A 57,671-nucleotide genomic window follows, 5' to 3' on the forward strand; every position below is an offset into this window, starting at 1 on the left:
GCCATGCACCAACTTTCTAAATGACCCGCGCGGTGTCTCGTGTGGGTCTTTTTTGTTATGTGAAGCAACCACCACTCAATGTTTCAGCTTGAAACCCACAGCGCGCCTCTATTCTGAAATAAGGAAAATAAAATGTTAAAAACACGGATAGGTCTACTCGCTCTGGGCGTACTCGGTGCTACCCAGGCCATGGCTAACGATCAAGCTGACGCAAAAGGTTTTGTAGAAGACAGCCACCTGAACGTATTGGCGCGCAACGCCTACATCAGCCGCGACTACAAACACCACCAACAAGACAAAGCTGAATGGGGCCAAGGCTTCCTCGGCACATTCACCTCCGGCTTCACCCAAGGCACCGTGGGCGTGGGTGTGGATGCTTTCGGCATCTACGCACTGCGTCTGGACGGCGGCAAGGGCAGCAGCGGCGCAGGCGGCATCGACTTCTTCAAGCAAGACCATAACGGCAAAGCCGCTCACGACATCGCCAAGGCTGGCGCTGCAGTGAAGTTCCGCATTTCCAACACCGTGCTGAAATACGGTGATCAAATGCCAGCTCTGCCGGTACTGATGTACGACAACTCCCGTCTGATGCCAGAAAGCTTCACCGGTACCCTGTTGACCTCCAAAGAGATCGACGGCCTGGAACTGAACGTGGGTCGTTTCACCGAAGAGTCGCGTAAAAGTGCTGAAGCGCGTAACAGCGGCGGCCTGAAGAGCATCAACGTGTTCGGCGGTAGCTACAAGTTCACCGAGCGCTTCTCGGCCTCGTTGTACGGCTCCGAGATGAAAGACGAGCTGCGCAAGCAATACCTGGGCATGACCTACGCCCTGCCACTGGATGACAAACAGTCCCTGACGTTTGACTTCAACGGCTACCGCACCCACGTAGACTCTGGCTACGCGCGTGACGTGCTGAAGGTTGACGGCACCGACAACAAGATCTGGAGCCTGGCAACCACCTACGCGTTCGGCGCGCACTCGCTGGTTCTGGCTTACCAGAGCAGCACCGGTGAAATCGGCTACCCATACGGCGGCTACCGCAATGCGGGCGGCGTGGGCGACGGCGGCAACACCATCTTGCTGGCCAACTCCTACTGGTCTGACTTCAACGCCAAAGACGAGCGTTCGTGGCAGCTGGGCTACGGCTTCGACTTCGGCGCGGTTGGCATTCCAGGCCTGACCTACAACATCGCCTACGTACGCGGCACCAACATCGACGACGGTTCAGGCCGTGGTCGTGGTACCGAGCGCGAAATCTACAACCAGGCCAAGTACGTTGTACAAAGCGGTCCGGTTAAAGACCTGAGCGTGCGTCTGCGCGGTTCGTGGTTGCGCGTTTCCAACAACGCCAGCGACTACAACGTCGGCGGTAACGAAGTCCGTGTATTTGTTGATTACCCAATCAGCATTTTCTGATGCCGCGGGCCTGCCAGTCAGGTCTGACATCTGAATAAAAAACGCCCCGAACCGTTTGGTTCGGGGCGTTTTTTTTGTACGGACTTTTGTGGGGCCCTACCGCCTTAAAAATCCCAGCGAGTGGTCACCATCACGTTGCGCGGGTCGCCGTAGTAGGCGGAGTCATAAAAGCCGATGTTGGTGAAGTACGCCTTGTCGAACAGGTTGTTGACGTTGACGGTGGCCGACAGGTTGTCGGTGAACTGGTAGCGCGCCATCAAGTCCACCAGCCAGTACGGGTCTTGGGTGAATTTTTCGTAGCGTCCCGCGCGGTTGTCGTAGCCCCAGTTGTACACCGTCTGCCAGCCAGCACCTTGCCAGCGTGCGCCGCCACCGAGGGTGAGTTTGTCCAGATTACCCTTGAGTTTGTAGCTGCTGTAAAAGCTGACCTGGTCCTGCGGCTCCCAGGTCGCGACTTTTATGTGGTCGTCGTCGCGGCTGATTTTGTGCGTGTAACCCGCCTGCAACTGCCAGCCGGGGCTGAGCTCTCCGGAAATTTCTGCCTCGTACCCTTTGGTCGTGGTCTTGGTGCCGATGTAGGAGTATTCCGCACCGGGGGTGGAGTTAAACAGCAGGTCTGCGACGGGCCGGTTGGTTTCATGCACTTCAAAGTAGGCAAGGCTGCTGTTCAGGCGGCCGCCGAAAAACTCGCTCTTAAGCCCCAGTTCATAGTTTTTGCCTTCGTCGGGGGCAAGCATCTTGCGCGTGCGGTCACGGTACTGCGTCTGCGGCTGGAAAATTTCGGTGTAGCTGGCGTAGGCCGAGACATTGTCATTGAGGTCATACACCACACCGGCATAGGGCACGACCTTGCCGCTGGCCTTGGTTTTGCTGGTGCCGGTGACTTGGTAGTTGGCAACCCGGGTGCCGAGCATCACGTGCAGGTCATCCATCAGGCTAAAGCGCCCGGCGATGTAAGTCCCGCTTTGGCGAGTGGTCTCATCGTTTATTTTGGTGGGCTGATTCCACAGCGGCTCAATGGCTTGGCCGTGCCATTGATAGAAATCGTAGCTGTTGTCGAAGTAGGTGGCGTTTGAGTAGTCCTTGCCTTTCCAGTCAGAGATGGACAGGGACTGGCCCACGACTAATTGGTGTTCGCGGCCAAACAGCTCGAAAGGTCCCGAGGCATAGACATCGAGGCTGTCACGGGTGGTTTCGCCGGTATATTTGCGCGCATAAATCGAACTGGCGGTTGCGGAGTCCTGTGAGATGTAACCCAGCGGCGCGTCGTAGCCATTGATCTGATGGTTGTATTGGCCTTTGGTCACCCAGCCATTGTCAAAGTTGTGCTCAAGGGTGGCGAACACGGTTCGGCTGTACTGCTCCCAACTGCTCCATTTGGGGCCGTTGTTGAATGAGCGCGGCAGATCCAGCTTATTGCCCGTCGCATCGAAAATGGTACGCGTGCCGGTCCAGCTGGAGCCTTTGGGGTTGCTGTCCTGATAGTCGGCGCCCAGGGTGAGCAGCGTGTCTTCATCCAGATCGACCTCAAGAATGCCGTAGTACACGCCGGTTTTGCGCGAGTAGTGGTCCAGGAATGACTTTTTGTCCTGATACGCCGCGACGGCTCGACCGCGCACGTTGCCGGTCTCGGTCAGCGGGCCGCTCACGTCGATTTGTGTGCGGTAGTTGTCCCAGGAGCCGGCGCCCACCTCGATGCTGCTCATGAATTGCGAGGTGGGTTTTTTACGAATCAGGTTGATGGTGCCGCCAGGGCCGCCAGCCCCGGTGAGCAGGCCGGTCGCGCCCTTGAGCACTTCAACCCGGTCATACAGGGCCATGTCGGTCAGGGTCTGCCCGGCCGAGTATTGCGCGTCCCGTAGAGTCGGTATGCCATCGTATTGAAAGTTGACGATGGAAAAACCGCGCGAGTAGTAATTGGTGCGCTCAGTGTCATACGTCGACACCGTGATGCCTGGCGTGTGGCGCATCACGTCATCAATGGCGTTGAGTCCGAAATCGTCCATGACCTGGCGGGTCACCACCGAAATCGACTGCGGCGTTTCTCGCGGGGTCAACACCAGGCGCGTGGCTGTGGCGATGGTGCCCGGCGTGTAGGACCCCGTGCCCTCGGTAACAGACCCCAACTGGTTGGTAGTGACCTGAGTGGCGCCCAGCTCCAGCGCCGATTGCGCGTTGCGTGCGACCAGTACATAGCCCCCATTGCTCTGGCGCTCGGCTTGCAAGCCGCTGTTGGCGAGCAAGCGCTCCAGGCCTTCTTCAACACTGTATGAGCCTTCCAGCCCGCTGGTGTGGAGGTGGCGAGCCTGTTCCGTGTCGAACGAAATAGTCACCCCCGCCTGCACGCCAAACTGGGTCAGGGCGTTGCCCAACGGGCCTGGGGCAATCTCGTACACCGTCTGGCTTTGCGCGCACGCCTGGGTGGGCATCAGCGCCAGGGCGGGCAGGCTGGCCAGCGACGCGCCGAACACCGCCATGCGCACAGCGCGCGTTATCTGGGTACTGGCATTGAGGGGGAGCGGGGGCATTCGGTGATCCTTCCGTTAGTCTGGCAGATAGCCGCTGTGATCGCGGTTTGTGTCAAAGACGGATGAGAATCAAAATCAGCAAGGCCGCGCGCCGGGATTTTCTAAATAAACTCAGACCGGCTCGATGTTGGCCCAATAACGCGTCACATAACGCACCTTGACCGGTAAGGTCTTGCTCAGGTTTTCCAGAACGGTGTCGGTGTCATCGATGCGAAACGCCCCCGAAATGCTCAACCCTTGAACCGCCGGGTCGCACCGCAGTACGCCGGGGCGATAACGGCCCAACTCTTCGATAAAGTCCCCCAGGGGCCAGTCATTGACGCTCAACATGCCCTGCACCCAGGCGGCCGATTCAGCCGGTAAAAGCCCAATCGCGCTCACCGCATCGCGGTCGAACGTGACTTGCTGCCCGGCCTCCAGCCGCAGCGGCTGGTCGGCATGCTGAAGCGGGCGGACTTCAACCGCAGCCTGTAGCACGCCGACGCGGGTGTAGGCGGGCAGTTGGCGAACACTGAAGCGGGTGCCGAGCGCCCGCACGTTGCCGTCAACCGTTTGCACGACCAAGGGCCGCGGGTCGGCGGGCTTGGCGGTTTGCAGCAGGATTTCGCCGCGATACAACTGGATCTGTCGCTGCGTTGCATCGAAGTGAACATCCAGCGCGGTGCCGGCGTTCATCTCCAATTGCGAGCCGTCCTCCAGCCGCAGCGAGCGGCGCTCACGGCTGCCGGTGCTCAGTTCTGCCAGCATCGAGCGATAGGGCACCTGCTCAACGGCCAGCCACGAACACCCGCCCACGGCCACCAGCATGCTGAGGATTTTCAGCACATCACGGCGCTGGGCCTTGGCTGCCCCCAAACTGGACAAAGCCGCTTGCCGGGGCATTTTGGACCACTGCTGCTGGAGGATTTCGACCCGTGTCCAAGCCGCCGCATGCTGCGGGCTGGCGTGCAGCCAGGTGTGCCAGGCCCGCTGTCGCGCCTCATTGACCGTGCCGTCATTGAGTTGCACATACCAGGTGGCGGCGGCTTCGAGGGTTTTGATGTCCATATCAGGTAGCCTCACGCGTCAACCAGCAACAGGCAGCGGGTCATGGCGCGAATCAGATGGTTTTTAACCGTGGTCACCGACACCCCGAACCGTTCTGCTGCGGCCACGTAGGTCAGCCCTTCCAGCTGGACGGCGAGGAAAATCTCCCGGGTTCTGGGGCCCAGTTCGTCGAGCAGGGTATCGATTGAGATCAGCATCTCGATGATCGACAACCGCACCTCCGGCGACACCTCCACCGGCTCTGGCCGTTGCGCCAATGCAAACAGATACGCCTGCTCAATGGTGCGCCGACGGGACTTGTCGATCAGCAGCGAGCGGGCAATGGCACTGAGATAGCCCCGAGGCTCGCGGATGGGCACGTCATGGCGGGCTGTCATCACCCGCACAAACGTGTCCTGAGCCAAATCCGAAGCATCGGCCGCATTACCGAGCCGCACGCGCAACCAGCCTTTCAGCCAACTGTTGTGTTCGCTGTACAGCTGATGAAGCGCTGAATGATCGAGCGACGACATGAGAGAGTCACCAAAAGCGTAAATGGTAATCGCTCTCATTGTCGTGATGGCACGTCAGTAATGCAAGGGGGGAGGGGCAACTACCTTGCGGGCTGCAAACGCCTAAAACCGTCCGCTAATCCCCAACAACGGGCCTTTTTGCACGATGTCGTACACAAACCCGTCGTTGCGATAGTTCACGCCCATGGCCCGGTAGCCGGCCACCGCCGAAAATCCGGGGGTGAATTCCCAGCCTGCCAGGGCTGCCAGGTCCCAGTCTTCACGGGATTGCCCGGCACCCACCATGCCCCAGGAGGACAACCAGAACCGCTCATTGACCGCATAGCGCCCCCGCAGCCCGACCATGGCGTCTGCCCACGTGGCGTTGTCAGAGCCGGAATGCCCCGAAGCCTGCCCACCATGCAGGGTCAGGGTGGTGCTGCTGTACCAGACGCGCACGCCGCCCGCGACGTCGACCCGATAATCGTCATCGCCCAGAACGGTATAGCCGCCGCCCAAAAAGCCTGACGCCGTCTTGCCTTCAACTTCCAGCTTGGACCCGGTAGGCAGGCGGTTGCGGGTGTCGGTGTCGATGTACATCAGGTCGGCAAGCACGCTGTATGGCCCGCGCCGCGCCTCGCCCATGAACATCAACGACATGTCGACGGTACGTGCGATGTTTGAGAAATCGGACTTCACAGAGGCCGTCCCGGTGCTTTTGTGGCCGACGTGCCCACGAATACCGGCGCCCCACAGGTATGGCCCACCGTTGAACTGCCATTCATCATTGTCTGCCGCGTTGGCAGCCGTCGGCAGGCCGCCTGCAGCGCTCGCCAAGGCCCCGAACAACAGGGCCAGATGCACGTGTTTACGCCGCAACGAAGTGTGACTGAGCCTCATGGCGCATCCCCGTTCAGTGCTGCGTCAACGAGAGCGCGACGCCCTCGGCGGCGCAGTTTTCTGTCGGCGTGTTGCCTGCTTTTTGCGCCGCCTGGATTTCTTCCTTCGCCGCTGCCAGATCCTTCAGGAACGCCGGATTGCTGTGCAGGCTGGCCACGGTGGCGGCGCCCATGATGCGCCCGGCATCCACGTCGCTCTGCCAGTGGGCGTTGCAGATGACGCGGCTTTGGCCGTACGCCAGGCCGCGAGTCATCAGTTCAGTGGCGCGTGCCGGGTTCACTTCTGCGAGGATCAAGCCCCAGGCCCAGCCTGCCGCCGAGTGTCCGGAAGGCCAGGAACCGTCGGTGCGTAGCAGCGGTTCCATGTCTTTGCGGCAAGTACCTTCGTCATGCACCACAAACGGACGGGTGCGGTTGTAGGCGTTTTTCCCGGCATACGTGGAGCCACCGGCATCCGTCAGGGTGCGCTGCATCAAGGTGTACAGATGCGGAGTGGTCTTCTCGCTGATCTGTGTCCCCATCGCGCACGAGAACGTGTTCGCGGGGCCCGGGAACGACAACTCTGCATCCGTTGCGGCGAGTGCCTCCCGGGCCGTTCCCCGTAGTGCCAGCGCCGCCCGCCGAGCTTCTTCATCCCGCGCCAGCGCCGCGGAGTCGGGCTTGGGCGGCGCGCCGAGCAATGCCAGGCGCAGCGGCAGGTCGGCCGGGTTGAGGTAACCCGGAGCCAGCTTGAAATGAGGGTCCGTGATCTTGGTGGCCGCCTCTTCGGCAAGCACCAGCCCCGACCACAGCAGGCCAGTCAGGGACACGGTCAGCCCCAACTGCTTATGTCGTTGTTTCATCGCGTGTTCCCTTGTTGGTCCTGTGGCGGATGGCAGCGGTGTGAGCGGTTAATCAAAACGAGTACAGCGCGTTCAGATAAGCGCCAGCGCCGACCTTTTCACCCGTGAGCGGGCTGTTGCGGGCATCGGAGACCAGTGCGTAGGTTTTGACCCCGCCTTCAAGGGCGATCTGTGGCTGCCATTGCCAGGTGAGGCCCAGCTTCAAGGTCACGTCACGCATCCCGCCGCCCGGGTGATATTCCTCGAACTGGGTGCGGGCCGCTTGCTGAGCCGTGACACCGAAGCGCGCCATCATGTCGTTCTCATTGCTCCAGGTGCCGTACAGCGTCGAGTCCAGGGTCAATGTTGAAGACAGCGCGTAAGCCGTGGCAAAACCGGCTTCAAGGTAGGCGGTTTTGCCCAGGCGCTCGCCGCCGTAATTGCGGTTGTCGCTCGAGCGCAGGCCGCGCACAAACAGGCGACCGGCCGGCAGCGTCCAGTACGCTTCAGCCCCGACCAGCGCGGTGCTGTCCAGGTTGCCCATGCCCCGCAGATAGTCATCGCGGCCGTCCAGGGTGTGGATTCGTTCTTTGCGGCCCTGGTCATAACCAATCAACAGCGCAAAGCCGAAAGGCGACAAGCCCGGCAAGTCCCAACGCAGGCCCTCAGGGAACGCCGCGCTGAACGTGCCCCACTCTTGGGTCGGCAACACGGCCTTCAATTTCAGCGACGGGAAAGCTGCGTAGTGCGACGAACCTTCGTACAACGGGCCGACACCAAGGCCGCCACCCACGGTCACGGATGGCTCATTTGTGTTGTCTGCGTGTGCCGGCAGCGCCATCGCCAATGCGAGCGTCGCACCTGCTATGAGGGCCACGGGATGCTTGAGAAAGTTTGAACCGCCGATGGTTGTCATTGCTTGTTTCCTTGGTTGTAAAACCAAACGTGTGAGCGTGTGTGCCGGGTTATAGAAGTCGGCTGTTATCAATTAGCGGGCGACAAGCTCTGGCTTGGGGAAGCTCCATTGGCCATTGAGTAGTTGTTCGCTCGGCTGATAAAGCCTGACCGTGTAGTTCCAGCCGGGAGTGGTAGGCAGGCAATTGGCGATCGTCGCGTCGCAACCGCCGAACTGAATGGCAATCGAGCCATCCTCACTTTTCTTGGCGGTGAGGTTGTTCAACGAATAAGCGTCTTGGGGGTTCTTCTGGAAGTAACCGTCGGCGTTATAAACACTGACCGACCAAAATCCATTGACCGGGACTTCACCTACTTTCAGGCGGTAAACGGCGTGCCCGTCGTTCTGCGGCATCACGCCGCCCAGGTAGATGGCGTCCTTGGCCGGGTTGCCGCCCCATCCCGTGGCAGTGCCGATCAAGTGATGGATGGGGTTGACCGCGCCCTTGGGGCCAAAGGACTGGTTGTAGTCAGGGATCGTCGAGCCCAACACCTCCAACGCCGCACGCACTTTGGCCTGGCTGGCCGGGTCCCACTTAGGCACCACAAACTCGCCAACCTTGGCCTGGCTGACTGTCATTGCATCCTGCAGTGCATGGACCTTCTCGAGGTCTTTGCGATCAGCGGGATCGAAGAAGGTGCGCACCGCCACAAAGACATAGCGGGTGCCGACGGACTCTTTGCTCAGTGTCTGACGACCGGCGCCGTAAGTGACGAGGGGCACGTAGTGATCTTCATTGATCACCGCCATCGACATGAAACGCCCATCGGCTTCAGGCAAGGTGATGGTGACGGGGCCTGCATCGAGATCGAACACCGCTGACGAATAGAGCGTGTCCCGGTTCATGCGCACCACATTCTGGGCGTCGATGGGCACGGCCTCGCGGCTATGAACAAAGCGGCCCAAACTGCCCGTCGCTACCATCTTGCCCAAGTAAAGATCGGACTCAGCACGGACAAAGTTATCCACACCCACCGGTATCGCCGCCTCTGGGGAGGATTGAGCGTTCGCACTTCCAACAACTGCCAGCGCCATGGCAAGGATGCAGATCGCATGTAAAGGGGGCATTTAAACCTCTGGGTTTATTGATTGGCGTTAGTTTTTTGACTGTATAAGAACGCCTTGGCGCAAACTTGCCATTTGGTGCCAAAAGCAATGTGAGCGCGCACGCGAAGGCCGCCCCGTAAAGGGGGCGCGCGCAGTGGAGGAGGGTTAGGCGGGGGTATTAACGGTCTTGTTTCAAGAGGCTGCGATAGTGCGACGGCGGGCTGCCGGTCCAGCGCTTGAAGGCGCGAGTAAAGTGCGCGGGGTCGCTGTAGCCGACCATGTAGGCAATTTCGGTGGCGCTGTATCTGGCGCTGGCAATCAACTGCATGGCTTCACTGCGACGAGTCTCGTCACGCAATGCATCGAAGTCGATACCGCAATGTTCCAGGCGCCGTTGGAGCGTACGGGCAGACAGCCCGATCTTTCGTGAAACAGTCACAAGTTTGGACAACTCCTGATCCGCGATCTGCTGCACGAGCGCGTCCGCGGCGTCGGAGGTCGACTTCAAGGCCAAGGTGGTTTTCCAGGCACTGTCCCGAACAGGCTGCAGAGGCGTTTCGAGCAAGTCACGATCAAACTCGATCATGTTGTGCTCAGCATTCATCACCAGATTCGGCCCCAGATACTCCTCAAGCGCCTCATCGCCGCGCTCTCGCGGGTTTTTCAGATGCACACGAATGGCGCCGGGCTCGCCGGACATCAGCGGGATCTTTCTCAACAGCGCCAGCGTGCCCAAAATCACCTGCTTGGGGTCGGCCCCGTGGTGCCCGTTGAAGTGCTGAACCAGCTTAGTCATCCGGCCTTCGGTGATGATCTTCACGTCACTGCCTTGATGCAGCAAATCCGTGTGCACTGCCGCCAGTGCACACGCCTGAGCCAGATTGGTCGAGCCCAGCACCCATTCGCCCCACACACCGAGCGAACGCACCTCAATCAAATGCCCCACCGACGCCCCGGCAAACGGGTCCTGAGCGACCGCCGCCATCTCATTGGCAATATGAAAACACGCCGCCCGTGGAATCCACGCCTCAGGGTTCTGAAACACCTGCGGAGAAATCCCATAACGCCGAAAAAACTCCAGCGGCGATACCCCGCGCATCCCCAGATAAGGAGCAATTTGCCGAAGCGTACTGAGCTTTATCGAGGGCGCAGCATTCGTCATCGCGTTCATACCTGATCAAAAGGCAAAAAATCGGCAGGGAGCAGCGGGAATAGGGTGTTTGCGCCTGTAAGCGCGGGTGATGGCACAGTTAACACGATGTTTGTTTCAGGGACAAGGCGGTGGGGTGAGGGGTGTTCAGGTTGATGTCGCGAAGCTCTGCAAGGGATTTATCTGTTTGACAGATATCTGTTTGGCAGATAAAGTTCGCCACATGCAAGCACGCCGGAGACCAATAACATGCGAGTGGTAACAAAGACGGCGGTTGCACAAGCCATTGAAAAGTACAGCCAGTGGAAAGAAGCACTCAACCTTTGGCTAACCATCTTTGACAGACCGCCCCTTCGGTTTGAGTCTTTTGAGCAAATTCGCGACGTTTGGGTCGCAGCATCAGGGTGGAACGTTGATCGCATTCCGCACTCAAAGCTGAGGAACACGAGTAAAAAAGGGCCTCTTGATATCTATATTTTTGATATCAAGAAAAATGAGTGTCGAATCATCGCGTGGATCAATACGCGAACCGGCACCTTTTACCTGAAGGAGATTCTGCCCCACGCCGGATATGATAAGTGGTGCAGAAGTGATGTTAAGTAGCTGATCAGGAAGATTGGCTCTATTTAATTACTGTAATTATAGGTGACAAGATGAAGCGTGATAAGGTCGAATCCACTGGACTAGATTCCTTCATAGCTAATATTTCACCAATGCTTGATGGCCTGAGTGATCAGATAGCCACAATGTCCAAGTTGTTGTCTGCATGTCATGATCCTATTAAAGATGATGAAGACTTGCAGGGGCGGATGGCGCTAATTGATGAACTCTACTCTCATGCTGATAGTGAAGAGCACGCAGCAGCGCGTTTTGCGGAGCTGGTTGCTGATCGAGTGTATGAGTACGAAACTGAAACGGTGTTGATACCTCTATCTTCCCAGTCTGAAGCGCTCGCGTTTCTGATTTCGGACAGGGGAGTTAAGCAAAAAGATTTGTCTGATATAGCAACGCAAAGTGCTGTTTCTGAAATTTTAAATAATAAAAGAAAAATGACGGTTTCCCAGATAAGAGGATTTGCAGATTTCTTTAAGGTTCCAGTAGAGTTTTTTATGCGCGGTGCGGTCTAAAAAATGGTTGGTTTTTTTTGTGCATAAAACAATGAAGCTATTGGGTGGGTACAACAATAACTTAGTATTAAATATGCAAAGCAGTGTATCTGAAGCCCCTCCACCCTTAAGGTGATGTGGGGCTTTTTAATGGCCGAATGAAGTTTATTGTGTAGCGTGAGAGATATAAGTCGTAAGCGTTCCGTGAACGGCACCGCCGTCCACCAAGACTTAAACCAGAAACAAAAAAGGCCCACCTTGCGGTGAGCCTTTTTCGGTATTGCGTATGGTGCCGGCACCAGACGAACGGTATGTTTCGGCGAGGCTAGGTTTTCCGGGCGTCTGGAGCTCGCTGGAAAATTCGGCGTACCCCAACTAGTAACTATAAATAAATCAGCTAGTTATGGCGCTCGGTGGAATCGAATTCGGGATTTTTTAGATGTGAGCACATTGTCGGTCTGTAAGTAATTCAGAGCCGCATACGAATGGTGAACCCTCCTGAATTTGAACGTTGTCAATCATCTTTTTCGTAGAGAATAGGCAGAAATCCGCCAAAAGCTGCCGTGGAGACAGGCAGCAGACGGCCATAAGCAGTCATTCTAAGGTTCCTATGAATCCGGGACCATTCACTGCAATCCATGCCACAGAGTGCGAACTCCTCGGCCCAGCATGCAGCACATCTATGAATAGAGAAAGGCTGGCGTGTAACGCGACCGGAATGTGAATGGCAAGCAATTGGCGATCTGCTACTGTCGAGTTTTGCGATTCGCTTGCCAAGGACTGCATGTATGCACCTCTCTAAGGTTTCCCTCGTCAACTACCGGAATTTTGAATTCGCAAAATTCGTCCTCAAACCGGGCGTTAACACTATCATCGGGGAAAATGGTTCTGGAAAGAGCAATCTGTTCAGAGCCATCAGACTGCTCCTTGACTCCAATATTTACAGGGCAGCACACGAACTCTCCGAGGGCGATTTTTTCAGGAGAAAGACCTCATGGAAGGGGCACTGGATCATCATCAGCCTGGAATTTGATGACATCAGCACGGATGAAGCAATTCAGTCGTTATTTGTCCATCATGGCGCAATTATTTCCGGCAGCGCTGTCAACAAGGCCACATACAACCTGATTTTTCGCCCAAACTCGCACATTAGGACCAAACTTGCAGCGCTCTCAGCGGGTGACAAAGCGGGACTAGCCACTTTGCAGGAATCAGTGACCATTGACGACTATGAAGTGTGGTTTACAGGGCGGAGCGACGTCGATTTCACCGATCCCGCGTGTTATCAGGAAGTTGTCGGCGACTTCGACGCAGTCTTGTTTCCCCCTCTAGACTCCAAGCTGATAGGCAGCAAGATCCCTCACCAACTCTCAGTTGCCAAAGAGGTGTCATTCACCTTCGTCAAGGCGTTGAGGGATGTGGTGTCCGACTTTAATGGTAACCGGCAAAACCCACTACTCAACCTGCTCACACGCAAAAGCCAAGAAATTGATAAATCCAAATATGAGACCATCACCAACACGGTCAAATCGTTGAATTCAGATATCGAGGCCCTCCAAGATGTGCAGGATGTCAGGACCGATATTAGGACGACGATAAGCGAAACGGCCGGTGATGCTTATGCACCGGCTAGCCTTCATATCAGATCAGATTTGCCAAGTGATGCGGAGAAATTGCTTCAGTCACTGAAGCTTTTTGTTGGCGAAACGGATGAGGAGTACGCCGGGGATATTTCAGAGCTGAGCCTAGGCGGCGCCAATCTAATCTACCTGACCTTAAAGCTTCTAGAGTTTAAATATCAGAAGCAACGTGAAACTGCAGCCAACTTTTTACTGGTTGAAGAGCCGGAAGCCCATATTCATACACATATTCAGAAAACTTTGTTTGACAACATAAACTACAACAACACCCAGATCATCTACTCGACTCATTCCACTCAGATATCCGAAGTCAGCAATATCGAAAGTGTGAATATTTTGGCTCGTAAAGGCGTTCGCTGCGAATCCTACCAGCCATCAGTTGCCCTCACTCGTACAGAAATTATCCATCTGCAGCGCTACCTTGACGCCACTCGCAGCAGCCTTCTGTTTGCCAGGGGAGTGATATTGATTGAAGGCGATGCTGAGGAATTTATCATTCCGGCACTCGTGAAGACAGTCATCGGTGTAAGCCTTGATGAGCTTGGCATCAGCTTGATTAATATCCGAAGTACCGGCTTTGAAAACATTGCCTGCGTGTTCCACCCCTCTCGAATTCGTCGCAGTTGCAGCATCGTTACCGATCTGGACAAGGCTATTACTGGCACGGACGTCCTTGAGACAGACAGTGAAACCATTAGGGCGTACAAATCAAAAATCGCGGGCTCGGCAGAATCAGGCCGCGCGCGAATGACGCGCCTGGAAAACTACAGCCGGAACAACCCCTTCCTCCACTCGTACTACGCGCAACATACCTTCGAAGTCGACTTCTTAATGGCTGACAACACGCATGAAGTTATCAGCGTTGTCGATAGCGTCTATACCGACATACCCACTCGTCGTGCAGCGAAAGCAGAACTCAAGGATGCCGACATTGGTGTGGCGGGTAAAAGAATTCTGACGATGGCCAATTACCTTGGCAAAGGTTGGTTCGCCATATTGTTAGCCGACAATATCAGCCGGGTGACGAACATTCCTGAGTACATCCTCGAAGCAGTCTTAGGAGCTTGTGAAGAATTACCGCGCAAGACAAAGCTCAAGATTTTGAAGCACCGACTCGTCACTTTGACCACCGAAGGTTACTACGAAGAATTTTATGACCAGGCCATTCAAGCTCAGAGTCTGCTAGCCGAGTACGAGGACCGCGACCTACCATTTTCCACGTTGATCGCCGCACTGAGCGATCTGCTGAATGAAGATCCGATTCTGGCAACTTTCTTGGGTATTTAACATGGTGGATCTTGCAAGCGCTGGCCTTGATAGCAAACAGATTGCGGCCATCAAACTCCCTGGCAGCGTGTTTCTAACGGCATGCCCGGGAAGCGGAAAGACGAAGACACTTACCTATAAGATCGCTACTGAACTGTTAAAAATTACTGATCACCGCAAATTCGTCGTGGCCATCACATACACACACCGTGCTGCAGACGAGATTCTGGAGCGTGTTGAGAGGTTGGGCCTGCCGACTGCGCAGCTCTGGATTGGGACGATACACTCGTTTTGCCTAGAGTGGATCATTCGGCCTTACGCGATCTATGAACCTCGCTTGGAAAGCGGATTCACAATCATCAATCAACCCGATACGGAGGCACTACTGGAGGAGTTGTGTAAGTCTACGAACTACCCAAAGATCAATCCGTATGATTGCGGTTATCACTTTGTTAACGGAAAAATAGCGTTCCTATGCTCTGACACAAAAAAACATACAAATGTACGCGACGTACTAAAACGCTACTTTGCAATTTTGAAGCAAGATAGGAAAATTGATTTCGAACTAATTCTGTTTTTTTCACACAAACTAATTTCTAAGCTCCCGGAGATCGCCAAACACTTAAGCAACTTATTCAACATCATATTGCTCGATGAGTATCAGGATACTAAAGAAATACAGTATCTGATTTTATTCTGCATATTTTCTTCGCGTCCTGATCAGACCCAGGCGTTTATCGTGGGCGATCGAGATCAGGCTATTTTTAATAGTCTCGGCGGATACGCCGTCGCTTTTGATGAATTCAAGTCAAAATCGAATCTCTCAATTGAGTCCCTCTCACTCGACCACAATTACCGCTCATCGACAAAAATCGTTGAGTATTTTTCCCACTACAGATTGCACCCTGGCCCGATAACTGCCCATTCCGAGCATAAGCATTATCACAGCATCATCAGCTACGACCATAAGACCCCAGCTAATAGTCTGGAAGACGAAGTCGAACGCTTAATCCGCTATAGCCTGTACGTGCAAGGGATTCGCCCTGAGGAAATCTGCATCGTCGGTCCTCAATGGCCTTCATTGGCTGCCATCACCCGACGTTTGATGAGCAGGCTTCCGGAATGCAGCTTCGATGGCCCTGGCATGATTCCGTTCGGAAGGGAACTTGACAATTTTTGGTACAAACTTAGCCGTTTATGTTTGTCAGACCCTGCACCGGATATGTATTTGAGAAGAGTTCGCTGGGCAGCTGAGGTGATAAGTGCCCTGGACGACGGTGGGATCAAGTGTGGCCATACCCCAAAAACCCTTTTAAAGGAGCTGAATACCATTCAGTTGACGGAGCAGAATGGCATGCAATACCTCGAGTTGTACTTCAGTAAATTTCTTCAACTGATACGAATACCTTCACTTGATAGCCATCCAAGCCTGCATATTCATTATCTGTCTTTTTTTGAGACCGCCCGTAAAAAGATAGCGCGTGCCAAAAGCGATGGCTTAAATCTGATCGAGGGAATAGATAACTTCAAACGTGCTTTCCGACCAAGATCAGGTATTACAATTTCGACAATCCACGGCATCAAAGGCGCGGAGTTTGACAATGTGATCGCCTTTTCCCTGCTCCAAGGCATGGTTCCACACTGGGCAGATCCCAAGCAATTCGACAGCGCAAAAAAGCTACTCTATGTAATATGTTCGAGGGCACGGAAGAATTTATTTTTGATATCCGAGACCGGTCGGGGGAAAACGGCCACGAGCGAACTGGAAAACACTAATTACTCATATGACACCGTGCCTGAACGTTGATTTAATCGACTTGGCTAAACCTTTCATCTCCATTGTCGTCTGAATCACTGAGTCCGTGTCCGCTCAGCGCCAACAGCTCGCGACGGTAACGGCAGAGAGCGGCCAAGAGCCTCCGTTCGCTTGGTCAATTTCGCTTAAGCTTGTAGAAAGACACGCTTGCACAAATAGGAACTCAGTGGACGGAAGGATCGACAGTTGAGCGAGTTGTCTCTCATACTACGGATATATACGGCCACGTTGAACTTCAAACCTTTCCGTATAACAATGCATCATGAGATCTCTATGAGCTTGATAGGGTTCGCCAGCATTTTTATTAACCAAGGCAATCTCCTTAAATGATGTTTTATTTAAAAAACCAACATCTAGGCGTGATGCGAAATTCATAAATTTCGAGATGTACCGATTTTCATATATATTTTGTATTTCTGCCTTTGCAAGGCACTCAATATGCACTCCGCACCTATTTAGGAATTCTTCTTTCTCAGCGTCAGTGAACTCGGGAAACATATCAAAATCTACTTTCCAGTCACCATATATCCTGATCTGCTGCCAGGAGTGATGCTCCATGCTGTCTGCAATTAGAAAAAATTTAAATGGATTCGTAAATACCGAGGCCGGAAGAACTAAATAGTCAAGACCCGCATGAATTGTTAGGTGAACAAATTCGTGATATTCGTTATCTGGTACAACTATAAAGGCAACGTGGTGCGACTCAAAAGTAACGTTTTTGTTGATGCGCCATTCTTTTTCCCAGCGCATATCATAATTTCGACCGTAAGCCTCTAATGCAAAAGGCTCATTGAAAACTAGCCGGCGAATTGATTCTTCATCTTCCTCATTAACATACCTTACAGGTATCATTCCCAAAGATTGAAGAAAGTCATGATAGAAGATGATTCCATACTCTGAGTTTCGAGCCTCAAAGTGCTGAGCTACTTCTTCCTGCGTACAATGCGCAAAACTAACGGACTTAATTTCCTGAGGGAGCCCTTCCCCCTTTTTGAACTTATTGGCATAAAAACCTTTTGGGTTTGCGGTTAGTTCTCTGTTGTTCAATACCCTCAAGAACCTTTCTTTAGCTGAGAGCCCAGCTATATCCTTCACTACTCGCGCTGCCCCCACACCTTTCTCATATCTACAAGATGGATCGCTGACCACATGCAAAAACAATTCAACGTGATAGTCGCTGTAACGCTCTATTATTCCTTCGAATTTTTCTATTTCAGGATCAAAAAGATGTTTCTCTACAAAAGAGATTCTGCCATTGTTAATGGTTATCATAATATTTCCATTAGAGTGAAACGCCTCTAGCTTCGCAGATACGTCCGAACGGCTACTTTTGGCCGCTCTCTACCGTTCAAGACAGGTAGGCGTCGGCCAGAAGCCACTCACCAGAGGCAACTATTGGCTGACCGTGGATTATTTTGCGCTGTCTGTCAGGCCGGTGCAAAGAAGTCTTAACACCGAGTAAAGAATTGGTGGGGACTGGCTTCTTCGTGAGTGTCGATGCCATGGCGTAGAAATACCTTTTTTATCTGTTCTACTGATTTCTATTAACCCGTTCTGACCAATACTACCGCACGTGGAGTTGATGTATCACCTTTCCAAGAGGATTTCAACTCGTCGGCTTCGCGCGCCAGTTCCAGCCCCTCCAGCAGTTCGTTCGGTAGCTCAGAATCAGGATGCATTTTACGGAGTGATGACAGCACACTTGCCAACCAATATCGCATTTCAGTGGCTCCAGATGAACCGTATAAAGTCTGTTGAAGAGGCGTACCTATCAAGCCCAATTCAAGAGCTCGTCCAAAGCCATACATACAGCAAGTCGTTGTGGCCTCATCATAATGGCCAACTTTGCGGACCTGGCGTAGTGGAGTTCCCCACTGAAGTGTACCCGATCGTTTGGCGCTGTTTTTCAAAGGTCGAAGACCGTCTGCGACAAAGTAAGCAAAATCGAAACCCGAACCTTGCGGATAAAAAACACCGAATGTACCTACAGATGGTAGGAGAGCACTAGAAAGCAGGTCGTAGGGGAGATGAACTTTTGCTGTCGTAGCGCTTATTGATGGCCGGTTTGAGAGCAAGTCCCACTGTTCCAAGTTCGCACGAAAATTGTATGGAACAGACGCTGTGGTATGACATACAAGCGAGTTGGTAGTGACCTTTGCTTGATTAAAAGTAACACGTGCACCGCTAGGATTACCCGCAGGGTAATGAATGATCATTACGTCACATAATTCACAGCGAGGGACTGATCGGCCAACACCTCGAGTAGCGCTAAATCTCACTTGGTAACGATTACCATGATATTCCTGTGCCAATGCGTTGGGCCCGAGTGCATTGAACGCGCGGATAAATGCACGAAAAAGCGCAATTTCACCACGAGCGCCCAGTGACTCTGTGCGAAAGGCATTCCGAAGGGCTGATCCAATCATTAGGTTTATAGCTTCCTTAATTTCTAAAACCCTTGAGGGAGGTGACAATCTGCCAATTTAGCAACGATTCATCCCACCGGGGGCCTTTTGCTCAACGACCATACTTTCTGTGTTTAAGACTGGATATTTGAAGCGCGACCGAGCATGGCGATCGTAGCCATTGATATTGATATCGTCTATTGCAGGATTGAAGTCGTCGCGCGGGATCGCCAAGCGCGTACACACGAAGCCCGGCTGAGCGACTGCTTCTGGCCGATTCTGTTGAAAAAGTCGGTTTTCCTAAAACGCTCGAATATTGATGGATGAAAACACCTCCGTTGCACGCGGCTACGTGAAATCCGAGTCCTGAACCTTCTGCCCAAAATTCAGATTTCAATCTCAGGCGCGTACTTTTCTGCCGTGGAATTCGAAGCCGACTTTTTCAACAGAATCGGCCGTTTTCTGACCTTCATCTAGCGGTTGAACTGCCAGGGTTTTCCTAAGCGATGAGTGAGTAATTGCATGGTCAGCAAATAGTAATAGCGCGTCGATTCAGTGTGCTGGTTTAGGTGGTGATTCAAAAACCACGCAAGGTGTTTTCTCTGCCAAGTCCATGGAATGTCCCGTTGCCAGCGATCAGTGATTGCTGCTTGGATGGCCTTCGCCTGACGCAGGTGGCGTTGGCGCGTGGTGTGCGATCCGGTCAGGACGCCCGTCAGGAACAGATCCATATCGAATACCGTGCTCATGCGCGACCACCAATGTAAGCGGCCACCACGAAGATACGGTTGTGCCCCAGCTCATAGCTGATTTGTACTCGGGCTTCCTGATCGAGACGTCGGTCGAGTTGATAGCAATGGCCACCGTTGATGGGGGCGGGATGGTGGGTGATTTGCTCATAGCGTTCGCACGCATAGGCTGCCCGCAATTCGTGGAAGCCTTTGAGGTTGTACTGATGGAGGATGTCCCGTGCAGGACGGACGATTCCTCGTTGGAAATCGAGGTAGGTTTCGTTCGGTGCAAGTAGGTTGCGGCTACCGTCGGGTGAGACCTGTTCGGCGAATCTCAGCGCCTCGCGAATATGATCATCCGCCCTGATCCAGCGAGGTGCCGAGGCACCTGAGCGGCCCCCCTTGGTGCCATCCTGGATGTTGATCTTGCCGTTTTGTTCGGCCTCACGTTTTAAGCGCGGAAGGTCTGCCAAAATGGCCTCACGTAAGCGCATGCCGGTGGTTCGCGCTAATTGAGCGATGGCCGCGGCACGCGGCTGCTTGTGTGCGCAAAGCACCTCTACGACCCTCTTCACATGTTCGCGGTCTTGGCCTTGCGGGACCGAGCGACGGACACTGTTGCGGTGCATTCCCAGCGCCTTGCTCGGACTCGGTACTTTCACATTCTGATCACCGCGAAGCGCGGCCATGGTTCGATTCACACTGGACAACCGGTTTTGCGCAGTGGCGATGGCGAGCTCACCTTGTTCAACTTTTTGGCGCAAATTTCCGGCGTAGTCCAGCAAGGTCTGCCGATCAATTTGTCGCGCATCGTTAAACCCTGGTCCATCCTCCGACCGACACCAGCGCACAAATGCCTGCCAGCGATCACTGTGCGCTTTGACTGTGCCGTAATGCCCCCCGCCAAATAGATCTTTCAGCGCTTGCGGCCCGGCATAGCTCAATTGCCGACCATAGCCAAAATTGCGCCCATCCCGTTTACCCACCAGTGCCATGATCGAACTCCTCTCGAAGCCAAAACGTTGAAGTTTTTCCCCACGTCATCCCGCCACGAATGTTGAGTGTTATCAGGGAGCAAGGCCCCTGCGACCTGTGAGGGTTGTCCACTAACGCGGGACTGGCGGCTCTTTACGACCGGGAGCTTGGGCATCTCATGATCTGGCCTCCTGAACACTTCCGAAGAAGTGGGCGGGTGGAGGCTGCTCTGGCTGACGAAACCGACGCCGCGAGATCCTGAGTCGGGTGAAGGCAGCTATGCGATGACCGGGGCATGCCTGACTGTCAGTCAGGTGCAGTCCATTCCCTGGACTGCGGCACCATCATCTGCATCGCTGTTGCTGTGACTTCGGTGTTTGTCACGCCGATTGTCACGAGGGGGAATGCCGCAATGCCTTGTACGAGGCGGGCTGCAGCAGCGGTAGGAGCGCCCGTCTCTTTCCGGAAGAAAGAGACGGGCGCAGGGTTGGCGCAATGAAATGGCCAAAAGGATAGATTGCTGCAGGGCAGCTATAAAGGGGTATGAGTTGCCGCATTGGGCACTCTGGTAGAAGTAGGCATCCATCACATTGCTGTGACCGTACGAGCCGCCGGACGCTAATCGCACTTTGGGAGAACCACCACGGTGTGGCGTAACCTTAAAGGTCCTGGCTACCTGGGTTGCTGTCAACGACAGCGCTTGCCCGATCTTTTCTACGCCTGTGGATAATTTGGGTCAAGGCTCGGATTTTCGGGAATTCTGCGGCTGTGGATGAAATTATCCACCGGTGGAAATCTATGGTTTTCCACAGACAATTAGCGTGGGCTTTAGATTTTTTAAGTGAGGTCCATCCAAGCAGGGCGGCTTTGCAGCCCCGCTTGGATGGACCCGCGTGGAAGGGCGGACAACGGTGATCTCACAGGCTTACCCACGTTTGGATGCGCCACGGCTATTTTGTAGGGCCGTGATGTTGTCGCCGACTGGGTGAGCGAATTCGTGGGGTGTCACATGCCCATGGCGGTTGGCGTCGATGTAGTTGCTCCACCACGCCATGATTAGCCTGCGTTGTTCGAGGAATTCAGCCTTGTGGATATACGCGGCGCGCACGCGGTTGCGTTCCTTATGGCTCATTTGTCTTTCGATGGCTGCGTCGGTCCATAACCCGGACTCCAGCAGGGCGCTACAGGCCATGGTCCTGAAGCCGTGGCCGCACACGTCCTTGCTGGTGTCATAGCCGACGTTGCGGAGCATGGTGTTCACCGTGTTCTCGGACATGGGCTTCCAGTACTTGTGGTCGCCCGGTAGCACTAACTCTGAAAAGCGACTGAGGCTGCGCACGCGCTCCAGTATTTCGATGACCTGCGGCGACAGCGGCACCATTTGAATATCGCCATTCATCTTGGTCCCACGTGTGGAGTTGCGTACCCCTTCAATCGGAGCGCGTGTATCGGGGATTTCCCACATGGCGCGTTGGAGGTCGAACTCACTCCATCGAGCGAAGCGCAGCTCGCTGGAGCGGACGAACACATGCAGAGTCAGCAGCACGGCGAGGCGCGTCAGCTCGCGGCCGTTGTAGTTGTCGATACGGTGTAGCAGTTCGGGTAGGCGGTTGAGGGAGAGGGCCGGGCGATGGACTGTGCGCGGCGCGTGAATCGAGCCTGCCAGATCCAGTGTAGGATTCATGGTGATCTGCCGAGCCCTTTTGGCCCCGCGCATGATGGTGGATAAGTAGTTCTGTACCCTTAACGCCACATCCATGGTGCCGCGTTCCTTGATGCGCTGGGTGATCTCTAGCAGGTCATGGGTATCGAGTTCAGCGATGGGTCGTTGGCCGATCAGCGGGAAGACGTGGGTACGCAGTCGGCTCATCACGGTTTTTGCGTGTCCTTCGGTCCAGCGACGGGACATGTCGGCGTGCCACTCCAGAGCAACGGTTTCGAAAAGCAATGCCGCCCGCTGGGCTACGATCTTGGCCTTCTTTTTTTCTTCCATTGGGTCGAGGTTGTCTAGCAGCAACGCCTTGGCTTCGTCTCGCTTACGCCGTGCGACGGAAAGGGTAACGATGGGGTAATTGCCGATGATGAGCGTACCTTCCTTGCCGCTGGGCTTGGTGTACTTCAAGCGCCAGGTCTTCACGCCATTGGGCTTGACGAAAAGGTACATGCCGCCGCCGTCGAACAGTTTGTAGGCGCGTTCGCGGGTTTTGGCCGTGCGGCATTGCAGGTCGCTGAGGGGGATCGCTAGACGTGGCATAGGGGTACGCGCTCCTGACCGGGAAATCGCAGTACCCCTAACATACCCTCGGGGAAGGGGGATTTTGTTGGATCCCGACAGAGGGTCCTGGAACGAAAAAACCCGCCAAAGGGCGGGTTTTCGGGGCTTCCAGAGCATTCGGTGGAATGCAATGGAGCCTAATGTGGTGCGGCACCAGGAGTCGAACCGGAAGGTTAATACATGTTTTTAAAAAGTTTTTTATATATGGAAATTGCGTGCTATCCCTTCGAGTACCTTTTTCCATGGCAGGAATGGTTCGGTCTTTTTAAATAAGATTTATATGCGAGATGAAAATAGCAGGGGATGCACCGTTGCGGTTATGGAGTTCAGAACAGCTTGTGAGATTTTGATGAACATGTCGGTAGAGCCTAAGCATGCCTAATGCATGATTTTTTGGCGGCTTAGCTTATAGCAGCAAAAAGAGGCGATAAAGACTCGGAAGCTAATACGTCGCTGCGAACGCCATTGAGTACTGAAACTTTCTTTCCCCAAGTCATTGAGGTATAGACCGATCTCTCAATGCTTTCGCAAGTTTGGTAGTCAAATCGCTCGTAGGATGATTTGTAGGAAATAAATTCAGCAGGGTAAATCTTTGATAAATCGAAGTGCGGAAGCTGTTTTAATGTCTCAACTTGAATGAATTTTGCACCTGCACCCTTTAGAAGTATTGATTTCCCATCATCATTTGCTAGCAATACTCTTAGATAGAATAGTACCTTGAGTGCGAGTTCAGGAAGCGGCTGGATGAAAACTATGCAATCAGTGCTGGTAGGAATAGCGCTAGTTGGATAAAGACCAAAGGAAAGATGAGCATTCCTAGATACGCGCTTTACCCCCACGCAAAGTAACTCATGAGAACTTTTGTGATAGCTGCGCCATCCCCCCCCTTCGAAGGAGTCAGAATGGTTGTAGCCGAATTTCTTGTAATCTTGCCTGATGGGGCCTCGACTAATTTTGCAAAATGTCGAAAGGGGTAGCGTACTCGAGGTCAAAAGTCTTTCGAATTGGAAGTTGCCCTGATAAAATGAATGGTCTAAACGATATCCATTGCGTATGAAGTCCTGATTTGTAATTTTCACTTCTGGGTTGCCATCGGTGCTTCTTAATGTTAAGTCTTTTTGTTTGATTCCTTTCTTGAATACCAAAAGATAAAATGCGCCTTCGATGTTAGAGAAGGATCTAGCTGGTAATTGATAGGCATAAATAAAAGCCCCGCGTGAAACAAACCATTCGCGATCTTTTTGTAGTCTAGTAGAATTAACTAGCGTATCTGGAACTATAGCTAGTAGAGTGCCGCCTTTTTGAAGTAGGTCGACACACTTCTTGAAAAATATTAGTTCTATAGGCCATTTCCTACCCTCATGATTAATCCATTTTTCGGCTCTGGCAGAAAAGGGAGGGTTGGTTATAATTAGATCGAAACTATCATCAGGCCTATCTTTAGACCAAGAAACAAAGTCTGCATTAATTAGGGATAGATTATTATAAACTGCTCGTATAGCCTCTAATCGTTTTGCATCAATATCTACCAATGTCAAGCTCTCATTGAGTTGAGAACTATAAAGTGCGTCCAAAAGTGCACCTTCACCTACAGCAGGGTCCAGTATTTTCTTTGCGGAGCTTGGAACGTGCTTTTTTAAAAGCTTTACGACCGCATATGGAGTTTTATGAAAATGCAATTTACGGAACCATGTAGTGATAGTAGTGACGGCGTCCGATACCCCGACTGCGTTCACTGCGCTTTTCCGGCTGATCATACAGCAGACGCGTAGAGTTCGGATTTTCGAGCATTAGTAATATTGCTGCTAGAGAGTTTGGCTTTGTTCCCAGAGGCACTATGTAATTGATTGTTTCGGAGTCGTTAGCTTTTACCTTGTAAAGGGATCGCAATGCATCTGTACAACTACTGGCACTGCAGTATCCAATTCTGCTGCTAAAAGATTGATCATTGAGTGCCTGTAGGTTTCTACGTATAGATTTGACCTCCCACCCTGGTCTAAAGGCTGGTAAGCCAAAGTAAATACGCGCCTCATCACTAGATACATCGTATGTCTCGATAGCATTTTGGAGTCTACCACCTTCAAAGCCTACGAAAAAAATAAATCTTCGAGCAAGCTCACTGTCTACCGGCATGGAGATGGTTGGTATTCCGGTACCCTCAAAACCAGATATTTCGTCGGATAACGAAAACTCCTCATGTTCAAGGGTGTTTTTTGCGCCCGCTGAGTACTCAGCAGGTTCAACATACAAGATTACAACTTTCAGCCCTTTTAAGTGATGTAGCGATTTTAAAATTAGCGCTAACTCAGGAATGTCTAAGCTGGTAGAGTCAATCATGACCGAGTTTAGAGGTATTGAGTCAAAGTATGAAGCCAAGTCGTGGCACTCAACTGCCTCCTCGCCTACTTTCAAGTCAAGAGAATCTTTCCGGTATTCAATGGTTAGACTTTTCTCGCACTCTTTTTTAAATAACTCAATTGAATACCTTGAACGATCATCAATGCCAATGCCTGCGATTCCAAGTGAAAATTCATTCGGAAAAGAGTATTCTTCTTCGCTATAAGCAGACCGTATGTCTATCATAATAAGGTTGCTTGTTTTGGTTGGCTTAAAGAGTCATCAACATTCGACAGGCGCAATTTTTTTCTGAGATCGGGAGTCACAGCAGCCTCACCAATCAGATACATTTGGCGAAGTGTTGATGCCTCAATCTCAATTTTTCTACCTTTGCGATAACTAATAAGGAAAAAAGGTGAGTATACGGGGTTCAATACATAGTCATAAACAGCAGCGGACGCGCTAGATTTATTTTTTGTGGATTCTATTGCTTGAAGAACTCCCCACTTTTCCGCCTCTTTAAAAAATTTGTCGTCTTCTTCAGTTAATGCGCTGTCATCCTCTTTAATTCCAAAGTGGGTGACTTCTGTCTCGCTTTGTGTTTCCTTGTCTTGGCAAAGCTGAAAAACCCTGCCTAAAGCTTTCACGAAGTTACTTAGCTGAGAGCCTAGAGGAGTAAATCTGGTAATCTCTTTGACCAATTCCTCACTGGTACTTTTAGCGGCTAAATGTTGAAGTCCTCTGTCGATTATAAAGCTTTCGGTTAAGGTCGAGTCGTCCAGCAAACTAAATGCACTTTTGCAAAGCTCCAGAAAATGACGGACATTTTTTCCGGAAAGCGCGGAGTAAACGTCGAAGCCTGAGTAAAAAGTGCTGCCCGCTTTATGAGAGCGAATTATTCTTAAGTAGCAGCCGATAAAGTTGTTGTGCTCCCAAGCGGTTTTGTTAGTAAATTTATTGTCTTTGTTTTGCTCCAGCTTTTCTAATTCGAACCTGATCTGAGCTGGGTCTAGATTTTTTCTGTACAACAGTGATGAACATACAATAGAAGCTTTTCGATTAGTGTTTGAAAGGAAATCTTCAACGCTTAGAGGTGAGTGTCGCTGTATTAGAGCGCGCTCTATTTCGGCATATAATTTTTTGTAATACCTTGAGGTTTCAAAAATCTCATCTGCGAGATCCTGATGCGTTCGACCAGGGAATATACCCTCGACAATCTCCCGGCAATGCTTCTTATATTCGGCAGTGAATCTATACGGCAAGCCGTCAGGGTTTGAACAAGCGTTTAAGTCTATTTTTAACTCTTTCGCTAAAGTCGGTGAGGCTTCGCTTAATTTCTTTAAGAAAATCTCGGAGACGAAATCGTCGAAACCACTTCGTTCAATTTCCGAGTCTAGATTTACAATAGTGTAATCCGCTCTGTTTTCTAATCTTTCTTCGCTTAATGTCGCTGTCTCTGACATTCCGTTAAGTTTTATGGCGATGTTGAATATTAGAGGTGGCTCGGAATGCTTAATTCTGGTGTTTATAATTTTTTGTTGATAGCCCAATAAATTTTCGTATTCGTCAATGTATACAAAAAAAACTGTAGCTTCAAGACCTGGAATTTTTTCTTTTGCGGCTTCTACTAAGTAGTGTAGGAATGATACGGGTAGCTTTTCAAGCTCGCTTATCCCGCTTACATTTTGGATAATGCTGTCGGTTTTTCGAATTCTACTTTGGATTTCGCGCAGAACGCTATTGAAGTCTGATTTTTCAAATCCAAAATCTAATACGCCTTCGAAGTCTACGCTGTCAGTGTCACTTTTATGGACCTGCTCATAGGCGCTTTCAGCAATTAGTTTTATACTTGATAGAACTTCAAGTCCTAATCGGAGATTTAAGTAGTGGTCGAAGACAGGTGACCAGTCATCATCCGTCATCCCACGTTTTTGCATAATCCTAAGGAACTGTGTATCTGCCTTCCAATAGAGGCCAACACTTTCTGCCGCGTTCTCTGGTAGTTGAGTTCTGTTGGGAGAGAATTGACTATGGTAGGATAGATAGCGCAGTAGCATAGTTTTGCCACTGCCGCGACCACCCTCTAGTCTTATTGGCATGGTGGATATGAGCTGAACTCGATTGAAAAATCTTGGAATGACAAAGTCACTCCAAACATCTTTACCCAAATGCTCTGACCTGTTTTTTGTCAGTGAGTGTTTGACTTGCGATATTTCAGATGTAGAGTCTTGCATGGTTAGCGCCTCACCAATGGGTAAAAAGAGTCACTTTCATACCAATATAGCGGTAGGCTAGCATTGGGAGTCGCATGGTGATAAGAAAATGTTAAGGCTAGAGAGTTGTAGCCAGTTGCCATTTTACTAAATAGTCTTTTGTTAATGTATTTTTTTGCTACTTTAAGGTATAGCGTTTCTAGATCTTGTATCTTGGAGAAGCGTTCACTATTAAAAAGACTGCTCTCATTGCCAATCTTTTCGACAGGGCTAACATTGATGTGTGGGTGTTCTTCTTTTATTCTTTTCAGGCCATCTTCGTGTGCAAGTAACGGAATGTAAGAAAAATGGATGTCGGGATATTTGTGCAGCTCATAAAGCGTAAAAAACTCGGATGCTTGCTGGCCGCTTGCAAGCACATCATCGATAAATACAAAGGACGTAATTCCTTTATCTACATGATCTTTTATCAACCATGGCCATATCATATAGTTTTCATTGATTCCTAGTTGTCGCTTATACATTCTGGCAATCGAAGGGCCACTTTTAGTTGGCGGGTCGAGGTCTCGAATGACTGGGACTATTCGAATTGGTTCGATGATGTTCTTTGAAGTTAGGACTTTTAGATAATCAATCCCTTCGAAAATTTCCAAAGGGTTATTATATTTTGCGTTTGGTAATGAACATTGTAGGGCGCTAGTCAAGATGGATGCTGTTTGCGCCTCTGAGCGAGAAATCAGACTTTCTAAAAGTATCGCAGCTAATAGTTTTTCTTCAGGCTCTGTGAAATTGCCCAGCCAATTATCTAAGTCGTTGCTGCTTATAGAGTCCCAAATTCTTTGGTCAATTTGGAGTTTGGCATACTGCTTGACCTTCAAAGCATATTCGGGCGCCTCGTCTAGCAGATCCTTGTATGAAGTCATACTTATTCCTTTAGGCTCGGTACTAGACAGGTTAGGGGTGACCCAAGTTTGGTTTTTCTATGAGATCTTGGAGGTCCATTCCCATTGCGACTCAAGGGGAAGACAGCGCATTAGCGCTTTAGCCTAGCAAAATGCCATCCACGAATCCACCGCCTAGGTTCTCTCTATAGATGGGGCGAAGGAAATCTAAATCGCCACGATTTTCCTAGTCGAATAACAATCAGCTCCACGGAGAGAATGTAGGAGTAATGCGTCGGCACGGCATGCATTTTTCTGCTTTCCTCCAGAAACCAAGCAAGGTGCTTTCGCTGCCAGGTCCATGGATTGTTTCGTTGCCAGCGCTTTGCAATCGCTACTTGGATAACCTTTGCTTGACGGGTGTGGCGTTGGCGCGTGGCATGCGACCCGGTCAGTACGCCCGCTAGGAAAAGCTCTATATCGAATGGCTGGCTCATGGCCGGCCACCGATGTATGCCGTTACCACGTCGGTACGACCGTGCCCCAGCTCATAGCTGATTTGTGCTCGAGCCTCCTGATCAAGGTTTCGGTCGAGTTGATAGCAACGACCTCCCTTGATGGGCGCTAGATGATCGGTTATTTGCTCATAGCGTTCGCATGCATAGGCCGCCCGCAACTCGTGGAAGCCCTTAAGGTTATTCTTATGGAGGATGTCTCGCGCAGGTCGGACGATTTCTTGTTGAAAGTCCAAGTAGCTTTCGTTGGGCGCGAGCAGGTTGCGGCTACCGTCGGGCGAGAGCTGTTCGGCAAACCTCAGTGCGTCGCGAATATGATCATCTACCCTGATCCAGCGAGGTGCCAATGCACCTGAGCGGCCACCTTTAGTGCCATCCTGGATGTTGATCTTGCCGAATTGTTCGGCCTCACGTTTTAGACGCGGAAGATCGGCCAAAATGGCCTCGCGCAAGCGCATTCCGGTGGCTCGTGCCAAGTGCGCTATCGCTGCGGCACGTGGGTACCGCTCGCAAAGCGTGTCGACGATCTGCATTACTTGTTCACGATCTTGACCTTGCGGGGCTGTTGTACGGACGGTAGTGCGCTGCATCCCCAAAGCCTTACTCGGACTCACCACCTTCACATACTGATCACCGCGAAGCGCCGCCAGGGTCCGGTTCACACTGGACAACCGATTTTGCGCAGTGGCGATGACGAGCTCACCTTGTTCAACTTGGTGACGCAGATGCCCGGCGTAGTCCAGCAACGTCTGCTGATCAATCTGTCGCGCATCATTAAACCCTGGCCCATTCTCCGAGCCACACCAGCGTACAAACGCCTGCCACCGATCACTGTGCGCCTTGACCGTCGCGTAATGCCCGCCGCCAAATAGATCTTTCAGCGCCCGCGGCCCGGCATAACTCAGTTGCCGGCCATAGCCAAAATTGCGCCCATCTCGCCTGCCCACCAATGCCATGATCAAACTCCTTCGAAGCCAGCTCTTAAAACCTTCCCCACGTCATCCCGCCACGAATGTTGAGTGTTATCAGGGATCAAGGCCCCTGCGACCTGTGAGGGTTGTCCACTAACGCGGGACTGGCGGCTCTTTACGACCGGGAGCTTGGGCATCTCATGATCTGACCTCCTGAACACTTCCAAAGAAGTGGGCGGGTGGAGGCTGCACTGGCTGACGAGACCGGCGCCGCGAGATCTTGAGTCGGGTGAAGTCAGTGACGAGATGACCGATGCATGCCTGACTGTCAGTCAGGTGCAGTCCATTCCGTGGGCTGCGGCACCATCATTTGCATCGCTGTTGCTGGTGACTTCGGTGTTTGTCACGCCGATTGTCACGAGGGGGAATGCCGCAAAGCCTTGTACGAGTTGGGCTGCAGCAGCGGTAGGAGCGCCCGTCTCTTTCCGGAAGAAAGAGACGGGCGTAGGTTGGCGCAATGAAATGGCCAAGCGGATAGGTTGCTGCAGGGCAGCTATGAAGGGGGATGAGTTGCCGCAGTGGCACTCTGGTAGAAGTAGGCATCCATCACATCGCTGTGACCGTGCGAGCCGCCGGACGCTAATCACACTTTGGGAGAACCACCATGGTGTGGCGTAGCCTTAAAGGTTCTGGCTACCTGGGTTGCTGTCAACGACAGCGCTTTGCCCGATCTTTTCTACGCCTATGGATAATTCGGGTCAAGGCTCGAATTTTCGGGAGCTCTGCGGCTGTGGATGAAATTATCCACCGGTGGAAATCAGTGGTTTTCCACAGACAGTTACGTGGGCTTTAGATTTTTTAAGTGAGGTCCATCCAAGCAGGGCGGCTTTGCAGCCCTGTTTGGATGGACCCGCGTGGACAAGCGGATCACTGAGATACAAAGACCGAGCGCTTACTCAGTTGCGCCACGTTTTGCCTTTAAGCGGGTGACGTTCGGTCCAGTCTGGTTCGCGAATTCGTGGGGGGTGACATGCTCCTGTCGATTCGTCTCAAGGTACCGGCTCCACCAGTTCATGATCAATCTGCGCTCTTCAATGAATTCGGCCTTGTGGATGTAAGCGGCGCGGACGTTGTTGCGTTCTTTGTGGCTCATCTGCCTTTCAATGGCGGTCTCGGACCACAGTCCTGACTCAATCAGTGCGCTGCAGGCCATCGAGCGGAAGCCATGGCCACAGATTTCGGTTTTGGTGTCGTAACCCATATTTCGAAGCGCGCTGTTCACCGTGTTTTCAGACATCGGTTTCGACGGGTTGGCATCGCCTGCAAATACCAGGTCGAATTCGCTGGTGAGGGTGCGGATCTGTTCAAGAAGGGTCACGGCTTGCGGCGATAAGGGTACAAGGTGGATGTCCCCGGCCATCTTCGTACCTCTTGTTGAAAAGGGTACTCCATCCAGCGCGGGTCGAGTGTCCGGTATCTCCCAGGTGCCGCGCTTGAGGTCAAACTCGCTCCAGCGGGCGAAGCGCAGTTCGCTGGAGCGGACAAACACATGTAACGAGAGCATGACTGTCAGCCGAGTCAGCGTTCGTCCTTTGTAGGTGTCGATGCGCTCCTGCAATTCAGGGAGACGCGATAAGGGTAAAGCTGGGCGGTGAACTACCCTCGGGGCTTTGATCAAACCTTCAAGGTCGGAGGCAGGGTTTGCCGCGATCTGTCGAGCACGTTTTGCCTCGCGCATGATGCTTTGCAGGTAGTTTTGTACCCTTAAAGCGACGTCAATCGTGCCGCGTTTCTGGATCGCTTCCAGAGGTTGCATCAGGTCATGGGTGTCCAGATCGACAATAGAGCGAGCGCCGATCAGCGGGAAGACATGGGTTTTGAGACGGCTCAGGACGGTCTTGGCATGGCCCGGAGCCCATTTGGCAGACATCGCTTTGTGCCAGTCCAGTGCGGCGCTTTCAAAGGTTCGGCCTTTAATTGCGGCCTGCGTCTTGGCTTGGTGTTTGGTCTCTATGGGGTCGACGCCTTCCGCCAGCATGCGCTTGACCTCCAGGCGCTTCTTGCGCGCATCGGCGAGGCCAACCACGGGGTAGTTGCCAAATGAGGTCAGTCCTTCACGACCATCAGGTTTTACATACCTGAAACGCCAGCCTTTGCGGCCATTGGGTTGGACTAAAAGGTAGAGGCCGTCGCCGTCGAAAAGCTTGTAGGCGCGGTCGGTGGGCTTGGCTGAACGGCAAGCCGAATCGGAGAGTGGAGCAGTGGTGCGCGACATAAGGGTACTCCTCCCTTTATCGAATGACCTTACCCCTATCTTTATCCTTAAAACGGCTGGTATCCATAAGATTTTGGCGGAATCCGACGGAACGCCAAAACGAAAAAACCCGCCAGAAGGCGGGTTTTTCGGGGGTTTCAGAGATTTTGAAAGCCTTCTCTGGAACCTTGGATGGTGCCGGCACCAAGAGTCGAACTCGGGACCTACTGATTACAAGTCAGTTGCTCTACCAACTGAGCTATACCGGCGTTATGGGCGAGGAGTATACGCGGATGGCGTGGCTTGTAAACCCCTGATTACAGACTATTTTCACGATTCTTTTTGCCGCTGGGGTGTGGCGGGGTGGCGTTCGCTGAAGTACTGGCGCAGAAACTCAACGGTGACGCGGATTTTGGCGGAGTTGGCGAGGGGCGCGGTGTAGACGGCCCAGATGTTGGCTTGCTGTCGGTAGTCCTGAAGGATGTGGACCAATTTGCCGCTTTCGAGGCTCTCGCGCACGTCCCAGTGGGAGCGCAGCAGGATGCCTCGCCCATCTATCGCCCATTGGTGGACGACTTCGCCGTGGTTGGCGGAGAGGGCGCCGGTGACTTTGACGCTTTCTTCGCCTTCCGGGCCTTGCAGGCGCCACAGGCCGAACGGGTGGTCGCGCTCTTTGATCACCAAACATTCATGGCCCGCCAGTTCGGCCAGGGTGCGCGGTTCGCCGTGGCGTTGCAGGTACTCGGGGCTGGCACAGAGCACGCGGGCGTTGTTGGCCAGCAGTTTGGCGATGAGGTTGGGGGCGATGTTGTCGCCAATGCGGATGTCGAGGTCGAAGCCTTCTTCGATCAGGTCCACCAGGCGGTCGAACATGTCGAAGCGGATGTCCAGGGCCGGGTAGCGCTGGGACAGCTCAGAGAGCGCGGGGCCGACGTGGCGACGGCCCAGGCCAAAGCTGCTGATGATTTGCAACTGGCCGCGCGGTTCTTGATGCAGGGCCGAGACTTCGTCGCTCATCTGTTCGACGGCATCAAATATATGCAGCGCCCAACGATAGACGCGCTCGCCGTCATCGGTCACGGCCACGCGCCGGGTGGTGCGGTGCAGCAGGCGCACGCCGATGTTGTGCTCCAGCAGCTGGATGCGCTTGCTGACATACGCCGGGGACACGCCCAGTTCGCTGGCGGCGGCGGCAAAGCTGGAGCGGCGGGCCACGATCACGAACACGCGCAGGTCTTCGAGGTTGGGCAGATTATTCACGAACCGTGTCTTATCCATCTTCACTTCGCCTGATTATCTTTCTTTTGGCGCTTTATACCATGGGCCCACTGTCCATTTTCAAGAGTGCCCCCCATGAGCAAGACATTCAAAATTGCCGCCATCGCCGGTGACGGTATTGGTAACGAAGTACTGCCAGAAGGCCTGCGCGTTGTGGAGGCGGCGGCTAAAAAGTGGAACCTTGATCTGTCGATCGAGATCATCGAGTGGGCCAGCTGCGACTACTACGAGCGCCACGGGCAGATGATGCCGGACGACTGGTTTGAGACGCTCAAGGGCTTTGATGCGATCTATTTCGGCGCTGTGGGCTGGCCGGACAAGGTGCCGGATCACATCTCGCTGTGGGGTTCGCTGCTCAAGTTCCGTCGCGACTTTGACCAGTACGTGAACATCCGCCCTGTGCGTCTGTTCCCGGGTGTGCCGTGCCCGTTGGCAGGCCGTGAGCCGGGCGATATCGACTTTGTGGTGATCCGCGAAAACACCGAGGGCGAATATTCCTCGGTAGGCGGGCGCATGTTTGAAGGCACCGAAAACGAATTTGTCCTGCAAGAGTCGGTATTCACCCGACGCGGTGTGGACCGCATTCTGAAGTACGCCTTCGAGGTGGCCAAAGAGCGTCCGCGCAAACACGTGACCTCGGCGACCAAGTCCAACGGTATCTCCATCAGCATGCCGTACTGGGACGAGCGCACCGAAGCCATGGCGGCCAACTACCCGCAGGTAACGTGGGACAAGCAGCACATCGACATTCTGTGTGCGCGTTTTGTGCTGCAACCCAACCGCTTTGACGTGGTGGTGGCGTCCAACCTGTTTGGCGACATTCTGTCCGACCTCGGTCCTGCCTGCGCCGGCACCATCGGCATCGCGCCGTCGGCCAACCTCAACCCCGAGCGTAATTTCCCGTCGCTGTTCGAACCCGTTCACGGCTCGGCGCCGGATATTTACGGGCAAAACATTTCCAACCCGATTGCGATGATCTGGTCGGGCGCGCTGATGCTGGAGTTTTTGGGCAAAGGCGATGAGCGTTATCAGGCGGCACACGATGGCATTTTGCGCGCCATCGAGGACGTGATTGCCAGTGGTCCGAAAACCCCGGATCTGGGTGGCAAGGCCTCGACTCAAGAAGTCGGTGCAGCCATCGCCGCCGCCCTGGCGTGAGTTGACCAAACGGCGCTGATCAGCGCCGCGAAATAGACGCTTCACAAGCCTGCGAAATGCCCGGAAAACGGGGACTTTCGCGGGCTCTTTGGCGTGTTGAAACAGCCGTTTTAGACGTGTGAAATTTCAACAATTCCAGTTGCAAAAGCTTAAATCTCGGGGCATATTGTTAACCGAAAGGTATGCGTTAACCAATGGTTAACGATCAGGGTTCAACGATATGGAAGGAGTCCCTAACAGCTGTAAACGCTGATCTAGAGCCACGCAGTAAGAGAAAAACTCTCTATCTGGAGACTTAAATGTCCAATAACAATAAAAAAGATGTCTTTTTGATATCAACTAGCCTGATTGCTGTACTGATTACCGTTGTAGGTCTTGCCGTTTATCCGCAACAAGCCGAAGTCACCGCCAATATGCTGTTTGAGCTGTCGTCTCGGACGTTTGGCACCTCGGTGCAAGTGTTTGTGTTCTGCTGCGCCCTGGTGGTGCTGTACATCGCGTTTAGCAAGTACGGCAACATTCGCCTGGGCAATGGTAAAGCTGAATACCCGACCGTGACGTGGGTGTTCATGTTCATCTGCGCCGGTATGGGCTCGTCGACGCTTTACTGGGGAGTGATGGAGTGGGCGTATTACTACCAGACGCCTGGTCTGAACATTGCCGCAGGCTCGCGTGAAGCGCTGGATTACAGCGTTAGCTACTCGTTCTTCCATTGGGGTATCAGTGCCTGGTCGCTGTATGCCTTGTCGTCGTTGGCGATGGCTTATCACTTCCACGTGCGTAAGAAGAGCGGCCTGAGCCTGTCTTCGATCGTCGAGGCAGTGACCGGCTTCAAAGCGCACGGCCCAGTGGGTCGGCTCGTCGACTTGGTGTTCCTGCTGACCATGTTCGGCGCCTTGACCGTATCGCTGGTGCTCACTGCGTCCACCTTGACTCGTGGCCTGTCGGCACTCACCGGCATGCCGGACACCTTCGTCACGCAGTTGTCAGTCATTGGTGTGGTGGCGGTGGTGTTCTCGCTCAGCTCCTACATCGGTATTGCCAGTGGCATGCAGCGTCTGTCGAAGATGGTGTGCATTGGTGCGCTGGTGTTTGCGGCCGTGGTACTGGTCGTGGGCCCAACGCAGTTCATCATCAACAACACGGCCAACTCCATTGGCCTGATGATGCAGAACTACGTGCACATGAGCCTGTTTACCGACCCGCAAGGTGACGGTGCCTTCACCCGCAACTGGACGGTTTTCTACTGGTTGTGGTGGGTGTCCTACGCGCCGGGTGTCGCGATGTTTGTGACCCGTGTGTCCAAGGGCCGCAAGATGAAAGAAGTGGTTGCAGCGATGTTGATGGGCGGCAGTTTTGGCTGCTGGTTCTTCTTCGGCACGCTCGAAAGCTACAGCATGCATCAGTTCATCACCGGCGCTATCGACGTACCGCGCATCCTCACGGAGCAGGGCGGTGAAACAGCCGTCGAGATGTTACTGAACGCCTTGCCGTTCGGTCAGATCTTCCTCGGGGTTTACCTGTTCATCATGGCGGTGTTCTGTGCCTCGCACATGGACGCAGCGGCCTACGCCGTGGCGGCCACCAGCACCCGCAACATGCAGGAAGGCCAGGACCCATCGCCGACGCACCGTTTGTTCTGGTGCATCGCCTTGACCCTGATCCCCCTGGCGATGTTGTTTGCCAAGGTGTCGCTGTCGACCATGAAAACCGCGGTGGTGCTGACGGCGATTCCGTTCCTGGTGATCCTGATGACCAAGATCTACGGCTTCCTTACCTGGATGTTCAAGGACTACGGCGCGATGCCGGCTTACTTGATCGAGGAAGAGTCGGTGGAGCGCGAGCAGAACCTGGATTACGTCGCCCCGTTTGAACAGGTGACGCCTACACCGGGTGTTGTTCCCAAAGCCAAGGCGGTACCCGCAGCCCTGAGTTAAGTATTGCTGGCTGAACCACGCGCAGGCTCCGGCACCACGGTGCCGGGTCCTGAGCGATTTTTTTTGCGTGTCGTGTTAACCGTGGGTTTCTTGTTATTCATGGGTTACACAAAAACAACCCGAAACAGGGTGTCGAGCACAACCCTCTTAAGCGCTTGAGAGAGAAAAAGAATGAACACAATCGTGAAATTGCCTGCTGACTTCTGCACCAATGCTGACGTAGCACACACCATTCCGGCGTCGTACTACACCAACCAGGACGTGTTCGAGGTCGAAAAAGAGAAGATTTTCGCCAACACCTGGATCTGTGTCGGTCACCGCAGCGAAGTGGCCAACAGCAACGACTACATCACCCGTGAAGTCATCGGCGAAAGCATCATCGTCGTTCGCGGTCGTGACAACGTGCTGCGTGCGTTCTACAACGTATGCCCGCACCGTGGTCACCAATTGCTCAGCGGCAGCGGCAAAGCCAAAAACGTGATCACCTGCCCGTACCACGCCTGGACCTTCAAGCTCGACGGCGAACTGGCACACGCGCGCAACTGCGACAACGTGGTCAACTTCGACAAAGAAAACTCCAGCCTGGTGTCGCTGCGCGTCGAGGAATACGCCGGTTTCATCTACATCAACATGAACAACGAAGCGGGCACCGTTGAAGAACAACTGCCGGGCCTTGAAGCGCGCCTGCGCGAAGCCTGCCCGGTGGTCGATGACCTGCACCTGGCGGCGCGTTTTGTCAGCGACACCCCGGCCAACTGGAAGTCCATCGTCGACAACTACCTGGAGTGCTACCACTGCGCCCCGGCTCACCCGGGCTTCGCCGATTCAGTGAGCGTGGACGAGTACTGGCACACCTTGCACGGCAACTGGTCGTTGCAGTTTGGCCACGCCAAGTCGTCAGAGAAGTCCTTCAAGTTCGACGAGTCGATCAAAGACCCGTCCTTCAGCGGCTTCTGGGCCTGGCCGTGCACCATGTTCAACGCGCCACCCGGTGGCAACTTCATGACCGTGATCTACGAGTTCCCGGTCAGTGCGGGCGTGACCATGCAGCACTACGACATCTACTTCCTCAACAAAGAGATCACCCCTGAGCAGCAATCGCTTATCGAGTGGTACCGCGACGTGTTCCGCCCAGAAGACCTGCGTCTGGTCGAAAGCGTACAACGCGGCCTGCAATCGCGCGGCTATCGCGGCCAAGGCCGGATCATGGCTGACCGTCAGCGTAGCGGCATGAGCGAACACGGCATCGCGCACTTCCACAACCTGATCGCCGTGGCCCACCTGGACGACTGATCTGCCGGGCGCCGCAGCCATGCTGCGGCGCCCTGGCCCTATTTAGAGGAGTGTCCTGCGTGCAGCTCAAAGACCCCCAATTGTTTCGTCAACAGGCGTTTATTGATGGCGCCTGGGCAGATGCTGACAGCCGTCAAACGGTCGACGTGACCAACCCGGCCCAAGGCCAACTGCTGGGCACTGTGCCGTTGATGGGCGGCGCCGAAGCGATCCGCGCCATCCAGGCCGCCGACGCAGCGCTGCCGGCCTGGCGTGAACGCACGGCCAAAGACCGCGCGCAGATCCTGCGTCGCTGGTTTGAACTGATCCTGCAACACGAAGATGATCTGGCCCGGATCATGACCCTGGAACAGGGCAAGCCACTGCACGAAGCGGTGGGTGAAATCCGTTACGCAGCCTCGTTTATCGAGTGGTTTGCCGAGGAAGGCAAACGCGTTTATGGCGACGTGATCCCTTCGCCGTCCAGCGACAAACGCCTGATTGTGGTCAAGCAAGGCATCGGCGTGTGCGCGGCGATCACGCCGTGGAACTTCCCCGCTGCGATGATCACCCGCAAGGTCGCGCCTGCGCTGGCGGCCGGGTGCACTATCGTGGTCAAACCGGCCAACGAAACGCCGTTTTCGGCGCTGGCCCTGGCGGAACTGGCGCAGCGTGCAGGCATCCCGGCAGGCGTGTTGAACATCGTCACCGGCGACGCCCCGGCCATTGGCGCGCAACTCACCGGCCACCCGCTGGTGCGCAAATTCAGCTTCACCGGCTCGACCCCGATCGGCCGTTTGCTGATGAGCCAGTGCGCCGAAACCATCAAAAAAGTCTCGCTGGAACTGGGCGGCAACGCGCCGTTTATTGTGTTTGCCGACGCCGACATTGATGCCGCCGTCGAAGGTGCCATCGCGGCCAAATACCGCAACGCGGGCCAGACCTGTGTCTGCGTTAACCGCTTCTACGTGCACGACGCGGTGTATGACCAGTTCGCCAGTAAGTTCGCCGCCAAAGTGGCCGAACTGAAGGTCGGTCATGGCAACGCGGCAGACACCCAGATCGGCCCGCTGATCACCGTTAAAGCGGTGGACAAAGTCCGTGCCCTGATCGACGACGCCGTCAGCAAAGGCGCGACCTTGCTGCTGGGCGGCCAAGTGCATGCGCTGGGTGAGCAGTTCTTCGAACCGACCGTGCTGGGTGACATCAAGAAAGGCATGTTGCTGCTGGACGAAGAAATCTTCGGCCCGGTTGCGCCGCTGGTGCGCTTCCACTCCGACGCCGAAGTGCTGGCCCTGGCCAACGACACGCTGTACGGCCTTGCGGCGTACTTCTACAGCCGCGACATCGGCCACGTGTGGCACATCGCTGAGCAACTGGAATACGGCATGGTCGGCATCAACACCGGGCTGATCTCCAACGAAGTGGCGCCGTTTGGCGGGGTCAAGCAATCCGGCCTGGGGCGCGAAGGTTCCAAGTACGGGATCGACGATTACCTGCAACTGAAATACCTGTGCCTGGCGGTCTGAGCCGTCAGCACCGGGTTTTAAATCAGGCGGCACGCGCGTGCCGCCCTTTACCGCAGTAGAGGTTTTGCGATGGCCAACTCTTATCAAATGCTTGCCGCCCGTGTGATCGGTGTCGAGCAGGTAACGCCGCTGATCAAACGTTTTACCCTGGTACGCCAGGACGGCCAGCCGCTGCCCGACTTCACCGGCGGTAGCCACATCATCGTGCAAATGAAAGACGCCGACGGCCGTCAGCACAGCAACGCCTATTCGTTGATGAGCGATCCGCGCCAGACCGCCAGCTACCAGATTGGTGTGCGCCTTGAAGAGCAATCCAAAGGCGGCTCGGCGTTTATGCACCAACAGGTCGAGGTCGGCACCGAGCTGATGATTTCGACCCCCAACAACCTGTTCGCCATCGACCCGAAGGCGGGCAAACACATCCTCATCGCGGGCGGGATCGGCATCACCCCGTTCCTCTCGCAAGTGCACGAACTGCGTGACGCGGGCGCCGATTACCAACTGCACTACGCCTTCCGTAGCCCGGAGCACGGCGCGTTTCACGACGAGCTCAGCGCGGGCCCGCATGCCGAGCGCACGCGCACCTACGCCGACAGCCTGGGCCAATCGCTGAATCTGGCCGAGCTGATGGGCGACCTGGACAGCGACGCGCACGTGTATGTGTGCGGCCCTAAACCGCTGATCGACGCCGTGATCGCCACCGGCAAAAAACTGGGCCTGGCTGACGAGCGCGTGCATTGGGAACAGTTCGCCGCCGCGCCGATCACCGGCGGTGCGTTCACCCTGGTGCTGGCCAAATCCGGTCAGGAACTGCGCGTCGAAGAAGGCATGAGCATCCTCAAAGCCATCGAAAAAGCCAATGTCGACGTCGAATGCCTGTGCCGCGAAGGCGTGTGCGGCACCTGCGAGACGCGCATCCTTGAGGGGCAGGCCGAGCACAACGACCAATACCTGAGCGACGACGAAAAAGCCGCCCAGCAAACCATGATGATTTGCGTGTCGCGAGCCCGTGGCGAACGCCTGGTACTGGACTTATAAGCCTCCCTTCCGTGATCGGGTCGAGGCCCGCAGGCGTGTGTGTATAATCGCAGCGCCCTGCGCCTCACGTGATCACGGATATGTCATGACCGAAGATAGCTTTGCCTTTCGTCTGAAGGAGCTGCTCGAACACCACAAAATGACCCTGCAAGCGGTCGGTACGGCCTTGGGCATTTCCCGCACGGCGGTGCACAAGTGGACCCGTGGTGGCGAAATCGACTACAGCAATTTGCGCAAACTGGCGGACCTGCTCAAGGTCAACTGGGTGTGGCTGCGCTATGGCGAACAGGCGGTGCAAGACCTTCAGGGCACCACGTCGGTCGAGCTGCCGATGACCGATGTGCGGCGCAAGTACATCGCCGACATCATGGAAAGCGAAGCGCGCATGACCCTGGCCCAGGAAAACGCCGGGATCGTGACCTGGGAATGGAACCTCATCACCGACGAGGTGTTCTATTCGGCCAACGTCGAGCGGGTCTATGGCTGGCAGGTCAACCGCAACGAAGACTTCTGGCCGCACGTACTGCCCGAAGACGAAGTGGTGATGAACGAGCTGTACCGTGAATGCTTCGCCAACAACACCCCTTACGAATACGACTTCCGCATTTTCCGCCCGGATGGCGAGATGCGCTGGATCTCATCGCGGGCCATGCCGCTGAACGACAGCGCCGGGCGTCCGGTAAAAATGATCGGTATCAGCATGGACAACACCGCCCGCAAAACTGCCGAGCAATCGCTGCGCAAAAGCGAAGAAGCCTTTCGGGCGTTGTTTGAACTGGCGTGCGGCGCCATGGCTTACGTCGACCTCGATGGCCGCTGGCGGCGGGTTAACGACAGCTTGTGCCAACTGTTGGGTTACAGCGAACAAGAGCTGCGGGCGCTGACCTTTCAGGCCATCACCCACCCCGACGACCTGCAAATCAACCTTGAGCAGTTGCAGCGCCTGCTGGATGGCGAAATCAGCAACTACGACCTGGAAAAACGCCTGCTGTGCAAAGACGGCCATTACATCTGGGCGCATGTGCGCACCTCATTGCAGCGCAACTCCCAGGACGACAGCCCCGAGCACTTGATCAGCGTGATCGACGACATCACCCAGGAACGCGCCGAACGCCAAGCGCTGCTGGACCGCATTGCTGAGCTTGAAAACAATACATAACCCGTGGGAGCGGGCTTGCTCGCGATTGGACCGACAAGGTTTTACTGATAGACCGAGTCGCCGGTATCGCGAGCAAGCCCGCTCCCACAAGGTGTGGTTTTGGTCATGTGCCGAGCAAACCCCAGCTCAAACAGCGTTCCGCTGTCGTCGCTTTGCACCCGCACTTCACCGCCATGCAGTTGCATGATCGACCACACAATTGCCAGGCCCAGCCCGCCTGAGTCCCCAGGCTGCGAGCGCGAAGGGTCGACCCGGTAAAAACGATCGAACACTTTGCCCATATGTTGCGGCTCGATGGCGGGGCCGATGTTGTGCACGCCGATCCAGCAATACTCGGCGTCTTCACGCTGCACCAGCCTGATCACTGAGTCCGGCTCGGCATGCCGCACGGCATTGGCCAGCAGGTTGCTCAGGGCCCGCTGCAACAGATGCAGGTCTGCGGTCAGCGTGCCGCTGAGCGAATTGCCCAAACGCACGCCACGGTCTTCAGCCAGCGCGTCAAAGTAATCACACAGCTCGTCGCCCACCGCGCGCAGGTCCACGTTTTGCAGGTGCACAGGCCGTTGCCCGTGCTCGGCGCGGGCCAGGAACATCAGGTTCTCGGCCATGCGGTTCAGGCGTTCGTATTCTTCGATGTTGGACGCCAGCACGTCCTGATACTCCGCCGGGCTGCGCGTCTGATTCAGGGCCAGGCTGTTGCTGCCCAGCAGGTTGTGCAGCGGCGTGCGGATCTCATGGGCCAGATCTGCCGAGAACTGCGACAGCCGCGCAAAGTTGTCCTCAAGGCGCGCGAGCATGGCGTTGAGCGCCAGCACCGGCTCTTTCAATTCTGTGGGTACATGGTCGACCGGCATGCGTTGGTCAAGGCTGCGCGGGTTAATGCCGCGCATGGCCTCGGCCAGTTCGCGCAGCGGTTTCAGGCCACGGCGCAACAGCAGCAAGCCCAGGCCAAACGCGAGCAGAGCGCCCAGCCCGACCGCCATGTACAGGCGCAGCCGGTAACTGGCGAGCATCTGCTCACGCTCTTGCAGATGCATGCCCACGGTCACGTTCAAGCGCTCGTCCGCCGGGCCGTCGGCCACGCCGCTCAGCAAGTCGAGGTTGCCCACCGTCTGGATGTCGCTGCGCTGTGGCATGCGGTCCTGAGGGAGGGGCTGCACAGGCGGCAGCGCTTGCTGGTGCGGGTTGATAGTGATCACCGGGCGACCGTCGTTGTGGGTCACCAGCAACAGGCTGTCACGGTTGCCCAGCATGTTTTGATACAGCCGGGGGCGCTCTTGCAGGGCTTCGAGGCTGTCGCTGTCGTGCAGCAGGGCGCGCATGCGCTCAAGGCGACCGAGCAGCGCCATGTCATCGCGAAAGCTCAGCTCCGAGGCCAGTGAGCGGTACAGGAACACGCCGATTACGCTGAGCACCAGCGCGCACGTCAGCGCAATGGCCAAGGCCAGCCGCCAGGCGATGGATCTATTCATCAGGCGCTTCCAGCTGATAGCCGACGCCGCGCACGGTGTGGATAAGTTTTGGCATGTACGGATCGTCGACCTTGGCGCGCAACCGGCGCACGGCGACCTCGACCATGTTGGTGTCGCTGTCGAAATTCAGGTTCCACACCTGCGAGGCAATCAAGGTGCGCGACAACACTTCGCCCTGACGGCTGGCCAGCAACTGCAGCAGCGCGAACTCTTTGTTGGTCAGGTTGATGCGCTGACCGCCTCGGCTGACGCGGCGGCGCAGCACGTCGATCTCAAGGTCGGCAATGCTGTACGACTCGGCCTCACGCATCGGGCCACGGCGCAGCAGCGTGCGCACCCGGGCCAGCAGTTCGGCAAAGGCAAACGGCTTGAGCAGGTAGTCATCCGCGCCCAGTTCAAGGCCGCGCACGCGGTCTTCGATGGCGTCTTTGGCGGTTAAAAACAGCACCGGCGTGGCGCCGCGCTGGCGAATCAACTGCAGCAGTTGCCAGCCATTAAGCCCCGGCAGCATCACGTCCAGAATGACCAGGTCGTATTCCTGCTGCTCAATCAGGTAGCGCCCGTCCAGCCCGTTCAAGGCCACATCCACGACAAAACCTGATTCCTTAAGGCCCTTGGCCAGGAACTCAGCTGTCTTGGCTTCGTCTTCCACCACTAACAAGCGCATCGCACACCTCGATCAATCGTCTGAATAGGCTAGGCGTGTTCGCCGGTATTGCCTATTACAAACTTGTAATCCAACTGACGGAGTTCTGACGGGGGGCGCTGGTTAAGGTGGCGCCATTCGAACAGGAGCTTGTCGATGAAGCTGAAAAATGTGCTGTTGTGGGCTGCCTTGGGCACCGCTGGCGCCGCCCAGGCCGCGCCGGATTTGCCGCGCCATGCCGACCTCGATCTGGCCACGGCCCAGCAACTGGCCGCTGCTGCGCTCAAACACTGCAACGGGGCGCTGAACGTGCTGGACCGCGGTGGCAACGTGTTGCTGGCGCTGCGCCCCGAGAACGTCGGGCCGCACAACCTGCTGGCCAGCCAGCGTAAGGCCTACACCGCGCTGTCGAGCAAAACGCCGACCCGGTTGTTTGCCGAACGTGCACGCAACAACCCGGAGGCCGCAAACCTTAACTCCATCCCTGAGCTGCTGCTGTTAGGCGGTGGCGTGCCGCTGTTTGCCGGCACTGAACTGGTCGGCGCCATGGGCGTGGCCGGGGCGGGTGGAGCCGAGCAGGACGAAGCCTGCGCGGTGAGCGCTGCCCAACAGATCGGCTTGACCACACAACGCAATTAACCCGGAGGATCACACATGAAACGGTTGAAAATCACTTTGGCGGCCTTGGGCCTGAGCGCTGTTTCGAGCGTCGCATGGGCGGCGGGCAACCCGCTGAGCGTGCACGTACTGAACCTGGAGAACGGTTTACCGTCACCGGGCGTTCACGTCACCCTGGAGCAGCAGGTGGGTCAGAACTGGCAGATGCTGAGCCAAGGTGTGACTAACGAACAAGGTCGCATTGGCGAGTTGTTCCCGGCCCAGCAGACGCTTAAAGCGGGCGAATACCGCGTAGTGTTCAAAACCGGCGAATACTTCAAAAAGGCCGGGCGTGACACCTTCTTTCCGGAGATCCCGGTGATCTTCGAAGTCAAAAACGCCGACCAGCATTACCACATCCCGCTGCTGCTCAGCCCTTACGGCTTCTCGACGTATCGCGGGTCGTAGGCCACTGACTAACCCCTGTAGGAGCGAGCTTGTCTCGCGATCTTTTGATCTTTTTAAAAGATCGCGAGGCAAGCTCGCTCCTACAGAGGCTGTGTGCGCTGCGCAATCACCATCACATTGCGCGGCGTCAGGCTGCTGTCGCAAAACTCGCCCACGTGCACGTCATAGCCGTGCTCTTGCAGGTACAACGCCCGGTCCAGCACCAGCCACAACTCCAGCGGGCGACGGAACAGGCCGCGTACCAGCTCCAGATTGCGCACGTGCGCTAACCGCTCCCAGCCCGCCGCTTCAAGCGCAGTCCAATCTTCTGTCCCGGTTGTGGATAAGTTCTTCAACGCCGCCAAGTCTTCGCAGTACTGGGCAAACGGCTTGTTCAACCAGGCGCTGGGCAGCGAGGGTGTGGATAAGTATTCATCGCACTGGCGCAATTGGCGTTGCAGCCCATCAAACCCCAAACGCCGTGCCATCGATTCATCGCGCTGGCGCCGCACGCGGCTGCCGGCGGTCACGGTTTCGCTCATCGGCAAGCTCAGGTCTTCCAGCGACAAGTGCAAAGCCGAGGCCTTGGCGGCTGTGGATAACGCCGTGTAGTGCGGCGCACTGATGCGGTTGTAGCAGCACGGCGAAAGGGCAAGTTGTGCACAGCCCGCCGCGCTGGCCAGTTGCAGCAGGCGCACGTGCAAATCGCCGCAGGCATGCAGGGCCACGGGGGTCATGCCGGGTTGTAACTCCAGCGCTGCCATCACGTCCTGTTGCACATGCCGGGCATTGAGCTGATGCCGCTGGCTGAGCGCCAACCCGGCCTCGACCAGCGCCGGGTCGTATTCCAGGCACGTCAGTTGCTGTTCGGCGGTTATCAAGCGGCGGCCCAAATGACCTTTGCCAGAGCACCAGTCCAGCCAGTGCGTGGGGATCCGCTTAAAGGTCAGGCTTTGCGCGAAGGCTTCGATTTGCTGCCATTTGCGCCCCGGTACATCCACCTGCAAGCGCGGCGCGGCTGGCGCCAGGGCCTGAACGGGTAAACGCTCAAGGCTGCTTAATGCAAGGGCGGTGGCTGCCAGTGCCGCAAACGGTGCGGGAGCGTTGAGTTGATGAGGCTGGTTATGGCTGGCTTCAGCGTCGTGCAACGAGCGCTGGCGCAACCACTGGGACAGTTCAGGATGATGGGCTTCCCACGGCATATTCAACTGCGTGAATGGCCGTGGGCGCCACAGCGACTGGTGCTCACGTAAAAACGCGTCCAGTGCCTCAAAGCGGGCGAGCAGTCGCTCGCCCTCAAGGTTAACGGCCTTGGCAGGCATCGACGCGCAACCAGCGCTCCAGCAGTTTGAAGCCCTGGATCAGCACGAACGACATGACCAGGTAGATCACCCCGGCGATCAGGAACATGTCCACCGTCTGGTAGTTGCGGGCGATGATGGTGCGGGTCATGCCGGTCAGTTCCAGCAAGGTCACGGTACTCGCCAGCGAACTGGCCTTGAGCATCAGGATCACCTCGTTGCTGTACGCCGGCAGGCCGATGCGTGCAGCACGCGGCAGCACGATGTGCAGCAGGGTTTTGCCGCGTGACATGCCCAGCGCACGGGCCGCTTCGATTTCACCCGGCGGAATGGCCTGAATAGCGCCCCGCAAAATTTCTGCGATATAAGCGGCCGTGTGCAGGGTCATGGTCAGTACCGCACACCAGAACGGGTCGCGCAGGTAAGGCCACAGCACGCTTTCACGCACCACCTCAAATTGCCCCAGCCCGTAATACACCAGAAACAGCTGGATCAGCAGCGGCGTGCCGCGAAAGAAAAAGATATAGCCGTACGGCAGCGAGCGCACGTACCACAGCTTGGAGGAGCGGGCGATGCCCAGCGGAATGGCCACGATCAAACCGGCGATGACCGACAGTGCCGTCAGCTCCAGCGTCAGGGTCGCGCCTTGAATCAGCTTGGGCAGCCACTTGATGAAGAGTTCCCACACCAGCATTACGTTCTCCTCACGAAGCCGCGTGCGGCGCGTTTCTCAAGCACGTGCAGGGTGCCCATGGCCAATATGGTCAGGCCCAGGTACATCACGGCAGCCACCATGTAGAAGGTGAAGGGGTGTTTGGCGAAGGTCACCGCGTTTTGCGCCTGACGCATGATTTCTTCCAGGCCGATGACCGAGACCAGCGCGGTGTCTTTCATCAGGATCATGAACAGGTTGCCCAAACCGGGCAGGGCGATACGCCACATTTGTGGCAGCACCAGCTTGGTGAAAATGCGCGGTTTGCTCAGGCCCAGAGCCAGGCCCGCTTCGCGATGGCCTTTAGGAATCGCCAAAATGGCGCCACGAAACACTTCGGTCGCATACGCGCCAAAGCACAGACCCAGCGCGATAACACCGGCCGCAAAGGCGCTGAGGGTGAGGTCGGGCATGCCGATCAGTTCGCCGAGGCCGCGCACTGCGTTCACGCTGCCGAAGTAAATCAGCAACACCCAGAGCAGTTCCGGCACGCCGCGAACCAGCGTTGAATAAGTGCCACCGAGCCATTTAAGCGGCTTGTACGGCGAAGTTTTGGCCAATGCACCGAGCAGGCCGAGCACCAGGCCCAGACACAGCGCAGTGAGTGCCAGTTTGACGGTCATCAGTGCGCCAGCGGCAAGCGCCGGGCCGAATCCGTATAAATCGATAGTCATGGGTTAGGCAGGCTTTGCTAGGGACCGGCGCTGCGCAAGGCAGCACCGGTCAGGCAGGTCAGTAGATGCTGAACGGGAAGTACTTGTCGTTGATCTTCTTGTAGGTGCCGTCTTCAACGATTTCCTTGAGGGCGAGGTTCAGCTTGGCGCGCAGTTCGTTGTCGCCTTTGCGCAGGGCAATGCCAACCTTGTCGTCATCGTTGACCGGTTCACCCTTGAACTCATAAGCCTGGCCAGCTGGGCTTTTGAGCCAGTCGTAGTTGGCGTACTTGTCTGCCAGCAACGCATCGACACGGCCCGAAGTCAGGTCGAGGTAGGCGTTTTCCTGGGTGTCATACAACGAGATGTCGTCGCTTACGTTGTCTTGAAGCCAGGTGGCGGCTTGAGTTGAGCGTTGGGTGCCGAGCTTTTTGGTTTTGAGTGAAGCGATGTCGGTTTTGAAATCGACATTTTTTGGAGCAATGAACTGTTGTTTATTGGAGTAGTACGGGTCGGTGAAATCGACCGCTTGCTTGCGCTCGTCAGTGATCGACAGTGACGACACGATGAAATCGTACTTTTTGGCATTCAGCGCCGGGATGATGCCATCCCAATCGGACGTGACGATCTCGCACTCGGCTTTCATTTTTGCGCACAGGGCCATGGCGATGTCCGGGTCGAAACCGACCACCTCGCCACTGGCGTTCTTGTTATTGAACGGAGGGTAAGCGCCCTCAATACCGACTTTGTACTTATCAACAGCCAAGGCATTAGCACTGAACACCAACGTGGCGGCAGCAGCCAGGAGAAGTTTTTTATAGTTCTGCATTCGTATTGCTCCGTTAGCGATTGCTGGACATGAATTGTTTGCAGCGCGCTGAGACCGGGTTATCAAACACCTGGTCAGGCGATCCTTGCTCTTCGATCAGGCCTTGGTGCAAAAACACGACTTCGCTGGACACCTGACGGGCAAAGCCCATTTCGTGGGTGACCATGAGCATAGTGCGACCTTCCTCGGCGAGCGCGCGGATCACACTAAGTACTTCCTGGACCATTTCCGGGTCAAGTGCTGATGTGGGCTCATCGAACAGGATCACTTTAGGTTGCATGGCCAGCGTGCGGGCGATGGCAGCACGTTGCTGCTGGCCACCGGACAGTTCCGACGGGTAGGCATGGCGTTTATCAGCGATCCCCACCTTGGCCAGCAGCGCTTCGGCCACTTCGATGGCCTCGGCCTTGCTCTGGCCCAGCACGCGGCGCGGCGCCTCGATGATGTTGTCGAGGATGGTCATGTGCGGCCACAGGTTAAAGTTTTGAAACACAAAACCCAGTTCGCTGCGCATGCGGTTGATTTGTTTGCCGTCGGCGGCAACCAGCTCGCCCGATTTGGCTTTTTTGAGTTTGAGCTCTTCACCGGCAACGAGGATCTGGCCCTCGTGCGGGTTTTCCAACAGGTTGATACAGCGCAGCAGAGTGGACTTGCCGGAACCGGAAGAACCCAGGATCGAGATCACGTCGCCGTCGCGTGCGGTCAGCGAGATACCTTTAAGTACCTCAAGCTCGCCGTAGCGTTTATGCAAATTGCGGATTTCAAGCGCGGGCGTGGCCAAAGCCATGTGCGGTCCTCATTGTGTTCGGGTGCGATCCTGCTATTGGGCGGCCTTCCTGGCGAGGGCCAAGCTAGCATAGGGTCGCCAAGGCAACCAGCCGCACCACCAGCCCAAAAGGCACGAGTGTGGTCGTTTGTCGCATCGCGATAGAAGACTGTCGCGCCGATAACAACCAAGCCCCGTATTTTGCCGTTCGGCCAGAGAGGTGTCGCGTAAAAAAGGTCGCGATGGTGCCAGTTTTGGCCCTGTGTTGGAAGCACGAACCTACTAAAGGTCAAAGATGCGCCCCGGTTTGGGGCTATATGGGTAGATTTGCTTTTTTTTGGTGCGCGAGGTTCCCTGTAACTGAGTGTTACGGTAACAAATAGGCAAAAAGCCATTACGCTCAACAGGTTACAAACACATCGCAAATGCCTTACAGGCCGCGCAAACCGTGCACCTGTCACATTTTGGCTCATTTATTGCGTAAATAATTCTAAACGCCCCGTTGGTTACTTTTTACGAGAAGGTAATCAAGCGCGGCGCTCGGAATGGCTTTCACTGCAAAGGTAGTCCCAATGAGCAATACACAAACCTCTAACGGCCTGGAGCAAGGTCTCAAGCCGCGGCATGTGACCATGCTGTCTATCGCGGGGGTCATCGGTGCCGGCTTGTTCGTCGGCTCCGGACACGCGATTGCCCAAGCAGGCCCTGCCGTGCTGCTGGCCTACGCCGCAGCAGGCACGTTAGTGGTGTTGGTGATGCGCATGCTGGCCGAAATGGCCGTCGCCTCGCCGGACACCGGTTCATTCTCCACCTACGCCGACCGTGCCATCGGGCACTGGGCCGGTTTCACCATCGGTTGGCTGTACTGGTGGTTCTGGGTGTTGGTTATCCCGCTGGAAGCGGTGGCGGCCGGCACTATCCTGCATGCCTGGTTCCCGGGCGTGGAGATCTGGGTGTTTACCCTGGTCATCACCTTGTTGCTGACCATCACCAACCTGTTCAGCGTCAAGAACTACGGCGAGTTCGAGTTCTGGTTTGCGCTGGTCAAAGTGCTGGCGATCGTGGGCTTCATTGGCTTGGGCCTTGCGGCCATCTTCGGCCTGCTGCCCACCAGTGGCGTCAGCGGTGTGTCGCACCTGGTCGACACCGTCGGCTTTATGCCTAACGGCATGGGCGCTGTACTGGCCGCCATGCTGACCACCATGTTCTCGTTTATGGGCACCGAAATCGTCACCATCGCGGCGGCGGAATCCAAAGACCCGAGCAAGCAAATCACCAAGGCCACCAACTCGGTGATCTGGCGGATTGGCTTGTTCTACCTGGTGTCGATCTTCATCGTTGTGGCCCTGGTGCCATGGAACGACCCAAGCCTGGCCAGCGTTGGCTCTTATCAGACTGCACTGGTGAGCATGGGCATCCCGAATGCCAAGCTGATCGTTGATATCGTGGTTCTGATTGCGGTCACCAGTTGCCTGAACTCGGCGCTTTACACCGCTTCGCGCATGCTCTTCTCCCTGAGCAAACGTGGTGACGCACCGGCCGCGGCCAAGCGCACCAACGCCAGCGGCACGCCTTACTGGGCCGTCATGATGTCCACCGGCGCAGCCTTCGTGGCCGTGTTTGCCAACTACGTGGCGCCTGCTGCGGTGTTTGAATTCCTGCTCGCCAGCTCTGGCGCCATCGCGCTGCTGGTGTACTTGGTGATCGCGGTGTCGCAACTGCGCATGCGTAAAAAACGCACCGAGAAGGGCGAGAAAATCGAGTTCAAAATGTGGCTGTTCCCGGGCCTGACCTGGGCGGTGATCGTGTTTATCGTAGCCATTTTGACCATCATGCTGTTCCAGCCAGAGCATCAGGCTGAAATCATGGCCACCGGCCTGTTGAGCATTTTGGTGGTGGCGGCGGGCCTGTTGGTCACACGTCGTCGCAGCGCAGTGAAAGCGGGGGCATCGGTACTTAACTGAGGCCAGGACGGCCCTCAACGTTGAGTCCAGCAAAAGGCCGCCATCGTTCCCGATGGCGGCCTTTTTTGTGGGCGTTAAAACCGTGGGCGGTCAGCTGATTTTAGGCACCGTAAAGCGGAACTCGCTGCCTTCGCCCGGCGTACTCTCGGCCAGCAACTGGCCGCCGTGGGCCTTGATGATGCCCTGTGAGATGTACAGCCCAAGGCCTGTGCCCGTAGCGTTGCCTTCTTTGGCCGTCCAGTAACGGTCGAAGATATGCGGCAGTTGTTCGGCAGGGATGCCTTTGCCGGAGTCACGCACGCTGAACACGATCTCATCGCCGTTGGACATGGCGGCCACCACGATTTTGCCGTCGGCCGGGGTGAACTTGATCGCGTTGCTGATCAGGTTGGACAACACCTGGAACAAGCGCTCAGGGTCGGCGTGAATCTGCAGGTCGGGCTCGGCGTGAAAGGTCAGCTCAACCTGCTTCTCGCTCGCCAACGGCATCAGCAGCGACAGGGCCTCTTCAAATATCTGCGTCACGTCCAGAGACTGCGCCGAGATCGTGTAGCGGCCCGCTTCGATCTTGGAGGTGTCGAGCAGGTCTTCCAGCAGGATGTTCATGCGGCTGCTGGCCTGTTGCATGGTGTCGATGGCCGTGGTGATGCGTCTGGACGCGTGCGAGCCGTCGCTGCTGAAGGTCTTTTGCATCATCCCGCAGAGCATCGAAATGATCGTCATGGGGTTGCGCAAGTCGTGGGACACCACGGCCACCAGCTCGTCCCGTGCCCGCACCGCCTGTTGCTCGCGACGCACCTGGCGGGCCAGGTCGTTTTCCAGCGCCGAGCGCCTCAGGTCATTGGCGGCGAACAGGTCGCCATGGCTCCATTTGGTCGAAATACCGTCCATCTCGACTTTCCATAGCTCGAACGAAGTGCGCGGGCTCAGGCGCAAACCGGTCTCGCTCGACTCCAGGTTGAGCGGTTTTCTCGGGTCGCCGCTCCAGGGAATGCTCTCTTTGACCTCGGTGCGAAACCACAGCACGCCATTGTCCACGGGCTTGGGCAGGCTCATGGCCAACAGGCCGCTGGCAATGTCCTTGTAGTCTGCTGCCGGGGCGAACAGCGTGGACAGGTTATGGGTGGAGAACACAGGCGCATCGTTCTGTTTGAACCACTGGTACAGCTCACGAATCTGCTCGGGCTTAGGGCACTGGCCATAACGGTGCAGCACGTTGTCTTCAAGAATGGCCACGCCGCTGGCCTGGGTCAGGTCCATGAGTAAGGCGTGTTCTTGCGCCAGGCCGTCGAAGACGTTTTCCGGGCCTTGCACCATCGCGCTGTTGAGGCGCACCAAGGCGTCCATTTTGGCTTCACGCTGGCGGCTGATCTCCAGGGTCTGCAAGGCGCTGATTTGCAGCGACAGCACCTGGCCGATGGTCTGGCAGGCCATGCGCAGCTCGTGCGGCACGTGCAGCGGCGTGCGGTGGCCGCAACTGATCAGGCCCCACAAGCGGTCGCCATCCATGAGTGAGATGCTCATGGACGACAGCACGCCCATGTTCTTCATGTACTGGCAGTGAATCGGCGACACACTGCGCAACGTCGCCCCGCTGAGGTCCAGCGGTTGCAGCGTATCGGGGCGCAGCCGGGGCACCAGCTCAACCGGCGTGTAGTCGGCATTCGGGATAATGCGCAACCAGTGCGTGCGGTACAGCTCGCGCGCCTGTTCCGGAATGTCCGAGGCCGGAAAGAACATGCCCTTGAACAGCTCCATCGACGGCGACGAGGCCTCGGCGATCACCTGGCCGTGGCCCTCTTCCTGGAAGCGATAAATCAGCACCCGGTCATACCCGGTCAGCGCCTGGATCTCCTTGACGCAAATGTCGTACAGCGCAGGCAGCGTCTTGGCCGCTTGCAGGCTTTGCAGCACGCGGCTCAGGTTGCGGATCTTGGCCATAGTGCCCACCAGCTCAGCCTGATCGGGCTTTAACTCAAGCTCCAGAATCAGCAGGCCGTTGTCTCTGTGCAGCAGGCCTTCGTAGGCAATGCCTTGCAGGGTCAGCTCCAGGGGCGGCACATCAACCTGCCCGGCGAACTGTGCGGCGTGCTCGACGATGGTCGACGCGTGCGGGCCGGTCAGGGTCGCCAGCGGTTGATTCAACAGCGCAGCCGGTGCCAGGCCGAACAGGTTTTCGACGTTGGCGCTGATCTGCTGGATGTGCAGGTCCGGCTCGGACAAGGTCAGCAGCAGGCCGTGGGGCTGAATAGCGCCCGGATAGCGAATCGGCTCGTCGGCGCAATTGGCCAACAGGGTTTCAAAGGTTTGCGTATCTAATGGGGTCATAACAACACCTCCTGGCGCTCGAGCCAGCGCTCGAAACAGCTAAAAGTGGAACAGGCAGCGTTGACGGCTTCATCGCATCCTTGGGCGTCCAGCGGAACGTCGCTCAGAAATTCCAGAAACGACTTCCACTGGCGGCCAGTGGCTTCGCCATACACGTAAAGAAAAGCGCACCCGTTGTGGGCGTCCAGGCCCAGGTGTTCAGCGATTCGTTTACGCAGCACATTGCCGCCCAAGGTTGCCCCTTCAAGCACATACAACACCCCGAGTACGCTGCCCTGGCTGTTCATGGCCGGCAGGGTAGGGCACTGTGCCAGGGTGCCGGGGTTGATGTTCAAGGCCTGGAGGTCTTGCTCCAGAGCGGGGGTTTTGAGCCTGGCGTGCAGATCAAAGCCCGGCGGGATCCATGCACTGTGTGTGAGTGCGTCTTCTATCGCCTGATAAAACCCGTAATAGGCTGCCAGTAAACGTGTATAGAGCCCCGTATCAAGGCTGTCCGAGAAAAACGGCAAGCGCTTCTCCAGGGCGACATGCAGGGTGTGAGTGCCAGAACGTAACTCGGCCAAAACCGAAGGCAGTGATGGGGTAAGCGTGTCATGTGGCATGCGGTGTTACGGGGCTCTCTGTGTGCGCTAATGAAAAGGCGCTCATTACTATCTGAATGCGGCGCGTTAAAAAAGTGCAATTATTTTGCTAGCAGGTTAGCAGTTGGTTTTTTGTAGGAAACGTCTTAACTGCACACAGGAACGTTTTTTTTGTCGACAGAGAGGTACTCATGCTCGAACTACGCCCCAGTTGCGAATGTTGTGATTTGGACCTGCCGCCAGACTCCGCTCAAGCACGGATTTGCTCGTTCGAATGCACGTTTTGTGCGGCGTGCGTTGAACAGAAGCTGGGCGGCATCTGCCCTAACTGTGAAGGCAAGCTGTTGCCACGCCCGCGCCGCCCCGCGAGCAAACTCGCAAACAACCCGCCGTCGACAGCACGGGTATACAAACCCGAAGGGTGTTTTGCCAGGTGAGGTTTAAGTAAGGCTATTCACTGTGTAGGAGCGAGCTTGTCTCGCGATCTTTAGATCTTGAGATTCGCTCGCAGAGGCAATGCGGGTGTTTACGCGTCAGGGATCAGCGAGTCGACCGTCGCTTTGGCCGCGCGCAGGGCGTGACACAGCAGGAAGGCTTGATGAGCGTCGATCAGGGCGGTACCGGTGGCTACGGCGTCCAGTGAGTGAGCGGCGGCAGACAGCAGTTCTGAGGCGCTGTGCAATGCGTCGACAGCGGGGATGCCGGGCGTGACGCTGAACAGCAAATGGTTGCGACCGGTTTCATGGAAGGCGAGGGCGTTGGTGTGGGGTTGGGTCATGCATTTCTCCAACTTTTTGAGTAAGAGCTGACACGATCCTTCCTACGGGATTGGGTGGCAGCCATGTGCGGGGTAGGAATACCGGGAAAGTTGGCACCCGGCCAGACCGAAGTCTGCCCGCACACAGCTGCCATAGAGCGTTATCTCAGGCATAAAAAAACGCCGGAGATACAGTCTTGGGCGCTACGCGCCAACTTTTATCGGGTTCCTACACCCGGCCACGGGATTGACCGCGACGCAGCGGACTCTAACGTTCACACCCGCTATTGGCAATAGACCCAAAAGCCCCTCACCCCAACCCTCTCCCGGAGGGAGAAGGAGCTTTACCGCGGTGTTTTCAGATTCAGCGCAGTACCGTCAGCGTGCAGAAAGCCTTCAGCATCCCCCAATCAGTCCCCTCTTCCTCCGGGAGTGGAGGGAGAAGGAGCTTTACCGCGGTGTTTTCAGATTCAGCGCAGTACCGTCAGCGTGCAAAAAGCCTTCAGCATCCCCCAATCAGTTCCTTCTCCCTCCGGGAGAGGGCTAGGGTGAGGGCGCTTTAAAGGAACACACCCGCCCCGGCATCCCCGTCGCCAATTCCCCTTGTCGCAACCATTGCAATGCAATCGGCCACAAGCTGCCTTGAAAACGGCTATGAAAAAACGCGAAATGCCCAATGGCCGCCTCGCCGATTTCTTGTGGGTCTATGCGCAAGTGCGTACGCGGGCTGGCGCTGAAATGGCTCAGCAGGCGCTCAGTGGCTGCCACTGTGCCAAAAGGATCGTCGCTAAGGCTGATGGCGAGGGTGTTGGCCGTGATCGATGAAAAGGGCAGGGCAGCCCGCTTGCGTGCGCTGGGCAGCTGCTCGTAGCGCGTGCCCAGGCCGCACCAGTCGCCAACCACGCCGGCCGGGGTGTCTTCGAGCCAGCCCAGGCGTTTGCCCGGAAAGTAGCCGCACACCCGCGTGAGCAGCGGCATCACCCCATGCCATTTGGCGAGCATCTGCCAGCGCTGATCCGCCGCATAGTCGCGCCAGTGGGCAAACTGCGCGCCCACCGTCACCAGGTTGCGGATCACCGCCCCGGACGCCCCCAGGCCCGCTGCACAGCCGCCAAAGCTATGACCGACCACATCGACCGGTTGGCCGGGGTATTCGCGCTGTGCGCGCTGGAGCAGGGCTTCAAAGTCGAGCGCGCCCCAATCCGACCATGACGCTTTAAACCCGCGCAGTGATCCTGCACGTGAAACCCCGATGCCCCGGTAATCAAACAGCATCACGTCCAGCCCATGGCTAAACAGATACTCAGCAAAGCGCGAGTAATACGTGCAGCGCACCGACGTCGCGGCGTTGATGATCACCACTGCCCGCGTCGGGTCGCCAGCGCCATGGCGCCACTCAACACCGCCCAGCACATAACCGTCAGCGGCGGGCTCGGTAAACGCCCGGCTGACAGGTGGGGTCAGCGCTGCGGTCAGTGCGCGCTCCGGGTGTTGCGCTCTTGCAGCAAGCGCGAGGCCTCGACATAGGCTTTCTGGAAGGCCGGTGTTTCGATCCAGGCCACGGCGCTGTCTTCGTCATCGCCGTGAATGGCAATGCGGTACTCGATCAACAAGCCCATCAAAAAGTCCGTGGCCGGTTCTTCTTCCTCTTCGGAAATCACCAGTTCCAGCACCGGGTACTGTAAGAACACCGTGCACATCGCTTGCAGGTTAATGGCTTCGGCGGCCTTCATGACCTGGAACAGATCATCGTAATCGGCCGGGTCAAAACCGTTGTCGAGGATGTCCTGGAAGTTAAACGTACTCAGATCGATTTTGACGTCATCGAACGGATGATCCATCAAGCTGCTGGCCGTCGTTTTGGCCGGCTTGCCGATGCGGTTCTGCTTGGCCTTGGATTTGGCCCGCTGCGCATTCTTTTGCTGTTTTTTAGGCGATGACATTAAAAGGGTGTGTCCTTGCAGGCTGAAGAGAGGATTGAACCTCATCTCTTTGCAATCGCCAAGAGAGGTGGCGCTTACGGATAAAAATCGCGCGCAACAAAAAACCCGCACTAGGCGGGTTTTTTGTTTGCTTTGGCGTGGTGTGAACACCACATCAAAGCTGAATGTGGTGCCCAGAGACGGAATCGAACCGCCGACACGGGGATTTTCAATCCCCTGCTCTACCGACTGAGCTATCTGGGCAACGGGGCGCATTAGAAGCTTTTTCTGAGGGTCCGTCAAACACTTTTTTCAAAAATTTTTAATTATTACCGTCGCTTACGGACCAAACCCTTTAAAACCGGGGTTTACTCGCTCGGCGGAACGTAGCCTTCTGCTTTGGCATAATCTTCACCGCTGAAGAACTTATCCATCTCGCCCTGCAAATATTTTCGATCTTCGGCGTTCATCATGTTCAAACGCTTCTCGTTGATCAGCAAAGTTTGGTGTTTTTGCCAGTCAGCCCAGGCTTTTGCCGAGACGTGGTCGAAAATGTCCTGACCTTTGGCGCCCGGGAATGGGGCGCGCTCGAGGGCGGGCAGTTCTTCTTTGTATTTGCGGCACATGAGGGTGCGGGTCATGAGGTCTCTCCTGCGTGGATTAGGTCGGCTGCGCGTTTGAGCAGCTTCTTCACCGGGGCAGCAAGGCCCAGGCGCGGCGGGGTGGCGAGGTTATACCAGAGCCAGTCAGCCTCGGCCACGTGATAGCCTGCCTCCTGGACCTGGATCAACCAGGGCTCAATGGCCAGTTGGAAGTGACTGAAGGTGTGGGTCAGGCCGGGCAGTTCGTGATGTTCGCCCAGTGCCAGCGCGTGTTGCTGCGCCAGCGACTCGATGTCATTGAAGTCGTCCAGCTCGGGCAGGCTCCACAGGCCACCCCACAAACCGGTCGACGGGCGGCGGTAAAGCAGAATCTCGCCGTCGGCGTTGGCCAGCATCGGCATCAGCGTGCGCTTTTGCGGGATGGTTTTGCGTGGCTTGGGGATCGGGTAGCGCGTTTCGAGGCCGAGCATGTGCGCTTCGCAGTGCGTTTCCAGCGGGCACAGCAGGCAACTGGGCTTGCTGCGGGTGCAGAGCGTGGCGCCCATGTCCATCATCGCCTGGGTGTAGGCGTTGACCCGGTCATAGGGCGTGAAGCGTTCTGCGGTGGCCCACAGCTGTTTGGCGACCTTGGGTTCGCCCGGGTAGCCTTCTTGCGCGGTAAAGCGGGCCAGCACCCGTTTGACGTTGCCGTCGAGGATCGGCGCGCGCAGGCCCATGCTCAAGCTGGCAATCGCTCCGGCGGTGGACAGGCCAATGCCGGGCAGTTCGACCAGTTTTTCAACGTCACGCGGGAATTCGCCGCCGTACTGCTCGACGACGATCTTCGCGGTCTTTTGCAAATTACGTGCGCGGGTGTAGTAGCCCAAGCCGGTCCACAGGTGCAGCACTTCGTCTTCGGGAGCTGCGGCCAAGGCTTCGACCGTTGGCAATGACGCCATGAAACGGTCGAAGTAGTTGAGCACGGTGCTGACTTGAGTCTGCTGCAACATGATTTCCGAGACCCACGCCCGGTAAGGGGTGATGCCCTGTTGCCAGGGCAAGTCG

The 57,671-nt window shown here is 55.7% G+C and carries 51 protein-coding genes and 2 tRNA genes (1 of these 53 cut by a window edge); 16 read left to right on the forward strand and 37 right to left on the reverse strand.

The features are described 5' to 3' along the window. Positions 1-132: 132 nt before the first annotated feature. The gene (locus GHO32_RS02270) at positions 133-1,416 is read left to right on the forward strand and encodes an OprD family porin (protein ID WP_048366850.1); all 1,284 of its coding nucleotides are present in this window, start codon (positions 133-135) and stop codon (positions 1,414-1,416) included. A gap of 104 nt (positions 1,417-1,520) precedes the next feature. Here the strand turns inward: GHO32_RS02270 and GHO32_RS02275 are convergent, their stop codons facing one another. The 8 genes from GHO32_RS02275 to GHO32_RS02310 all read right to left on the reverse strand — a co-directional run bounded on the left by GHO32_RS02275 (position 1,521) and on the right by GHO32_RS02310 (position 10,366). Further along, on the reverse strand, positions 1,521-3,944 hold the full coding sequence (locus GHO32_RS02275) for a TonB-dependent siderophore receptor (protein ID WP_153335851.1): 2,424 nt from the start codon (positions 3,942-3,944) through the stop codon (positions 1,521-1,523). Positions 3,945-4,055: 111 nt separating this feature from the next. Beyond that, entirely contained in the window at positions 4,056-4,991 is a 936-nt protein-coding gene (locus GHO32_RS02280; protein WP_153335852.1) for a FecR domain-containing protein, read from the reverse strand. Between the two features lie 11 nt (positions 4,992-5,002). Next, complete coding sequence (locus tag GHO32_RS02285; protein WP_031633056.1) at positions 5,003-5,503, reverse strand: sigma-70 family RNA polymerase sigma factor; 501 nt, start codon at positions 5,501-5,503, stop codon at positions 5,003-5,005. A gap of 102 nt (positions 5,504-5,605) precedes the next feature. Then, positions 5,606-6,382, reverse strand: coding sequence for a hypothetical protein (locus tag GHO32_RS02290; RefSeq protein WP_153335853.1), 777 nt, complete (start codon positions 6,380-6,382; stop codon positions 5,606-5,608). 13 nt (positions 6,383-6,395) lie between these two features. Beyond that, the gene (locus tag GHO32_RS02295) at positions 6,396-7,223 is read right to left on the reverse strand and encodes a phosphatase PAP2 family protein (RefSeq protein ID WP_048366847.1); all 828 of its coding nucleotides are present in this window, start codon (positions 7,221-7,223) and stop codon (positions 6,396-6,398) included. 52 nt (positions 7,224-7,275) lie between these two features. Next, a complete protein-coding gene (locus GHO32_RS02300) occupies positions 7,276-8,118 on the reverse strand; it encodes a MipA/OmpV family protein (RefSeq protein WP_153335854.1) in 843 nt (280 codons plus the stop codon). Between the two features lie 72 nt (positions 8,119-8,190). Then, positions 8,191-9,225, reverse strand: coding sequence for a DUF1254 domain-containing protein (locus GHO32_RS02305; protein WP_153335855.1), 1,035 nt, complete (start codon positions 9,223-9,225; stop codon positions 8,191-8,193). Positions 9,226-9,382: 157 nt separating this feature from the next. Then, entirely contained in the window at positions 9,383-10,366 is a 984-nt protein-coding gene (locus GHO32_RS02310; protein WP_153335856.1) for an AraC family transcriptional regulator, read from the reverse strand. Positions 10,367-10,603: 237 nt separating this feature from the next. Here GHO32_RS02310 and GHO32_RS02315 point away from each other — a divergent pair, with 237 nt between their 5' ends. The 4 genes from GHO32_RS02315 to GHO32_RS02330 all read left to right on the forward strand — a co-directional run bounded on the left by GHO32_RS02315 (position 10,604) and on the right by GHO32_RS02330 (position 16,173). Next, positions 10,604-10,957, forward strand: coding sequence for a type II toxin-antitoxin system HigB family toxin (locus tag GHO32_RS02315; protein WP_153335857.1), 354 nt, complete (start codon positions 10,604-10,606; stop codon positions 10,955-10,957). 50 nt (positions 10,958-11,007) lie between these two features. Then, positions 11,008-11,481: a type II toxin-antitoxin system HigA family antitoxin gene (locus GHO32_RS02320; RefSeq protein ID WP_153335858.1), complete on the forward strand. Its 474-nt coding sequence runs from the start codon at positions 11,008-11,010 to the stop codon at positions 11,479-11,481. Positions 11,482-12,248: 767 nt separating this feature from the next. Then, positions 12,249-14,387 (forward strand): ATP-dependent endonuclease, encoded by a 2,139-nt coding sequence (locus GHO32_RS02325; RefSeq protein WP_153442732.1) that lies wholly within the window; start codon positions 12,249-12,251, stop codon positions 14,385-14,387. Beyond that, entirely contained in the window at positions 14,350-16,173 is a 1,824-nt protein-coding gene (locus GHO32_RS02330) for a UvrD-helicase domain-containing protein (protein ID WP_153442735.1), read from the forward strand. Before GHO32_RS02325 ends, GHO32_RS02330 begins: the two co-directional genes overlap by 38 nt. Positions 16,174-16,389: 216 nt before the next feature. Here the strand turns inward: GHO32_RS02330 and GHO32_RS02335 are convergent, their stop codons facing one another. Beyond that, positions 16,390-17,454, reverse strand: coding sequence for a hypothetical protein (locus tag GHO32_RS02335; protein WP_153442737.1), 1,065 nt, complete (start codon positions 17,452-17,454; stop codon positions 16,390-16,392). Positions 17,455-17,726: 272 nt separating this feature from the next. Beyond that, positions 17,727-18,398, reverse strand: a complete 672-nt coding sequence (locus GHO32_RS02340; protein ID WP_256678606.1) for a hypothetical protein — start codon at positions 18,396-18,398, stop codon at positions 17,727-17,729. A 354-nt stretch (positions 18,399-18,752) separates the two neighbouring features. Here GHO32_RS02340 and GHO32_RS02345 point away from each other — a divergent pair, with 354 nt between their 5' ends. Then, complete coding sequence (locus tag GHO32_RS02345) at positions 18,753-18,914, forward strand: hypothetical protein (protein WP_153442742.1); 162 nt, start codon at positions 18,753-18,755, stop codon at positions 18,912-18,914. A gap of 146 nt (positions 18,915-19,060) precedes the next feature. Here GHO32_RS02345 and GHO32_RS02350 read toward each other — a convergent pair whose 3' ends face one another. The 12 genes from GHO32_RS02350 to GHO32_RS02415 all read right to left on the reverse strand — a co-directional run bounded on the left by GHO32_RS02350 (position 19,061) and on the right by GHO32_RS02415 (position 32,957). Further along, entirely contained in the window at positions 19,061-19,336 is a 276-nt protein-coding gene (locus tag GHO32_RS02350; protein ID WP_153442744.1) for a hypothetical protein, read from the reverse strand. After that, entirely contained in the window at positions 19,333-20,313 is a 981-nt protein-coding gene (locus GHO32_RS02355; RefSeq protein WP_153442746.1) for an integrase domain-containing protein, read from the reverse strand. The genes GHO32_RS02350 and GHO32_RS02355 overlap by 4 nt, the downstream gene beginning before the upstream one ends. 905 nt (positions 20,314-21,218) lie before the next feature. Continuing rightward, complete coding sequence (locus GHO32_RS02365; protein ID WP_153442748.1) at positions 21,219-22,547, reverse strand: integrase arm-type DNA-binding domain-containing protein; 1,329 nt, start codon at positions 22,545-22,547, stop codon at positions 21,219-21,221. Between the two features lie 422 nt (positions 22,548-22,969). Then, on the reverse strand, positions 22,970-24,304 hold the full coding sequence (locus GHO32_RS02370) for a methyltransferase (protein WP_169989239.1): 1,335 nt from the start codon (positions 24,302-24,304) through the stop codon (positions 22,970-22,972). Then, complete coding sequence (locus tag GHO32_RS02375; protein ID WP_153442752.1) at positions 24,249-25,151, reverse strand: hypothetical protein; 903 nt, start codon at positions 25,149-25,151, stop codon at positions 24,249-24,251. Before GHO32_RS02375 ends, GHO32_RS02370 begins: the two co-directional genes overlap by 56 nt. Beyond that, positions 25,148-27,139: a hypothetical protein gene (locus GHO32_RS02380; protein ID WP_153442754.1), complete on the reverse strand. Its 1,992-nt coding sequence runs from the start codon at positions 27,137-27,139 to the stop codon at positions 25,148-25,150. The genes GHO32_RS02375 and GHO32_RS02380 overlap by 4 nt, the downstream gene beginning before the upstream one ends. A gap of 2 nt (positions 27,140-27,141) precedes the next feature. Beyond that, complete coding sequence (locus GHO32_RS02385; protein WP_153442756.1) at positions 27,142-28,041, reverse strand: hypothetical protein; 900 nt, start codon at positions 28,039-28,041, stop codon at positions 27,142-27,144. 164 nt (positions 28,042-28,205) lie between these two features. Further along, positions 28,206-28,496, reverse strand: a complete 291-nt coding sequence (locus GHO32_RS02390; RefSeq protein ID WP_153442758.1) for a hypothetical protein — start codon at positions 28,494-28,496, stop codon at positions 28,206-28,208. Continuing rightward, positions 28,493-29,470: an integrase domain-containing protein gene (locus GHO32_RS02395; RefSeq protein ID WP_153442760.1), complete on the reverse strand. Its 978-nt coding sequence runs from the start codon at positions 29,468-29,470 to the stop codon at positions 28,493-28,495. Before GHO32_RS02395 ends, GHO32_RS02390 begins: the two co-directional genes overlap by 4 nt. Before the next feature lie 907 nt (positions 29,471-30,377). Beyond that, entirely contained in the window at positions 30,378-31,700 is a 1,323-nt protein-coding gene (locus GHO32_RS02405) for an integrase arm-type DNA-binding domain-containing protein (protein WP_153442762.1), read from the reverse strand. A gap of 172 nt (positions 31,701-31,872) precedes the next feature. Further along, a tRNA-Thr gene (locus GHO32_RS02410) sits at positions 31,873-31,948 on the reverse strand. 61 nt (positions 31,949-32,009) lie between these two features. Beyond that, positions 32,010-32,957, reverse strand: a complete 948-nt coding sequence (locus GHO32_RS02415) for a LysR substrate-binding domain-containing protein (RefSeq protein ID WP_088500274.1) — start codon at positions 32,955-32,957, stop codon at positions 32,010-32,012. 75 nt (positions 32,958-33,032) lie between these two features. Here GHO32_RS02415 and GHO32_RS02420 point away from each other — a divergent pair, with 75 nt between their 5' ends. The 6 genes from GHO32_RS02420 to GHO32_RS02445 all read left to right on the forward strand — a co-directional run bounded on the left by GHO32_RS02420 (position 33,033) and on the right by GHO32_RS02445 (position 41,050). Continuing rightward, on the forward strand, positions 33,033-34,115 hold the full coding sequence (locus tag GHO32_RS02420; RefSeq protein WP_048388895.1) for a tartrate dehydrogenase: 1,083 nt from the start codon (positions 33,033-33,035) through the stop codon (positions 34,113-34,115). A gap of 299 nt (positions 34,116-34,414) precedes the next feature. Beyond that, complete coding sequence (locus tag GHO32_RS02425; protein ID WP_153335859.1) at positions 34,415-36,052, forward strand: BCCT family transporter; 1,638 nt, start codon at positions 34,415-34,417, stop codon at positions 36,050-36,052. Between the two features lie 171 nt (positions 36,053-36,223). Then, positions 36,224-37,345 (forward strand): aromatic ring-hydroxylating dioxygenase subunit alpha, encoded by a 1,122-nt coding sequence (locus tag GHO32_RS02430; RefSeq protein ID WP_123751007.1) that lies wholly within the window; start codon positions 36,224-36,226, stop codon positions 37,343-37,345. A 59-nt stretch (positions 37,346-37,404) separates the two neighbouring features. Next, positions 37,405-38,853 (forward strand): NAD-dependent succinate-semialdehyde dehydrogenase, encoded by a 1,449-nt coding sequence (locus tag GHO32_RS02435; RefSeq protein WP_368668522.1) that lies wholly within the window; start codon positions 37,405-37,407, stop codon positions 38,851-38,853. 69 nt (positions 38,854-38,922) lie between these two features. Next, positions 38,923-39,891: a PDR/VanB family oxidoreductase gene (locus tag GHO32_RS02440; RefSeq protein WP_153335861.1), complete on the forward strand. Its 969-nt coding sequence runs from the start codon at positions 38,923-38,925 to the stop codon at positions 39,889-39,891. Positions 39,892-39,976: 85 nt separating this feature from the next. Continuing rightward, positions 39,977-41,050 (forward strand): PAS domain S-box protein, encoded by a 1,074-nt coding sequence (locus GHO32_RS02445; RefSeq protein ID WP_123751010.1) that lies wholly within the window; start codon positions 39,977-39,979, stop codon positions 41,048-41,050. 41 nt (positions 41,051-41,091) lie between these two features. On the opposite strand, the gene GHO32_RS02450 is transcribed toward GHO32_RS02445, so the two are convergent. Continuing rightward, entirely contained in the window at positions 41,092-42,522 is a 1,431-nt protein-coding gene (locus tag GHO32_RS02450; RefSeq protein WP_153335862.1) for a heavy metal sensor histidine kinase, read from the reverse strand. After that, complete coding sequence (locus GHO32_RS02455; RefSeq protein WP_048366822.1) at positions 42,515-43,189, reverse strand: heavy metal response regulator transcription factor; 675 nt, start codon at positions 43,187-43,189, stop codon at positions 42,515-42,517. The genes GHO32_RS02450 and GHO32_RS02455 overlap by 8 nt, the downstream gene beginning before the upstream one ends. A 135-nt stretch (positions 43,190-43,324) precedes the next feature. On the opposite strand from GHO32_RS02455, the gene GHO32_RS02460 reads away from it, so the two are divergent. After that, the gene (locus GHO32_RS02460) at positions 43,325-43,807 is read left to right on the forward strand and encodes a heme-binding protein (RefSeq protein ID WP_153338384.1); all 483 of its coding nucleotides are present in this window, start codon (positions 43,325-43,327) and stop codon (positions 43,805-43,807) included. 15 nt (positions 43,808-43,822) lie between these two features. After that, a complete protein-coding gene (gene uraH / locus GHO32_RS02465) occupies positions 43,823-44,233 on the forward strand; it encodes a hydroxyisourate hydrolase (protein ID WP_048366820.1) in 411 nt (136 codons plus the stop codon). 80 nt (positions 44,234-44,313) lie between these two features. On the opposite strand, the gene GHO32_RS02470 is transcribed toward uraH, so the two are convergent. Genes GHO32_RS02470 through GHO32_RS02490 form a run of 5 tightly spaced genes read right to left on the reverse strand, consistent with a single transcriptional unit; the run spans position 44,314 to position 48,494 of the window. After that, on the reverse strand, positions 44,314-45,534 hold the full coding sequence (locus GHO32_RS02470; RefSeq protein ID WP_153336763.1) for a methyltransferase: 1,221 nt from the start codon (positions 45,532-45,534) through the stop codon (positions 44,314-44,316). Further along, entirely contained in the window at positions 45,515-46,207 is a 693-nt protein-coding gene (locus GHO32_RS02475) for an ABC transporter permease (RefSeq protein ID WP_371924568.1), read from the reverse strand. The genes GHO32_RS02470 and GHO32_RS02475 overlap by 20 nt, the downstream gene beginning before the upstream one ends. After that, the gene (locus tag GHO32_RS02480) at positions 46,207-46,899 is read right to left on the reverse strand and encodes an ABC transporter permease (protein WP_123751016.1); all 693 of its coding nucleotides are present in this window, start codon (positions 46,897-46,899) and stop codon (positions 46,207-46,209) included. Before GHO32_RS02480 ends, GHO32_RS02475 begins: the two co-directional genes overlap by 1 nt. A 58-nt stretch (positions 46,900-46,957) precedes the next feature. Then, a complete protein-coding gene (locus tag GHO32_RS02485; RefSeq protein WP_153336764.1) occupies positions 46,958-47,707 on the reverse strand; it encodes an ABC transporter substrate-binding protein in 750 nt (249 codons plus the stop codon). A gap of 13 nt (positions 47,708-47,720) precedes the next feature. Beyond that, positions 47,721-48,494, reverse strand: coding sequence for an ABC transporter ATP-binding protein (locus GHO32_RS02490; protein ID WP_048366815.1), 774 nt, complete (start codon positions 48,492-48,494; stop codon positions 47,721-47,723). A 551-nt stretch (positions 48,495-49,045) separates the two neighbouring features. Here GHO32_RS02490 and gabP point away from each other — a divergent pair. Next, on the forward strand, positions 49,046-50,437 hold the full coding sequence (gabP, locus tag GHO32_RS02495) for a GABA permease (RefSeq protein ID WP_153336765.1): 1,392 nt from the start codon (positions 49,046-49,048) through the stop codon (positions 50,435-50,437). A gap of 90 nt (positions 50,438-50,527) precedes the next feature. On the opposite strand, the gene GHO32_RS02500 is transcribed toward gabP, so the two are convergent. Together GHO32_RS02500 and GHO32_RS02505 are read right to left on the reverse strand one after the other, a co-directional pair. After that, positions 50,528-52,765 carry an ATP-binding protein gene (locus GHO32_RS02500; protein ID WP_153336766.1) on the reverse strand — a complete coding sequence of 746 codons (2,238 nt, stop codon included), beginning with the start codon at positions 52,763-52,765 and terminating at the stop codon, positions 50,528-50,530. Further along, positions 52,762-53,367 (reverse strand): biliverdin-producing heme oxygenase, encoded by a 606-nt coding sequence (locus GHO32_RS02505; RefSeq protein ID WP_123751019.1) that lies wholly within the window; start codon positions 53,365-53,367, stop codon positions 52,762-52,764. Before GHO32_RS02505 ends, GHO32_RS02500 begins: the two co-directional genes overlap by 4 nt. 170 nt (positions 53,368-53,537) lie before the next feature. Here GHO32_RS02505 and GHO32_RS02510 point away from each other — a divergent pair, with 170 nt between their 5' ends. Next, positions 53,538-53,783, forward strand: a complete 246-nt coding sequence (locus tag GHO32_RS02510; protein ID WP_153336767.1) for a DUF1272 domain-containing protein — start codon at positions 53,538-53,540, stop codon at positions 53,781-53,783. Between the two features lie 89 nt (positions 53,784-53,872). Here GHO32_RS02510 and GHO32_RS02515 read toward each other — a convergent pair whose 3' ends face one another. From GHO32_RS02515 to mutY, 6 genes are all read right to left on the reverse strand, one after another. Next, on the reverse strand, positions 53,873-54,124 hold the full coding sequence (locus GHO32_RS02515; RefSeq protein WP_153336768.1) for a DUF3077 domain-containing protein: 252 nt from the start codon (positions 54,122-54,124) through the stop codon (positions 53,873-53,875). 522 nt (positions 54,125-54,646) lie between these two features. Then, positions 54,647-55,516, reverse strand: coding sequence for an alpha/beta fold hydrolase (locus tag GHO32_RS02520; RefSeq protein WP_372239782.1), 870 nt, complete (start codon positions 55,514-55,516; stop codon positions 54,647-54,649). 59 nt (positions 55,517-55,575) lie between these two features. Beyond that, the gene (locus GHO32_RS02525; RefSeq protein WP_153334274.1) at positions 55,576-56,046 is read right to left on the reverse strand and encodes a hypothetical protein; all 471 of its coding nucleotides are present in this window, start codon (positions 56,044-56,046) and stop codon (positions 55,576-55,578) included. Positions 56,047-56,213: 167 nt separating this feature from the next. Next, positions 56,214-56,289, reverse strand: a tRNA-Phe gene (locus GHO32_RS02530). 104 nt (positions 56,290-56,393) lie between these two features. Next, complete coding sequence (locus tag GHO32_RS02535) at positions 56,394-56,666, reverse strand: oxidative damage protection protein (protein WP_153334296.1); 273 nt, start codon at positions 56,664-56,666, stop codon at positions 56,394-56,396. Then, a protein-coding gene (mutY, locus tag GHO32_RS02540) for an A/G-specific adenine glycosylase (protein ID WP_153334298.1) crosses the window boundary here: on the reverse strand, positions 56,663-57,671 show its 3' portion. It continues 59 nt past the right edge of the window; only the last 1,009 of its 1,068 coding nucleotides appear in the window; its start codon lies off the right edge, out of view — the gene reads right to left on this strand; the stop codon is at positions 56,663-56,665. Before mutY ends, GHO32_RS02535 begins: the two co-directional genes overlap by 4 nt.

The sequence above is a fragment of the Pseudomonas sp. FSL R10-2189 genome, assembly GCF_009600325.1.
GTDB classification, from domain to species: Bacteria; Pseudomonadota; Gammaproteobacteria; order Pseudomonadales; family Pseudomonadaceae; genus Aquipseudomonas; species Aquipseudomonas helleri.

Excerpts from the sequence above, each read along its gene's own strand:
- GHO32_RS02355 (WP_153442746.1), bottom strand. The coding sequence starts at position 20,313 with ATGGCACTGGTGGGTAAACGGGATGGGCGCAATTTTGGCTATGGTCGG.
- GHO32_RS02535 (WP_153334296.1), bottom strand. The coding sequence starts at position 56,666 with ATGACCCGCACCCTCATGTGCCGCAAATACAAAGAAGAACTGCCCGCC.
- GHO32_RS02430 (WP_123751007.1), top strand. The coding sequence starts at position 36,224 with ATGAACACAATCGTGAAATTGCCTGCTGACTTCTGCACCAATGCTGAC.
- GHO32_RS02385 (WP_153442756.1), bottom strand. The coding sequence starts at position 28,041 with ATGACTTCATACAAGGATCTGCTAGACGAGGCGCCCGAATATGCTTTG.
- GHO32_RS02330 (WP_153442735.1), top strand. The coding sequence starts at position 14,350 with ATGAAGATCCGATTCTGGCAACTTTCTTGGGTATTTAACATGGTGGAT.
- GHO32_RS02310 (WP_153335856.1), bottom strand. The coding sequence starts at position 10,366 with ATGACGAATGCTGCGCCCTCGATAAAGCTCAGTACGCTTCGGCAAATT.
- GHO32_RS02505 (WP_123751019.1), bottom strand. The coding sequence starts at position 53,367 with ATGCCACATGACACGCTTACCCCATCACTGCCTTCGGTTTTGGCCGAG.
- GHO32_RS02395 (WP_153442760.1), bottom strand. The coding sequence starts at position 29,470 with ATGGCATTGGTGGGCAGGCGAGATGGGCGCAATTTTGGCTATGGCCGG.
- GHO32_RS02460 (WP_153338384.1), top strand. The coding sequence starts at position 43,325 with ATGAAGCTGAAAAATGTGCTGTTGTGGGCTGCCTTGGGCACCGCTGGC.
- gabP (WP_153336765.1), top strand. The coding sequence starts at position 49,046 with ATGAGCAATACACAAACCTCTAACGGCCTGGAGCAAGGTCTCAAGCCG.
- GHO32_RS02510 (WP_153336767.1), top strand. The coding sequence starts at position 53,538 with ATGCTCGAACTACGCCCCAGTTGCGAATGTTGTGATTTGGACCTGCCG.
- GHO32_RS02440 (WP_153335861.1), top strand. The coding sequence starts at position 38,923 with ATGGCCAACTCTTATCAAATGCTTGCCGCCCGTGTGATCGGTGTCGAG.
- GHO32_RS02455 (WP_048366822.1), bottom strand. The coding sequence starts at position 43,189 with ATGCGCTTGTTAGTGGTGGAAGACGAAGCCAAGACAGCTGAGTTCCTG.
- GHO32_RS02480 (WP_123751016.1), bottom strand. The coding sequence starts at position 46,899 with ATGACTATCGATTTATACGGATTCGGCCCGGCGCTTGCCGCTGGCGCA.
- GHO32_RS02270 (WP_048366850.1), top strand. The coding sequence starts at position 133 with ATGTTAAAAACACGGATAGGTCTACTCGCTCTGGGCGTACTCGGTGCT.
- GHO32_RS02365 (WP_153442748.1), bottom strand. The coding sequence starts at position 22,547 with ATGCCACGTCTAGCGATCCCCCTCAGCGACCTGCAATGCCGCACGGCC.
- GHO32_RS02425 (WP_153335859.1), top strand. The coding sequence starts at position 34,415 with ATGTCCAATAACAATAAAAAAGATGTCTTTTTGATATCAACTAGCCTG.
- GHO32_RS02475 (WP_371924568.1), bottom strand. The coding sequence starts at position 46,207 with ATGCTGGTGTGGGAACTCTTCATCAAGTGGCTGCCCAAGCTGATTCAA.
- GHO32_RS02450 (WP_153335862.1), bottom strand. The coding sequence starts at position 42,522 with ATGAATAGATCCATCGCCTGGCGGCTGGCCTTGGCCATTGCGCTGACG.
- GHO32_RS02500 (WP_153336766.1), bottom strand. The coding sequence starts at position 52,765 with ATGACCCCATTAGATACGCAAACCTTTGAAACCCTGTTGGCCAATTGC.
- GHO32_RS02340 (WP_256678606.1), bottom strand. The coding sequence starts at position 18,398 with ATGATCATTCATTACCCTGCGGGTAATCCTAGCGGTGCACGTGTTACT.
- GHO32_RS02345 (WP_153442742.1), top strand. The coding sequence starts at position 18,753 with ATGGCGATCGTAGCCATTGATATTGATATCGTCTATTGCAGGATTGAA.
- GHO32_RS02275 (WP_153335851.1), bottom strand. The coding sequence starts at position 3,944 with ATGCCCCCGCTCCCCCTCAATGCCAGTACCCAGATAACGCGCGCTGTG.
- GHO32_RS02420 (WP_048388895.1), top strand. The coding sequence starts at position 33,033 with ATGAGCAAGACATTCAAAATTGCCGCCATCGCCGGTGACGGTATTGGT.
- GHO32_RS02300 (WP_153335854.1), bottom strand. The coding sequence starts at position 8,118 with ATGACAACCATCGGCGGTTCAAACTTTCTCAAGCATCCCGTGGCCCTC.
- GHO32_RS02390 (WP_153442758.1), bottom strand. The coding sequence starts at position 28,496 with ATGAGCCAGCCATTCGATATAGAGCTTTTCCTAGCGGGCGTACTGACC.
- GHO32_RS02380 (WP_153442754.1), bottom strand. The coding sequence starts at position 27,139 with ATGCAAGACTCTACATCTGAAATATCGCAAGTCAAACACTCACTGACA.
- GHO32_RS02325 (WP_153442732.1), top strand. The coding sequence starts at position 12,249 with ATGCACCTCTCTAAGGTTTCCCTCGTCAACTACCGGAATTTTGAATTC.
- GHO32_RS02350 (WP_153442744.1), bottom strand. The coding sequence starts at position 19,336 with ATGAGCACGGTATTCGATATGGATCTGTTCCTGACGGGCGTCCTGACC.
- GHO32_RS02375 (WP_153442752.1), bottom strand. The coding sequence starts at position 25,151 with ATGATAGACATACGGTCTGCTTATAGCGAAGAAGAATACTCTTTTCCG.
- GHO32_RS02285 (WP_031633056.1), bottom strand. The coding sequence starts at position 5,503 with ATGTCGTCGCTCGATCATTCAGCGCTTCATCAGCTGTACAGCGAACAC.
- GHO32_RS02335 (WP_153442737.1), bottom strand. The coding sequence starts at position 17,454 with ATGATAACCATTAACAATGGCAGAATCTCTTTTGTAGAGAAACATCTT.
- GHO32_RS02405 (WP_153442762.1), bottom strand. The coding sequence starts at position 31,700 with ATGTCGCGCACCACTGCTCCACTCTCCGATTCGGCTTGCCGTTCAGCC.
- GHO32_RS02295 (WP_048366847.1), bottom strand. The coding sequence starts at position 7,223 with ATGAAACAACGACATAAGCAGTTGGGGCTGACCGTGTCCCTGACTGGC.
- GHO32_RS02515 (WP_153336768.1), bottom strand. The coding sequence starts at position 54,124 with ATGACCCAACCCCACACCAACGCCCTCGCCTTCCATGAAACCGGTCGC.
- GHO32_RS02290 (WP_153335853.1), bottom strand. The coding sequence starts at position 6,382 with ATGAGGCTCAGTCACACTTCGTTGCGGCGTAAACACGTGCATCTGGCC.
- GHO32_RS02490 (WP_048366815.1), bottom strand. The coding sequence starts at position 48,494 with ATGGCTTTGGCCACGCCCGCGCTTGAAATCCGCAATTTGCATAAACGC.
- GHO32_RS02305 (WP_153335855.1), bottom strand. The coding sequence starts at position 9,225 with ATGCCCCCTTTACATGCGATCTGCATCCTTGCCATGGCGCTGGCAGTT.
- uraH (WP_048366820.1), top strand. The coding sequence starts at position 43,823 with ATGAAACGGTTGAAAATCACTTTGGCGGCCTTGGGCCTGAGCGCTGTT.
- GHO32_RS02415 (WP_088500274.1), bottom strand. The coding sequence starts at position 32,957 with ATGGATAAGACACGGTTCGTGAATAATCTGCCCAACCTCGAAGACCTG.
- GHO32_RS02315 (WP_153335857.1), top strand. The coding sequence starts at position 10,604 with ATGCGAGTGGTAACAAAGACGGCGGTTGCACAAGCCATTGAAAAGTAC.
- GHO32_RS02280 (WP_153335852.1), bottom strand. The coding sequence starts at position 4,991 with ATGGACATCAAAACCCTCGAAGCCGCCGCCACCTGGTATGTGCAACTC.
- GHO32_RS02525 (WP_153334274.1), bottom strand. The coding sequence starts at position 56,046 with ATGTCATCGCCTAAAAAACAGCAAAAGAATGCGCAGCGGGCCAAATCC.
- GHO32_RS02470 (WP_153336763.1), bottom strand. The coding sequence starts at position 45,534 with ATGCCTGCCAAGGCCGTTAACCTTGAGGGCGAGCGACTGCTCGCCCGC.
- GHO32_RS02445 (WP_123751010.1), top strand. The coding sequence starts at position 39,977 with ATGACCGAAGATAGCTTTGCCTTTCGTCTGAAGGAGCTGCTCGAACAC.
- GHO32_RS02320 (WP_153335858.1), top strand. The coding sequence starts at position 11,008 with ATGAAGCGTGATAAGGTCGAATCCACTGGACTAGATTCCTTCATAGCT.
- GHO32_RS02485 (WP_153336764.1), bottom strand. The coding sequence starts at position 47,707 with ATGCAGAACTATAAAAAACTTCTCCTGGCTGCTGCCGCCACGTTGGTG.